This is a genomic window from Nitratifractor sp. (assembly GCF_015487065.1).
Lineage (GTDB): Bacteria > Campylobacterota > Campylobacteria > Campylobacterales > Sulfurovaceae > Nitratifractor.
This window is the reverse complement of record NZ_WFQN01000146.1, coordinates 1-43,465: the sequence shown is the minus strand read 5'-3', so window position 1 is coordinate 43,465 and position 43,465 is coordinate 1. Positions and strand designations below refer to the sequence as shown.

The 43,465-nt window shown below is 56.2% G+C and carries 47 protein-coding genes and 1 tRNA gene; 37 read left to right on the top strand and 11 right to left on the bottom strand.

Annotated elements, in window-relative coordinates; genetic code table 11:
- Window positions 1-623, bottom strand: a 623-nt coding sequence (locus tag F8I07_RS08425; protein WP_292658301.1) for a radical SAM protein, incomplete at its 3' end; no start/stop codon positions are given.
- On the bottom strand, window positions 616-1,185 hold the full coding sequence (gene amrA / locus F8I07_RS08420; protein ID WP_292658297.1) for an AmmeMemoRadiSam system protein A: 570 nt from the start codon (window positions 1,183-1,185) through the stop codon (window positions 616-618). The genes amrA and F8I07_RS08425, both read right to left, overlap by 8 nt.
- A 145-nt stretch (window positions 1,186-1,330) precedes the next feature.
- On the opposite strand from amrA, the gene rpe reads away from it, so the two are divergent.
- The 4 genes from rpe (at window position 1,331) to F8I07_RS08400 (ending at window position 4,032) form a co-directional block, all read left to right on the top strand.
- A complete protein-coding gene (rpe, locus tag F8I07_RS08415; RefSeq protein ID WP_292658294.1) occupies window positions 1,331-1,972 on the top strand; it encodes a ribulose-phosphate 3-epimerase in 642 nt (213 codons plus the stop codon).
- A 248-nt stretch (window positions 1,973-2,220) separates the two neighbouring features.
- The gene (locus F8I07_RS08410; protein WP_292658291.1) at window positions 2,221-2,811 is read left to right on the top strand and encodes a phosphoribosylanthranilate isomerase; all 591 of its coding nucleotides are present in this window, start codon (window positions 2,221-2,223) and stop codon (window positions 2,809-2,811) included.
- Entirely contained in the window at window positions 2,795-3,580 is a 786-nt protein-coding gene (locus F8I07_RS08405) for a 3'-5' exonuclease (protein ID WP_292658289.1), read from the top strand. Before F8I07_RS08410 ends, F8I07_RS08405 begins: the two co-directional genes overlap by 17 nt.
- Window positions 3,581-3,600: 20 nt before the next feature.
- Window positions 3,601-4,032, top strand: a complete 432-nt coding sequence (locus F8I07_RS08400) for a GNAT family N-acetyltransferase (RefSeq protein ID WP_292658287.1) — start codon at window positions 3,601-3,603, stop codon at window positions 4,030-4,032.
- Window positions 4,033-4,105: 73 nt separating this feature from the next.
- Here F8I07_RS08400 and cysK read toward each other — a convergent pair whose 3' ends face one another.
- Genes cysK through yidD form a run of 4 tightly spaced genes read right to left on the bottom strand, consistent with a single transcriptional unit; the run spans window position 4,106 to window position 7,079 of the window.
- Window positions 4,106-5,017 carry a cysteine synthase A gene (gene cysK / locus F8I07_RS08395; protein WP_292658286.1) on the bottom strand — a complete coding sequence of 304 codons (912 nt, stop codon included), beginning with the start codon at window positions 5,015-5,017 and terminating at the stop codon, window positions 4,106-4,108.
- Window positions 5,014-5,658 (bottom strand): carbonic anhydrase, encoded by a 645-nt coding sequence (locus tag F8I07_RS08390; RefSeq protein WP_292658283.1) that lies wholly within the window; start codon window positions 5,656-5,658, stop codon window positions 5,014-5,016. Before F8I07_RS08390 ends, cysK begins: the two co-directional genes overlap by 4 nt.
- Window positions 5,659-5,686: 28 nt before the next feature.
- Window positions 5,687-6,703: a dihydroorotase gene (gene pyrC, locus F8I07_RS08385; protein ID WP_292658280.1), complete on the bottom strand. Its 1,017-nt coding sequence runs from the start codon at window positions 6,701-6,703 to the stop codon at window positions 5,687-5,689.
- The gene (gene yidD / locus F8I07_RS08380) at window positions 6,696-7,079 is read right to left on the bottom strand and encodes a membrane protein insertion efficiency factor YidD (RefSeq protein ID WP_292658277.1); all 384 of its coding nucleotides are present in this window, start codon (window positions 7,077-7,079) and stop codon (window positions 6,696-6,698) included. Before yidD ends, pyrC begins: the two co-directional genes overlap by 8 nt.
- Before the next feature lie 212 nt (window positions 7,080-7,291).
- Here yidD and F8I07_RS08375 point away from each other — a divergent pair, with 212 nt between their 5' ends.
- The 15 genes from F8I07_RS08375 to nuoN are packed head-to-tail and all read left to right on the top strand — an operon-like array spanning window position 7,292 to window position 24,646.
- On the top strand, window positions 7,292-7,681 hold the full coding sequence (locus F8I07_RS08375) for an NAD(P)H-quinone oxidoreductase subunit 3 (protein WP_292658275.1): 390 nt from the start codon (window positions 7,292-7,294) through the stop codon (window positions 7,679-7,681).
- Complete coding sequence (locus tag F8I07_RS08370) at window positions 7,663-8,175, top strand: NADH-quinone oxidoreductase subunit B family protein (RefSeq protein WP_292658272.1); 513 nt, start codon at window positions 7,663-7,665, stop codon at window positions 8,173-8,175. Before F8I07_RS08375 ends, F8I07_RS08370 begins: the two co-directional genes overlap by 19 nt.
- Complete coding sequence (locus F8I07_RS08365) at window positions 8,175-8,969, top strand: NADH-quinone oxidoreductase subunit C (protein WP_292658270.1); 795 nt, start codon at window positions 8,175-8,177, stop codon at window positions 8,967-8,969. Before F8I07_RS08370 ends, F8I07_RS08365 begins: the two co-directional genes overlap by 1 nt.
- A gap of 8 nt (window positions 8,970-8,977) precedes the next feature.
- Window positions 8,978-10,207: an NADH dehydrogenase (quinone) subunit D gene (gene nuoD / locus F8I07_RS08360; protein WP_292658267.1), complete on the top strand. Its 1,230-nt coding sequence runs from the start codon at window positions 8,978-8,980 to the stop codon at window positions 10,205-10,207.
- A 25-nt stretch (window positions 10,208-10,232) separates the two neighbouring features.
- A complete protein-coding gene (locus F8I07_RS08355; protein ID WP_292658264.1) occupies window positions 10,233-10,466 on the top strand; it encodes an NADH-ubiquinone oxidoreductase subunit E family protein in 234 nt (77 codons plus the stop codon).
- Window positions 10,466-12,478, top strand: a complete 2,013-nt coding sequence (locus F8I07_RS08350) for an FAD-dependent oxidoreductase (RefSeq protein ID WP_292658262.1) — start codon at window positions 10,466-10,468, stop codon at window positions 12,476-12,478. The genes F8I07_RS08355 and F8I07_RS08350 overlap by 1 nt, the downstream gene beginning before the upstream one ends.
- Before the next feature lies 1 nt (window position 12,479).
- Entirely contained in the window at window positions 12,480-14,765 is a 2,286-nt protein-coding gene (locus F8I07_RS08345; RefSeq protein ID WP_292658259.1) for a 2Fe-2S iron-sulfur cluster-binding protein, read from the top strand.
- The gene (locus tag F8I07_RS08340; protein WP_292658256.1) at window positions 14,758-17,223 is read left to right on the top strand and encodes an NADH-quinone oxidoreductase subunit G; all 2,466 of its coding nucleotides are present in this window, start codon (window positions 14,758-14,760) and stop codon (window positions 17,221-17,223) included. Before F8I07_RS08345 ends, F8I07_RS08340 begins: the two co-directional genes overlap by 8 nt.
- A gap of 3 nt (window positions 17,224-17,226) precedes the next feature.
- Window positions 17,227-18,216: an NADH-quinone oxidoreductase subunit NuoH gene (gene nuoH, locus F8I07_RS08335; RefSeq protein WP_292658252.1), complete on the top strand. Its 990-nt coding sequence runs from the start codon at window positions 17,227-17,229 to the stop codon at window positions 18,214-18,216.
- 9 nt (window positions 18,217-18,225) lie between these two features.
- A complete protein-coding gene (gene nuoI, locus F8I07_RS08330; protein ID WP_292658249.1) occupies window positions 18,226-18,849 on the top strand; it encodes an NADH-quinone oxidoreductase subunit NuoI in 624 nt (207 codons plus the stop codon).
- A 6-nt stretch (window positions 18,850-18,855) separates the two neighbouring features.
- On the top strand, window positions 18,856-19,419 hold the full coding sequence (locus F8I07_RS08325) for an NADH-quinone oxidoreductase subunit J (protein WP_292658247.1): 564 nt from the start codon (window positions 18,856-18,858) through the stop codon (window positions 19,417-19,419).
- Window positions 19,416-19,718 carry an NADH-quinone oxidoreductase subunit NuoK gene (gene nuoK / locus F8I07_RS08320; RefSeq protein ID WP_292658244.1) on the top strand — a complete coding sequence of 101 codons (303 nt, stop codon included), beginning with the start codon at window positions 19,416-19,418 and terminating at the stop codon, window positions 19,716-19,718. Before F8I07_RS08325 ends, nuoK begins: the two co-directional genes overlap by 4 nt.
- A 3-nt stretch (window positions 19,719-19,721) precedes the next feature.
- Window positions 19,722-21,614, top strand: coding sequence for an NADH-quinone oxidoreductase subunit L (gene nuoL, locus F8I07_RS08315; RefSeq protein WP_292658241.1), 1,893 nt, complete (start codon window positions 19,722-19,724; stop codon window positions 21,612-21,614).
- 12 nt (window positions 21,615-21,626) lie between these two features.
- Entirely contained in the window at window positions 21,627-23,156 is a 1,530-nt protein-coding gene (locus F8I07_RS08310; RefSeq protein WP_292658238.1) for an NADH-quinone oxidoreductase subunit M, read from the top strand.
- Window positions 23,156-24,646, top strand: a complete 1,491-nt coding sequence (gene nuoN, locus F8I07_RS08305) for an NADH-quinone oxidoreductase subunit NuoN (RefSeq protein ID WP_292658236.1) — start codon at window positions 23,156-23,158, stop codon at window positions 24,644-24,646. Before F8I07_RS08310 ends, nuoN begins: the two co-directional genes overlap by 1 nt.
- A 43-nt stretch (window positions 24,647-24,689) precedes the next feature.
- On the opposite strand, the gene miaA is transcribed toward nuoN, so the two are convergent.
- Window positions 24,690-25,640: a tRNA (adenosine(37)-N6)-dimethylallyltransferase MiaA gene (gene miaA, locus F8I07_RS08300; protein WP_292658233.1), complete on the bottom strand. Its 951-nt coding sequence runs from the start codon at window positions 25,638-25,640 to the stop codon at window positions 24,690-24,692.
- 165 nt (window positions 25,641-25,805) lie between these two features.
- On the opposite strand from miaA, the gene F8I07_RS08295 reads away from it, so the two are divergent.
- The 13 genes from F8I07_RS08295 (at window position 25,806) to katG (ending at window position 36,587) form a co-directional block, all read left to right on the top strand.
- The gene (locus F8I07_RS08295) at window positions 25,806-26,276 is read left to right on the top strand and encodes a hypothetical protein (protein WP_292658230.1); all 471 of its coding nucleotides are present in this window, start codon (window positions 25,806-25,808) and stop codon (window positions 26,274-26,276) included.
- 20 nt (window positions 26,277-26,296) lie between these two features.
- Window positions 26,297-26,848 (top strand): CDP-alcohol phosphatidyltransferase family protein, encoded by a 552-nt coding sequence (locus F8I07_RS08290; protein WP_292658228.1) that lies wholly within the window; start codon window positions 26,297-26,299, stop codon window positions 26,846-26,848.
- Window positions 26,849-27,003: 155 nt separating this feature from the next.
- The gene (mqnP, locus tag F8I07_RS08285) at window positions 27,004-27,873 is read left to right on the top strand and encodes a menaquinone biosynthesis prenyltransferase MqnP (RefSeq protein WP_292658226.1); all 870 of its coding nucleotides are present in this window, start codon (window positions 27,004-27,006) and stop codon (window positions 27,871-27,873) included.
- Between the two features lie 61 nt (window positions 27,874-27,934).
- A complete protein-coding gene (locus tag F8I07_RS08280; protein WP_292658223.1) occupies window positions 27,935-28,675 on the top strand; it encodes a uracil-DNA glycosylase in 741 nt (246 codons plus the stop codon).
- 50 nt (window positions 28,676-28,725) lie between these two features.
- A tRNA-Arg gene (locus F8I07_RS08275) sits at window positions 28,726-28,802 on the top strand.
- A gap of 236 nt (window positions 28,803-29,038) precedes the next feature.
- Window positions 29,039-29,647: a hypothetical protein gene (locus F8I07_RS08270; RefSeq protein WP_292658219.1), complete on the top strand. Its 609-nt coding sequence runs from the start codon at window positions 29,039-29,041 to the stop codon at window positions 29,645-29,647.
- The gene (gene gmk / locus F8I07_RS08265) at window positions 29,644-30,279 is read left to right on the top strand and encodes a guanylate kinase (protein WP_292658217.1); all 636 of its coding nucleotides are present in this window, start codon (window positions 29,644-29,646) and stop codon (window positions 30,277-30,279) included. Before F8I07_RS08270 ends, gmk begins: the two co-directional genes overlap by 4 nt.
- Window positions 30,280-30,349: 70 nt before the next feature.
- Complete coding sequence (tatA, locus tag F8I07_RS08260) at window positions 30,350-30,586, top strand: twin-arginine translocase TatA/TatE family subunit (RefSeq protein ID WP_292658214.1); 237 nt, start codon at window positions 30,350-30,352, stop codon at window positions 30,584-30,586.
- Between the two features lie 81 nt (window positions 30,587-30,667).
- Window positions 30,668-32,365 (top strand): arginine--tRNA ligase, encoded by a 1,698-nt coding sequence (gene argS / locus F8I07_RS08255; RefSeq protein WP_292658211.1) that lies wholly within the window; start codon window positions 30,668-30,670, stop codon window positions 32,363-32,365.
- Entirely contained in the window at window positions 32,365-32,685 is a 321-nt protein-coding gene (locus tag F8I07_RS08250) for a hypothetical protein (protein ID WP_292658209.1), read from the top strand. The genes argS and F8I07_RS08250 overlap by 1 nt, the downstream gene beginning before the upstream one ends.
- A gap of 298 nt (window positions 32,686-32,983) precedes the next feature.
- A complete protein-coding gene (locus F8I07_RS08245) occupies window positions 32,984-33,490 on the top strand; it encodes a ferritin-like domain-containing protein (RefSeq protein ID WP_292658207.1) in 507 nt (168 codons plus the stop codon).
- A 180-nt stretch (window positions 33,491-33,670) separates the two neighbouring features.
- Window positions 33,671-34,330 carry a ferritin family protein gene (locus F8I07_RS08240; protein ID WP_292658206.1) on the top strand — a complete coding sequence of 220 codons (660 nt, stop codon included), beginning with the start codon at window positions 33,671-33,673 and terminating at the stop codon, window positions 34,328-34,330.
- Window positions 34,331-34,394: 64 nt separating this feature from the next.
- The gene (gene katG / locus F8I07_RS08235; RefSeq protein WP_292658204.1) at window positions 34,395-36,587 is read left to right on the top strand and encodes a catalase/peroxidase HPI; all 2,193 of its coding nucleotides are present in this window, start codon (window positions 34,395-34,397) and stop codon (window positions 36,585-36,587) included.
- A gap of 15 nt (window positions 36,588-36,602) precedes the next feature.
- On the opposite strand, the gene rsfS is transcribed toward katG, so the two are convergent.
- Both rsfS and nadD read right to left on the bottom strand, forming a co-directional pair.
- On the bottom strand, window positions 36,603-36,944 hold the full coding sequence (rsfS, locus tag F8I07_RS08230) for a ribosome silencing factor (RefSeq protein ID WP_292658202.1): 342 nt from the start codon (window positions 36,942-36,944) through the stop codon (window positions 36,603-36,605).
- Window positions 36,941-37,507 (bottom strand): nicotinate (nicotinamide) nucleotide adenylyltransferase, encoded by a 567-nt coding sequence (gene nadD / locus F8I07_RS08225; protein WP_292658200.1) that lies wholly within the window; start codon window positions 37,505-37,507, stop codon window positions 36,941-36,943. The genes rsfS and nadD overlap by 4 nt, the downstream gene beginning before the upstream one ends.
- Before the next feature lie 76 nt (window positions 37,508-37,583).
- Between nadD and pgk the strand changes: the two genes are divergently transcribed.
- The 3 genes from pgk to F8I07_RS08210 are packed head-to-tail and all read left to right on the top strand — an operon-like array spanning window position 37,584 to window position 40,472.
- Complete coding sequence (gene pgk / locus F8I07_RS08220; RefSeq protein ID WP_292658198.1) at window positions 37,584-38,792, top strand: phosphoglycerate kinase; 1,209 nt, start codon at window positions 37,584-37,586, stop codon at window positions 38,790-38,792.
- A gap of 10 nt (window positions 38,793-38,802) precedes the next feature.
- Window positions 38,803-39,510 carry a triose-phosphate isomerase gene (locus tag F8I07_RS08215; RefSeq protein ID WP_292658196.1) on the top strand — a complete coding sequence of 236 codons (708 nt, stop codon included), beginning with the start codon at window positions 38,803-38,805 and terminating at the stop codon, window positions 39,508-39,510.
- A complete protein-coding gene (locus F8I07_RS08210) occupies window positions 39,507-40,472 on the top strand; it encodes an ABC transporter permease (protein WP_292658194.1) in 966 nt (321 codons plus the stop codon). The genes F8I07_RS08215 and F8I07_RS08210 overlap by 4 nt, the downstream gene beginning before the upstream one ends.
- A 187-nt stretch (window positions 40,473-40,659) precedes the next feature.
- Here the strand turns inward: F8I07_RS08210 and F8I07_RS08205 are convergent, their stop codons facing one another.
- Together F8I07_RS08205 and nusA are read right to left on the bottom strand one after the other, a co-directional pair.
- Window positions 40,660-40,890: a hypothetical protein gene (locus F8I07_RS08205; protein ID WP_292658192.1), complete on the bottom strand. Its 231-nt coding sequence runs from the start codon at window positions 40,888-40,890 to the stop codon at window positions 40,660-40,662.
- Window positions 40,891-40,913: 23 nt separating this feature from the next.
- The gene (nusA, locus tag F8I07_RS08200) at window positions 40,914-42,041 is read right to left on the bottom strand and encodes a transcription termination factor NusA (protein WP_292658190.1); all 1,128 of its coding nucleotides are present in this window, start codon (window positions 42,039-42,041) and stop codon (window positions 40,914-40,916) included.
- Window positions 42,042-42,246: 205 nt separating this feature from the next.
- Between nusA and F8I07_RS08195 the strand changes: the two genes are divergently transcribed.
- Both F8I07_RS08195 and miaB read left to right on the top strand, forming a co-directional pair.
- The gene (locus tag F8I07_RS08195) at window positions 42,247-42,489 is read left to right on the top strand and encodes an HP0268 family nuclease (protein WP_292658188.1); all 243 of its coding nucleotides are present in this window, start codon (window positions 42,247-42,249) and stop codon (window positions 42,487-42,489) included.
- An 11-nt stretch (window positions 42,490-42,500) separates the two neighbouring features.
- Window positions 42,501-43,465 (top strand): tRNA (N6-isopentenyl adenosine(37)-C2)-methylthiotransferase MiaB (miaB, locus tag F8I07_RS08190; protein WP_292658186.1); only part of this gene is annotated, 965 nt, incomplete at its 3' end.

The window sequence follows — 43,465 nt, the reverse complement described above, 5'->3', positions numbered from 1 at the left end:
TCGAGGACCCCCTCCAACGATCCTTTGAGGGTCTTTTTGTAATATTCGGGGTTGAAGCCCTTGATATCGATATTGAATCCGTCGATGACCCCTTTCATATCCTCGATCACCTCGGGAGTCTCCAGACCGTTGCTGACGAAGACGTTTTTGATGCCGTGCTCTTTGGCCAGGATCGCCACATCCCGGGCGAAAGGGTAGAAGATCGTCGGTTCGTTGTAGGTGTAGGCGATCGTCTTGCACCCCTTCTCCAGGGCCAGGGAGACCAGCTGCTCCGGCGTGACGTCGTAGCTGCCGCTGAGATCCTTGGTCTGGGAGATCTGCCAGTTCTGGCAGAAGGGACACTGGAAGTTGCACCCCACGGTTCCCAGCGAGAGGGCAAACGTTCCCGGCAGGAAGTGGTAGAGGGGTTTTTTCTCGATGGGGTCGACATTGAGGGCCGAGACTTTGCCGTAGACCAGGGTCTTGAGTCGGCCCCCCTCGTTTTTGTTGACGCCGCAGATGCCGACCTGTCCCTCTTTGAGCTTGCAGTAGTGGCGGCAGAGTTCACAGACGATCCGGTCGCCCTCTTTGCGGTAAAAGTCCGAATATCCCCGCTCTTCGACGGGGGTGATAGTCTTAGTCATTGGGTTCCTCCTTGATCTTTTCGGCCTGGTAGGTGTAGATCACCGGGTGGGCATCCAGGCAGTTGGGGGCCAGTCCCGCCTTTTGGCAGAGCGTGGCGAAAAACATATCGAAATCAGGCAGCTGTTCCCAGACACTTGGCAGATAGGTCGCCTGGTAATTTCCCAAGCGCAGGATCACCCCGTCGATCCCGGGACGGATTTTTCGCTGCAGATCGGCTTTGTCCGTGTAGCTGAGCTCCTGCGGGGGGGTGAGCAGGGAGATTTCGATCTCCAGTTTGTCATACTCCTCCGGCCGCACCGGGCTGAAACGCGGATCGCTGAAGGCCGCGGCTTTGGCGTTGTGGATCAGGTCATCGATCAGGGGCTGATGGGCGACGATCGATCCGATGCATCCCCGCAGCTGATGATTCTCGTTGAGGGTGACGAAAGCCGCGCCGGGTTCGGCGAGCCATGGGTGCTCCCGCAGCAGCGCCTCCCGATCGAGGAGCTTTTTGCCGGAGAGCTCCTCGGCTATCGCCTGGCGGGCGATTTTGAGCATCACTTCTTTTTTTATTTTATCCATAGATGAATTCCTCCTTATCCTCTTTGGAATCAAAATAGCACAGATTGCTCTTTTCCGATGCTAACTGGGTTGCATTTTATAAGTAGGCATGGCAAGATGGACTCCTGCTATAATCTCAAGTAAGATTTTTCAAAGGAAGCATGAAATGCTTGTAGCTCCCAGTATTCTCTCTGCCGATTTCGGTCTACTTGGCGAAGAGGTGCGTGCCATCTGCGATGCCGGATGCGATCTGGTGCATGTGGATGTGATGGATGGGCACTTCGTCCCCAATATGACCATCGGTCCCGTCGTCGTCGAGGCGGTGGCCAAAGCGGCGACGAAACCGCTGGATGTGCACCTGATGGTGGAGGACAACAACTTCTTTGTCGACCTCTTCGCTCCCCTGAAGCCGGAGTTCATCTCCTTTCACTTCGAAAGCGAACGCCATCCTAATCGGATGGCAAACAAAATCCGCTCACTGGGGATTCGCCCCTCGATGGTGCTCAACCCTCACACTCTTCCGGAAGTGACCGAGTTTCTCCTCGAAGACCTCGATATGGTGTTGCTGATGAGCGTCAACCCCGGTTTTGGAGGCCAGAAGTTCATCCCCAACGTCATCGAGCGGGCTCAGCGGCTCAAGGAGTTGATCGAAAAGCGTAACCCGAACTGTCTCATCGAAGTGGATGGCGGGGTCAGCGACGCCAACATCGCTCAGCTCAAAGCTGCCGGTGTCGATGTGGTGGTGGCGGGCAGCTATGTCTTCAGGCACCCGAAAGGGTACAAAGAGGCGATCGCCTCTTTGAAGTGAGGAGTGAGGGTGTTTTGTCGTTTGTCGTTTGAACGGGGCTTCGCCCCTCTTTGTCGTTTGAGTTTTGTTGGCAGTTGGCAGTCGGCAGTCGGCAGTCGGGGCGCCTTCGGCACTCTTTGTCATCTGAAAAAAAGCGTTGCAAGGCAACGCAATCCAAAACTATTCACCATTCACCATTCACCATTCACCATCAAAATTCTACCCACTACCCACTACCCACTACCCACTTTCTCACGAAGGGAATTTTCGTGAGAGTTAAGATTTGCGGCATCACCAGCTACGACGACGCGATGCTTGCTATCGAGGCCGGGGTGGATGCCCTGGGCTTTGTCTTCTATCCCGGGTCGCCCCGCTACATTGCCCCCGAAGCGGCTAGAAAGATCATCAATCGGCTTCCTCCTTTTGTGGAAAAGGTCGGGCTATTTGTCGAGGAGACACCGGAGCGGATCACCGAGCTTTCCCGTCAGAGCGGGATCACCCTGGCGCAGATCCATTTCGACGTGGACGAGTCGTTCCTGGAGGAGGTTGACTTTCCGACCCTTCCGGTGATACGGGCAAAAGGCCCGGAGGATCTGGAACGTTTCGCCGACCGCTACCGGCTGGTGGATGCCTACTGCGAAAGCTATGGCGGCAGCGGGAAACGGCTGGCCCTGGAGTGGTTCGCAGGGCGGGACAACTCCCGGATCATCATCGCCGGGGGATTGACGCCGGAGAATGTGTTGGAGCTGGCAGGATACGGTTTCTACGGCTGTGACGTCAGCAGCGGCACCGAGGCGGCCAAGGGGATCAAGGATCCCGTGAAAGTACGGGATTTTATCCGCCATGCTCAAAGTCTTTGACGAACTGACCAACGCCTTCCGGCGGGCGGGGGGCGAGATCTCCTATGAAGCTTTCGACCGGATTGTCCGCAAACACGCCTCGCTCTTCGAAGACAGCGAGACGATCTTTCTGCTCCTGCAGGCTTCGGGCTACCCCATCGAGGAGACTCTCGCCGGCTATCGGCTCAAAACCATGTTTATCCCCTGGCAGGAACAGGAGTACTGCATCGTCGACATCGAGACCAACGGCTCCAAACCGGGCTACTCCCAGGTGATCGAGATCGGGGCGGTGAAGCTGCGGGAAGGAGAGATTATCGATCGTCTGGAGACCTTCGTCGCCTGCGCCTACCTCCCTGACCATATCGTCAAACTGACCGGCATCGAGCCCGAAGATCTCCGGGAGGCCCCCTCCCGCAGAGAGGCCCTGACGATGTTGCGGGGCTTTATGGAAGATGCGGTCTTCGTGGCCCACAACGCCGGATTCGACTACTCGTTTCTCAATGCCTCTTTTCAGCGTTTCGGCCTGGGGCAGATCGGCAATCCGGTGCTCTGCACCATCGACCTGGCCCGTCGGACCTTCGAGAGCGAACGCTATGGACTGGCCTATCTCAACGAAGCCCTGAATCTGGGGATGCAGGCCCACCACCGGGCTTATGGTGACGCCCTGGCGACTTCGAAGGTGCTGCTCAAATCGTTCGAGAACATACCGGAATATGTGAAAACGACCGACGATCTGATCCGGTTTTCAAAGTCGTCGAGGAAAGAGAGAGCGAAGGGGATGGAGAATTGAGAATTGAAAATGGAGAATTTGTGAAAATACGTGAAATGACGATGGATGACTATGACGAAGTAATCGATATGCTCAAGATCACTCCCGGCATCACCGTCAGAGAAGCAGATTCCAGGAATTCCACGAAACGGTATCTCGAACGCAATCCCGGGCTGAGTTTTGTAGCTACGATTGAAGATCGTATTGTCGGTTGTGTCATGTGTGGGCATGACGGACGTCGCGGATATCTCCAACATCTCGTTGTCAAACCTGAAAACAGACGTCAAGGTATCGGGGAAGCTCTTTTTACAGCATGTATAGATTCGCTGAAACAGGTCGGCATCGATAAGACGCATCTTTTTGTCTTCAAATCGAACAGTCTCGCCAATTCGTTTTGGGAAAGCAACGGGTGGATTCTCAGAGATGAAGTCAACATCTATTCTTACAATGTTTCATCAAATGATAATGCCTGAGAAGTCACTTCGCCGAAAAAACGGTAAAGTCAGTCATTCAAAAAAGATCAAAACTTCGGAATCGAATCCACACTTACCTAAACAGTTCTGTCGATAGATAGCGTTCTGCCGTATCTGGCAGGATCGTGACGATCGTCTTGCCGGCATTTTCGGGGCGTTGGGCCAGGCGGTAGGCGGCGGCGAGGTTGGCGCCGGAGGAGATGCCGACCAGCAGTCCCGCTTTGCGGGCGGCTTCCCGGGCGAAGGCGAACGCCTCTTCGTCGGAGATTGTCAGAACCTCGTCAATGAGATTGACATCCAGGTTGTCGGGGATGAATCCGGCACCGATCCCCTGGATTTTGTGGGGGCCGGCGGTGCCTTGGCTGATGGCGGGGGAATTTTCCGGTTCGACGGCGACGGCTTTCAGATCGGGATTGTGGGCTTTGAGGAGGCGGCCGTTGCCGCTGAGGGTCCCGCCGGTGCCGACTCCGGCGACAAAAATGTCAATCTTGCCGCCGGTAGCCTCCAGGATCTCCCGGGCGGTGGTCGCTTCGTGGGCAGCGGGATTGTCGGGGTTGGCGAACTGGTTGGGAATCCAGGCCTTGTCAAAACTTGCGGCCAATCGTGTCGCTTCGTCGATGGCCCCCTGCATCCCTTCCGTCGCCGGAGTGAGGAGCAGCTCGGCCCCCAGATGGGTCAAGAGTCTGCGCCGCTCCAGGCTCATGGACTCGGGCATGGTCAGGATCAGCCGCAGTCCCCGCACGGCGCAGATCAGGGCCAGGCCGATCCCGGTATTGCCGCTGGTGGGTTCGATGATCACCGTTTCGGCGTCGATTTCCCCTCGGGCCAGGGCCCCCTCGATCATCGCTTTGGCGATCCGATCCTTGACCGAAGAGCCGGGGTTGAAATACTCCGCTTTGGCCAGGACGGTGGCTTCCGCCTCCAGATAGTCCAGCCGCAGCAGCGGGGTCTTGCCGATGGTTTCGTCGATTCGGTTGTAGATCACGGGTTCGCTCCCAGGGGTTTGAATTCGAGGGCGTCTTCGTCGAAATAGTGGATTGTCCCTTCCGCCAGGTCATAGTGCCAGGCATGGAGAAAGAGTTTCTCTTCTTCGACGCGACGTTTCACCGCTGGATAAGTGAGAAGATTTTCCAATTGAAAAACCACCGAAACCTTTTCGGCAAATTCGCGCTGTATCTCTAGAGATGCATTGGGGAAATGATGCAGGGTGACCTCTTTGGCCGGTTGACCCAGCTGGAGCCAGCGGGTGGTGTGGATCGTCTCTTCGCTGGGAGGGTGGGGACGGAAAATCTCTTTGATGGCCCCGCAGTCGGAGTGGCCGCAGACGATGATGTCGCTCACCTCCAGATGGGAGACGGCATATTCGATTGCGGCAGCAGTAGAGTGAAAGTCATTGTCCGGGGAGAAAGGGGGGACAAAGTTGCCGATATTACGGACAATAAAGAGATCCCCCGGTCCGCTGCCGGTGATCATCGCCGGCATCACCCGGCTGTCGCTGCAGCCGATAAAGAGGGCTTTGGGATTCTGCCCCTCCTCGACCAGTTTTTTGAACCGCTCTTCGTTTTTCCGGAATTTGACTTTGCGGAAATAGTCGTGACCCTTCTCGAATTCACTCAGTTTTTCCATGATTTCTCACTCTTCATTCTTCACTTTTTCACTCGACGCTGACAGCGTCGATACTCCATCCGATTGTTTCTCCGGCGAACATCGGGACCACCTCTCCGTATTTTTCGGGAACCTGCATGGGGGTGTCGGTCAGTTGTACCTTTTTCTTCGGCGGCTTGAGGTTGTAGATCCGTTGGGCGTTGTTGCTGACGAAGTGCTGGAGATTCTCCAACTTTCCGTGGCGGGCGAAGAGCTCCGCCAGAGCCGGCAGAGCGATGGGGGCGGTGAAGACCCCGGCGGCACAGCCGGGGGCCTCTTTGACGTGGCGCGGGTGGGGGGCGCTGTCGGAGCCGAACATGACCTTGGGATGGGCATTGAGCGCTGCCTGCAGCAAAGCCTCCCGGTCTTCGGGGCGTTTGGCGATGGGTTTACAGAAGAGATGCGGCTGGAGCATGCCGCCGGCTACTTCGTCCAGGGTGATCAGCAGGTGGTGCAGCGTGATCGTGGCGTAGAGATTGGGATGGCGATCCAGCGCTGCGATACTTTGGGCGGTGGTGATGTGCTCCATGACGATGGTCATATCGGGGAAGGCATCGGCCAGCGCCTCATAGATAGGGATGAACTCCTTCTCCCGATCCATAACGAACCCTCCGGTCTCTCCATGGATGCATAGCGGGATTCCCAATTCGCTCATAGCATCAAGCGCCAGGCGAAGCTCTTCGATTTCGAAACCGCTCACGCCCCCTTCGCTGTTGGTGGTGATGCCGGCGGGATAGAGTTTGATGGCAGTGAGTTCTTCGGCCAGAGGTGCAAGAAAATCATAATCGTACTCCGGCTTGAAAAAGAGGGTCATATAGGGTTCGAAAATCTCGTCGCCGATTGCCTCCAGAATCCGCCGACGATAGGCACGTACCATTTCGCCGTCGGTGACAGGAGGGACCAGGTTGGGCATGATCAGCCCTCCGCTGAAACTGTGGGCACTCAGCGGGGCGACGGTGCGGAGCATCTCTCCGTCGCGCAGGTGCAGATGCATATCGAGGGGTTCATGCAGAATGATTTCAGTCATCAAAAGCCTTTAGGATGAGGTACTTCCCCGAACCGAGAGGGACGATCCAGTATTGTATGGCGATTTCCCTATCAGAGGGATTAGTCCGTGGCAGCGGGGCGAGGATCCGCCCGGGGGGAAAGAGGGGGTTGGCGGCCCATGCCGGCGCCGGAGGTTCCCACCGGACCCTGGGGTAGTCGATCCCTCCCGGAAAGAGCTGATTGCAGCGCAGGATCCGCAGCGCCGTTGCGGCGAAAGCGCGGTCGGGACGGTTGAACTCGAACTGCCATTTGGCGTATTCGCTGCAGGTGGGATAGTAGCGGCAGCTGGCCGGCAGCATTTGGGAGAGATACTGGTACCCCCGGATGGGAGCGATGAAAAAGCGCTTGATCTTCATAGGAATAAGTATAACTCAGAATCGCGTATCGAAGCCAGAAAAATATAATTCTCCATCCTCAATTCTCCATTCTCCATCAAACATCCCTGTTTCCCATCGTTACACCCTCTGGGGCTTTTGATCGTGCGCTTCGGTCGCCCAAACCGCTTTAAATAACTTTCTGTTAAGATGTGGCACATTGTGCACAGCATTCTCAACAAAAGGGTAAGACCATGACACATCTGGTGACCGATCATCCCTATTTCGGTGTCTTCGTTCTCTTCTTGCTTACGGCGGCGGCCTTTCCGGCGACGCTCTTTCTGGCGCGCTATGTCAGCCGGAAACTGGCCCGCCTCGACACGGAAAAGCTCAAGCTCTCCATCTACGAGTGTGGACCGGAGCCCAACAAGCAGCCCAACCGGATCTCGGCGCAGTTCTATCTGATCGCGCTGCTCTTTATCCTCTTCGATGTGGAGATCATTTTTATGTTCCCCTGGGCCATCGATTTCAAACTCCTGGGGTGGTTTGGCTTTGCTGAAATGATCCTCTTTATCGTTTTGTTGGCAATCGGATTTATCTATGCATGGAAGAAAGGAGCACTTGAATGGCACAGCATCAAGTAAACTACGCCTCGACCGGAGGCCTGCCCGTGGCGCTGACCACGGTGGATAAACTGCTCAACTGGGGACGCTCCAACTCGCTGTGGCCCCTGACCTACGGATTGGCCTGCTGCGCCATCGAGATGATGGCCTCCGGGGCCAGCCGTTTCGACTTCGACCGGATGGGAGTGATCTTCCGGGCCTCTCCCCGTCAGGCGGATGTGATGATTCTGGCCGGGACCCTCTCCAAAAAGCATGCCGAATTCGCCCGACGCCTCTATGATCAGATGGCCGAACCCAAGTGGGTCATCTCCATGGGCTCCTGCGCCAACACCGGCGGGATGTTCAACACCTACGCCACCGTCCAGGGGGTCGACCGGATCATCCCGGTGGATATCTACCTCCCCGGCTGTGCGCCCCGGCCTGAGACGCTGCAGTACGCCATGATGATGCTGCAGAAGAAGATTCGCCGTGAATCGGCCGATATGAAAAAACGAAAACTGCAGAGGTTTGTCTGATGAGAAAATATACCCCCAAAGACAACGTTCAGGGCAAAGCCAAATATACCGACCGTTTCTGGGTCGCACCCCAGGTTCCCCGTCATCCGGTCGAAGAGGATGCCCATTTTGCCGAGGTGCTGGAGAAGATCAAAGCGGCGGTGGAGGTTCTTGACGCCTACATTGAGATCGGTCAGCTGGTGATCCATATCCGTCCTGAGCAGAACATCGATGCCCTGCGGACCCTCAAGGAGGAGTGCGGCTACGCCATGTGCTCCGAGCTCAGCGCCGTGGACTATCTGGCCCAGGATGGAGAGTTCGAGATCTTCTACCAGATGCTCAATCTGGACGAGGCCAAGCGGGTCCGCTTCCTGACCCGGATCAAAGAGGATCAAGCGATCGAGAGCATTGTCCCCCTCTACGCCATGGCCAAGTTTGCCGAGCGGGAGATGTACGATATGTTCGGAATCGTGGTCAACAACCACCCCTATCTCAAGCGGATTATCATGCCCGACGACTGGGAAGGCCATCCCCTGCGCAAGACCTATCCGCTACAGGGGGATGAGTTTGCCAGCTGGTACGAAGTGGACAAGATCTTCGGCAAGGAGTATCGCGATGTCATCGGTCCCGAGCTGCGTGATCCCGCCCGGGTTGACCGCTACGACACCCGGCGTTTCGCCCGGATCGGCCATGAAGTTCCCTTCGGTGCCGATCCGGAACTGGTGGATGAGACTGAAACCCCCATCGAATACAGCAGCGACTTTATGGTGGACTACAACAAAGGTCCCCACAAAGTCCTGGACAAAAGAAAGTAGGAGCCGTCATGCAGCAGCAGCCTAACAAACTCAGACCCTTCTTCGAAAACCTCAATTTCGAGCGTGACGACAACACCATGGTGATCAACTTCGGGCCCCAGCACCCCTCGGCCCACGGACAGCTGCGGCTAATCCTGGAACTCAACGGCGAGCAGGTGGTCAAGGCCTATCCCGACATCGGCTATCTCCACCGGGGAATCGAGAAGATGGCGGAGAATATGATCTACAACGAGTTTCTCCCCACCACCGACCGGATGGATTATATTGCCTCCACCTCCAACAACTATGCTTTCGCCCTGGCCGTAGAGCGGCTCATCGGCCTGGAGGTTCCCCGTCGGGCCCAGGTGATCCGGACCATGCTTCTGGAGCTCAACCGGATCATTTCTCACCTCTTCTTTCTGGCGACCCATGCTCTGGATGTGGGAGCGATGTCGATCTTCCTCTACGCCTTCCGGGAGCGGGAGTTTGCTATGGACCTCATGGAGGAGTACTGCGGGGCACGCCTGACCCACTCGGCGGTCCGCATCGGCGGCGTGCCGCTGGATCTACCGGAGGGGTGGCTGACCCATCTGACCGATTTCATCGACCGGCTGCCCGAGCAGATCAAACTCTACGAGGATCTGCTGACCGAAAACCGGATCTGGAAGATGCGTCTGGAGGATGTGGGGATTGTCACCCCCGAACAGGCGCTGGAGTGGGGCTGTACCGGGATCATGCTGCGGGGATCGGGGATCAAGTACGATGTCCGAAAGGAAGAGCCCTACGAACTTTATGATGAACTCGACTTCGATATCCCCGTCACCGACCGCTGCGACAGTTACGGACGCTATCGGCTCTATATGGAAGAGATGAAACAGTCGGTGCGGATCCTGCGACAGCTCATCGGTATGTATGCCAAGACCGACTCCCAGCTGATGGCCCATGCCCCCCAGTATATCTCCGCGCCCAAAGAGGAGATCATGACCCAGAACTACGCGCTGATGCAGCACTTTGTCCTGGTGACCCAGGGGATGCGGCCTCCCAAAGGGACCGTCTACGCCCCCACCGAATCGCCCAAGGGAGAGCTGGGATTCTGGATCCGCAGCGAGGGCGAACCCTACGCCTACCGCCTCAAAGCACGGGCGCCCAGCTTTTTCCACACCGGAATTCTCCAGGATATCCTGCCCGGAACCTATATCCCTGATGTGGTGACCATTATCGGAAGTACCAATATCGTCTTCGGTGAAGTCGACCGATAGATCAGACGGCCAGAAAGGAACGAGTATGAAACGATACGATTTGCGACACCTTCACGACAACTTCTACGACCGGATGATCGAATTGATCGAAACCGACCTCAAAGCGGAGGAAGTGGGGATCTTTCTTTTCGAGATCGGGGATTTCTCTCCGATTCAGAAGAGTGCCGACCTGGTCAAGGAGCGCGGCCACGAACTGATGAACTCCCTGAAGTTCAACGAAGTCGATTGGACGATCGTGGTCAAAAGAAAGGGTGACTGATGGCGAAAGTGGTATTCTCCACCTGGCGGGGCGAGCGGATCGACAACCGCGGCAAAGCGCCCGAGGCGTGGGAAGAGTCCGCCTTCAAACTGCCGGAGAATTATGAGGAAGGCACTCCGTCGAAAGCCTTTGTCGGTTGGGACGGCGTCGCGATCTTCGATGAGGAGATCGATGCGGTGCGTCTGGCGACGGAGTATGCCGAGACCTATCAGAAATACTCCGAAGCCTGCGGGCGCTGTGCTCCCGGACGCTGGGGCGGACGGATCCTCTATGATCTCCTGGACAAAATCGCCCGGGGGGAAGGAACATTCGCGGATGTGGAGCATCTGCGGGAGGTCTCCCAGACCATGATGCTCACCTCCAAGTGCGAGATCGGTCGGACCGTTCCCAAACCTATTCTCGATCTGATGGAGCATTACAAAGAGCAGTTCGATACCTGCATCGCCGAACAAAAGCCGTCGATCCACTATAAACGGGAGGATCTGAACTATATCGCCAAGGTGACGGCACCCTGTATGGATATGTGCCCCTCTCATGTGGACATTCCTGCCTATATCGAGGGGGTGCGGGATATGGTCTTTACCGAATCCCTGGAGGCGACCCGTCAGACGATGCCCCTGGCTCACACCTGCGGTCGGGTCTGCCCCCATCCCTGCGAAGATGCTTGTCGGCGGGCCAACCTGGATGAGCCGATCTCTATCATGGAGCTCAAGCGTCTCGGAGCCGACTACGAGACGGATCATCACCTGGGCTTCCTGCATCCGCAGGAACCCAAGCCGCTGCGAAACGACGGCAAGAAGGTCGCGATTGTCGGGGCCGGCCCCGCGGGATTGACCGCCGCCTATTACCTGGGACTGGAGGGGATCAAGGTCGATATCTTCGAAGAGCTTCCCGTCCTGGGCGGCGAGGTGGCAGTCGGGGTTCCCGAATACCGGATGCCCATCGACAAGTACAACAAAGATATCGAACTGGTCACCTCTCTGGAAGCGGTCGATGTCTACACCAATCACCGGGTGGATGCCGAGCGCCTCAAGGAGCTGGATGCGGAATACGATGCCGTGCTGCTGGCCTTCGGTACCCGCCTCTCCAAAAAGGTCCGAGCCGAGAACGAGCGGGAGGATATGGAAGGGTATTGGGGGGCCATCGCCATGCTGGACAAGGTCAACCTTTGGAACAAATACGGCATCGGCGAACCGGCCTCCAACGAGCTGAAAGATACCACTGTCGTCTGCGTCGGCGGAGGCTTCACCTCGATGGACGTGGTGCGCTGCTCCGTTCGGGAGGGGGCCAAGAAGGTGATCATGCTCTACCGCCGGGATGAGAAGACCATCATCCGTAACACCACCTACGAAGAGTATCACGAAGCGGTGGAAGAAGGGGTGGAATTTATCTTTCACTCGGCCGTGGAGCGGATCGTGGATGAGAACAACAAGCTCAAAAAGCTGATCTGCAACCGTTTCGAACTGGTCCCCGATCCCGACGGTGGCCGTCCCAAGCTCGAAAAGATCGAGGGGGCCGACTTCGAGATCGAGTGTGACTGGCTGATTCCCGCGGTCTCCCAGGCAGCGGATCTGAGTATTCTCCCCGAAGAGTGGGAGCTCAAGCTGACCAGTTGGAATACCCTGCTGACCAACGGGCGGGATTACATGACCAGCCGTCCGGGACTCTTCGCCGCGGGGGACTGCGAGTACGGTCCCATGACCATCGTCAACGCCGTGGGCCAGGCCAAACGGGCCGCCTCGGTCATCAGCCGCTACATCTACGACGGCAAGGTGAGCCTGACGGATGAGGAGATCATGGAGGATCATCTCAACAAGCTCAAGGTCTATGACAAGAATGAGAAGGTGACCGGCTGGATGCCCGGCATCCCCCGTCAGGTGAGTGAAAAGCTGACGGTGGAGGAGCGGAAGACCAACAACAAAGAGGTCAACCTGGGATTCACCGGCGAGCAGGCAATCGCTGAGGCGGAGCGCTGTATGCGCTGTTACTACATTTCGATGGTGGCGGTGTAAGATGAGCGAAGTGAAAAAGATGCCCGAAACGGTCACCCTGACCATCGACGGGAAAGAGGTGACGACCCGGCAGGGCAATACCATCCTGCAGGCGGCGAGGGAGAACGGGATTTACATTCCTACCATGTGCTATTTGAGCAAGGTTGAGCCTATCGGTTCCTGCCGGATGTGTGTGGTGGAGGTCGAAGGGGTCGAAGGGATGATCCTCTCCTGTCAGGAGAAGGCGGTGGAGGGAGCCGTGATCCGGACGTCGGGAGAAGATCTCTTCCGGGAGCGTCAAAACATCATGAAGCTCTACGATGTCAACCACCCCCTGGAGTGCGGTGTCTGCGACAAGAGCGGCGAGTGTGATCTGCAGAACAAGACCCTGGAGTTTGCTGTGGATCAGCAGACCTTCTCTGCCCGGGATCAGCACCGTCCGGTCAAAAACTGGGGATTTATCAGCTACGATCCGGCGCTCTGCATCATGTGTGAGAAATGCGTGCGCACCTGTACGGAGATCATCGGAGACGATGCCCTGGCCATCGAGACCGGGGGCTACAAATCGACCATCGTCAATACCCGGGACCTGAGCGACTGCGCCCAATGCGGGGAGTGTATGGCGGTCTGTCCGGTGGGGGCCTTGGTCAGCACCGATTTCAAATACTCCGCCAACGCTTGGGAGCTGGAGAAGATCCCCGCCAGCTGTGCCCACTGTTCGGCGGGATGCCAGCTCTACTACGACGTCAAACATACGAGTATCGACAATCCCGAACCCAGGATCTACCGGGTCACCAACGAGTTCGAGTTCAGCACCCTCTGCGGCGCCGGGCGCTTCGGTTATGACTTTGAGAACCGGGGAGCCAAAAGAGAGCCGGAGAAACTTGATGCGGCCGTCGAAGCTTTCCGCAAGGCCGACACGATCCGTTTCGCTTCGACGATCAGCAACGAAGAGGCCCTGCTGCTGCGCCGTATCGCCGAGAAAACCGGAGCGAAGCTGGTCTGCGATGAGGCCAGAGGATTCCAGCGTTTCCTGCATGCCTACCGGGAGGCTTCGGGCCGGAACCTTCCCACGGCCGATCTGGAGTGGATCCGGCGGAGCCGGGCGATCGTGACGCTGGGCAGTCGTCTCTATGATGACGCGCCGATGGTCAAGTTTGCCGTGGCCACCGCCAGTCGGCGGGAGAAGGCCCAGGTGATCTACTGTCATCCTCTGGAGGATATGCGGCTGCAGAACCAGGTGACCCAGTTCATCAAATATGAGGCGGGAAGCGAAGAGGGAGTTGCGGCGTTGCTGGCGGCAACCCTGATCGACAAGGCGAAAGCCCCCCAAGAGCTGACCACCCTTCTCGATGGGTTGGATATCGGCTATCTGAGTGCAGAGAGCAACGTTTCTGAGGAGGAGTTGGACCGCCTCAAACTGACGCTCTGGAAGCGGCGACGTTTCACGCTGATCGTAGGAGAAGACCTCTACAACCATCCCCAGGCGGAGAACATCGCCAGATTCCTGGCAGCCGTCGAAAACTACAGCGATTTCAAACTCTTCATCATTCCACCCGCCTCCAATACCCTGGGAGTTTCCCTGATCTGCGATCTGGCCGATGAGGCTGAGGGATATACTGTGGGGGTGAACGCTCCCGGGGATTTCACCCTGAGTGCCTTGGGAGACGGAGACCTGGATCTGCCGGCGATGAATCAGCAGGAGGGAACCCTGGTCAACCACGAAGGTCGGGTGGTCCCGACCCACCCCGCGCTTCCCTACGGGGGCTGGGAACTGGCGGATATCGCCCGCCGTCTGGGGCTGGAGCTGGAACACGTGATCGACCTGACGCCCCAGCTGCCGGCGGAAGAGGGCTTCCGTACTCTGGCTTTCGACGATCTCCCCGACTATTTCGACGCGACGGGGGGAGAGCACCGCGGCTATCTGCTGGAGCGGCAGGAAGGGGAGGCGGAGCTGCGCCTCCCCGAAGAGCCCGAAGAGCTGGAGAGCTACGACGGAACGGTGCTCTATCGCTGTAATCCGGGGAAACAGTTCTCCCCTTTCACCGCCAAGACCCATCAGTTGCGGGAGGAGGCGTCTCTTCTCGGGTCGGCCCAGTTTGCCACGGCGGCCAGATTGGAAGACGGGGATCGGATCCGATTCGTCCAGGACGGCATCGAGTATGAGCGGGTGTTTCGGATTGACACGACCATGAAAGGGACGGTGGCAGTGAACCCCACATTCGACAAGGGGCTAAGGAGCTTTGCGATATCCTCTTACAGATTCAGCCCCGTAAAAATTGAGAAGACAGGGAAGGCCGATGAGTAAAAACGAAATCACCATTACGATCGACGGTGTGGAGTGCCGGACTACAGAGGGCGAATATGTTCTCAATGCGGCCCGGGCCAACGGGATCTTTATTCCCGCCATCTGTTACCTGACCCGCTGTTCGCCCACCCTGGCCTGTCGTCTCTGCCTGGTGGAGGCAGACGGCAAGCGGGTCTATGCCTGCAACGCCAAGGCCAAAGAGGGGATGGAGATCGTCACCCAGACCGAAGAGATCCTCGAAGAGCGCCGGGCGATCATGGAGGTTTACGACGTCAACCACCCTCTCCAGTGCGGCGTTTGCGACCAGCACGGGGAGTGTGAACTACAGAACTACACTCTGGAACTGGGAGTTGATTCCCAGCACTATGCCATTGCCGATACGCTGCGGGAGACCAAAAACTGGTCAACGGTACTGCACTACGATGCGGGGCTCTGTATCGTCTGTGAACGCTGTGTGACCGTCTGCAAGGACATGATCGGTGACAGCGCCCTCAAGACCGGCCCCAGAGGCGGCGGCCCCCTGGACAAAGCCTACAAGGAGACGATGCCCAAAGATGCCTACGCCATGTGGAACAAGCTCCAGAAATCGATCATCGTTCCCAGCAACGGCACCGAGCACACCAACTGCTCCGATTGCGGGGAGTGTACGGCGGTCTGTCCCGTCGGGGCATTGACCGAACGGGACTTTGTCTACAAGGCCAACCCCTGGGAACTCAAAGCGATTCCCGCCACCTGTGCCCACTGCTCCAGCGGATGCCATCTTTACTACGAGACCCGCTTCACTTCCATCGAGAACCCCGAAGAGATGATCTTCCGGGTCAAGAACGAGTGGAATTTCCAGTCTCTCTGCGGAGCGGGCCGTTTCGGCTACGATTACGAAAACAGGAACGTCACGAAAGACCGGGAAGCCTTTGAGAAGGCAGTTGACGCGCTCGACAAGGCGGAAACGGTTCGCTTTTCGTCCATGATCAGCAACGAAGAGGCTTTGATGCTTCAACGACTCAAAGAGCACAAAGGGGTCAAACTCTACAATCCCGAGGTGCGTCCCTTCCAACGCTTCCTCCAGGCCTATGCCAAAGCGAGCGGGCAGAGTCTCTACGGCAGTGATTACCGGGAGATCATGGAGGAGAGTGATTTCGTCGTCAGTATCGGTGCGTCACTGCGCAACGACAATCCCAATGCCCGTTACGCCTTCAACAATGTGCAGAAGATGAACAAAGGCGCCGGTCTCTACTTCCACCCGGTGGGCGATGCGCTGGTCCCCACCTTCGGCAAAAGCGTCGAGTGCATTACCCACAAACCGGGGCAGGAGGAGACGGCGCTCTATCTGGTCCTGGATCTCTTCGCCGACAAAGAGGCTTTGCCCGATTACCTCCGAGAGTATCTGGAGGGGTTCCACGAAACTCGCAAAAAAACGGTCAAAGAGAAGGTGATGAAAGAGATCACCGAAGTCGTCAAAGACGAGGAGACCGGTGAAGAGAAAGAGGTCAAGAAGAAGGTTCCCGAGATGGTGGAGAAGGAGGTGGAGTACGATCACAACCTCCTGGTCGAAGCCCTGGGGGCCGATCCCGTCGCCTTCGCCGAGAGTTTCGAAAAGATGATGAAGAAGAAAGAGTCCTTTTCCCTGATTCTCGGGGAGGATCTCTACGGGCATCCCCACTGGGAAAACCTGGCGAAACTGGCCGCCCTGGCGGAGAAACACTGCGGGATGAAGTTGGCGATGATCCCGCCCAAGTCCAACGCCCTGGGCGTCGCGCTCATCTGTGATCTGGACGACGAGGCGGAGGGATACACCGTCGGCTACAACCAGCCCGGTGATTTCCGTCTGAGTGCTTTGGGCGACGGCGATCTGGATATGCCGGCGATGAATCAGCAGGAGGGGACGATGACCACCATGAACAAACGGGTGGTTCCTACCAACGCCGCGCTGGAATACGGCGGATATGAGCTGAATGATCTCATGAATGCCTTGGGACTGGGCAAGCGTCTGACCGTGGACTGGACGATGGAACTGCCGGTGGATCGGGGCTTCCAGGCGGTGGCCTTCGACGACCTGAAAGACGGTTTCCTCAACGACGGAACGGAGATCCGGGGCTATGCGCTCACTCCGATCAGGGGACGAGCCTCCACCGCCAAAGCCAAAGCGGCTTCCGACGAAGCGGTTCTGGAGGGAACAATCGCCTACCGGTGCAACCCCCAGCGGCAGTTCAACGATTTTACCGACAAAGCCCATCAGATCTTTGAGGCCTTCGCTCTCTATGCTTCCCCCCAAAAGGCGGAGGAACTGGGCGAAAAGGTGGAGGTGCTCTTTGAAGAGGGCAGTTTGACCCTCGAAGTGATAGCGGATGAACGGATGAGCGGGGAGATTGTGGCGGTTCCCGACTTCAAGGCTTCGGCGGATGTCTACCGCCTCTTCGGCGAGAGCCGCTATGCCAACGTAACTCTGAAAAAGGTGTAAGTCATGGATGGATATATCATCGGAACAATTATCAAGGCCGTCCTGGTCCTGGCGATCATCTCCGCCCTGGCGGGATTCGGAACCTATATCGAGCGGAAAGTCCTTGCCTTTATGCAGCGCCGTCTCGGCCCCACGCATGTCGGACCTTATGGTCTGCTGCAGATCCTGGCCGACGGGATCAAGCTCTTTACCAAAGAAGATTTCATCCCCAGTGGTGCCAATCGCCTGATCTTCATGGTCGCCCCGGTGATTACGGCAATGACCGCCTTTATCGCGTTGGCAGCGGTACCGATGCTGCCGGAATTCACCCTCTTCGGTGTGACCGTCCGTCCCATCATTGCCGATATCAATGTGGGGATCCTCTTCGTTCTGGGAATGATGGCAGCCGGCCTCTACGGGCCGCTGCTGGCGGGACTGGCCCAGCACAACAAATGGGGACTGCTGGGGGCGGCTCGGACAGCGGTACAGTTCCTGAGTTACGAAGTGGTCACCGGCCTCTCTATCCTGGCACCTATCATGATCGTCGGTTCCCTTTCCCTGATCGATTTCAACAACTATCAGGCCGGAGGAATGGGATCCTGGCTGATCTGGAAACAGCCGCTGGCCTTCGTTCTCTTCCTGATCGCAGGATTCGCCGAGACCAACCGGACCCCCTTCGATCTGCTGGAGCATGAAGCGGAGGTGGTCTCCGGATACGCTACCGAGTACAGCGGAATGCGCTGGGGGATGTTCTTCATCGGGGAGTATGCCAACATGATCACCATCGGCTTCCTGGCCTCCCTGATCTTCCTGGGAGGATTCAATCCCTGGGGCTTCATCCCCGGCGGTCTGGCGATCATCTTGAAGGTGAGTTTCTTCTTCTTCCTGATGCTCTGGGTACGGGCCTCCTGGCCGCATATCCGGCCCGATCAGTTGATGTGGCTCTGCTGGAAAGTGCTGATGCCTCTGGCGGTAATCAATGTGACCCTCACCGGTCTTGTCATGATGTTTTAAGGAGTGGCTATGAGTCTGGAACAATTCAAGAACAGGAACGTCGGCACCCAGGCGTATCGGATGCTGGACCTGGAGCCGACTCCCGAGACCGGGTGGGGGCGTTTCAAACGGGTCGTCCGCCGCAGTGTCAAGCTGGAACTCTTCACCGGACTGAAGGTCACCTTCCGGGAGATGATCAAAGCGCTTTTCATGGGAGAGATGCATACGACGAAATATCCTTTTGAAAAACTCCCCATCGCTCCGCGTTACCGGGCGATCCATGAGATGAAGCGCCTGCTGGAGAGCGGTCACTACCGCTGTATCGGCTGCGGACTCTGCGAAAAGATCTGTATCGCCGACTGTATCCGTATGGATACCCGTTACGACGAGAATCAGCGCAAAGAGGTGAGCGAATACACCATCAACTTCGGACGCTGTATCTTCTGCGGCTACTGTGCGGAGGTTTGCCCTGAGCTGGCGATTGTCCACGGTGGACGCTATGAGACCGCCAGTGAGCAACGGGCCAGTTTCGCCCTCTTCGAGGACATGCTGACCCCGCTGGATCAATTGGCCCAGCAGAAGGAGTATCCCGGTTTCGGTGCGGTCTCTCCCGATGCGGACGAGAAGATCAAAAAAACACCGTTGGCCTACTAAGGAGTCATGATGGAAACTTTTGCCTTTTACTTTTTCGCGGTTCTGATCGCGGGTCTCTTCCTGGTGACGGTCCTGAGTCAGAACATTCTCTATGCCATGACTTCCCTGGCGGCGGGAATGGTGCTGATCTCGGGACTCTTCTTCATTCTGGGAGCCGATTTCCTCGGGGTGGTGCAGTTGATTGTCTATGTGGGGGCGGTCATGGCCCTTTACGCCTTCGGAATGATGTTTTTCGATGCCACCGGTACGATCAAAGAGCGCCACAGCCATCCTGCTTTGGTCTTTCTGCTTGGGGGACTTTCGGCGGTCCTGATGGTGGTGATTTTCGCCGCACCGCAGATCGGAGAGCATGTTGGGGTCCTCTATCCCGCGGCTGCCGGAGCCAATAATCCCCAGGCGGTGGGCCTGGTGCTTTTCACCAAATACCTGGTTCCCTTTGAAGTGGCGGCGGTGATGCTGCTGGTAGCGATGATCGCCGGGATCATCCTGGCGGGTAAAAAGATGGAGCGCAGTCTCTCCAAAATCAATGACGATGAGCTGGAACAAAACAGCGGAAAGGATGAACGATGATCGGATTAAGCCACTATCTCGTACTCTCGGCGATACTTTTCAGTATCGGCTTGGTGGGGGTGATCCGGCGTCGCAACCTGCTGATGCTCTTTTTTGCTACGGAGATCATGCTCAATGCCGCCAATATCGCCTTTGCCGCGCTTTCAAGCTATATGCACGATCTGAGCGGTCAGATGTTTGCCTTTTTCATTATCGCGGTGGCGGCCAGTGAAGTGGCGGTAGGTCTGGGACTGTTGATCCTGCTTTACAAAAAGTACGGGTCTCTCGATCTCGACGACTATACAATGCTGAAGGGGTAAGCGATGGAAACTTTGGTATATACTGCACTCTTTGCACCGTTGGCGGGTTCGGTCTTCGCCGCACTCTTCGGCATGCGGCCCAAGACCCTTTGGACCGGCGTGGTTACGTCGTTGCTGCTTTTTGTTTCGTTTGTCTCTTCGGCGATGTTGCTCAAACATGTTGCGACCGTTGGGCCGGTGCATGTGGAACTGATGGATTGGATCGTTGCGGGAGATATGCGGGTTCCCTTCGGCTTTACCGTGGATCAGGTGACGGCGGTAATGATGACCGTGGTTACGCTGGTCTCCACTGTCGTCCATATCTACTCCAACGGCTACATGGAACATGACAAAGGGTTCAACCGCTTCTTCAGTTATCTGTCGGCCTTTGTCTTTTCGATGCTGGTTCTGGTCATGAGTGACAACTTTCTGGGTCTCTTCATCGGCTGGGAAGGGGTCGGAGTCTGCTCCTGGCTGCTGATCGGTTTCTGGTATCACAAGCCGGATGTGACACGGGATGTCAATCCCTCCATCTCTCCCTCCTGGGCGGCGAATGAGGCCTTTATCATGAACCGGATCGCCGACCTGGGGATGTTGATCGGTATTTTCCTGATCTATTGGAACGTCGGCTCCTTGAACTATCGGGATGTCTTCGCAGCGGTTCCCCAACTGAGCCACGGTATGTTGGTGCTCATCGGGATTATGCTCTTTATCGGCGCGATGGGTAAATCGGCTCAGTTTCCGCTGCATACCTGGCTGGCGGATGCGATGGAAGGTCCTACTCCCGTCTCGGCTCTAATTCATGCGGCGACGATGGTAACCGCCGGGGTCTATCTGGTCATCCGGGCCTTTCCCCTCTACAGCCAGATTCCCGAGGTGAGCTATTTCATCGCGGTTCTGGGAACTTTTGTCGCAATCTTTGCCGCTTCGATGGCCTTGGTCAATCGGGATCTCAAGCGGATCATTGCCTACTCGACCCTCTCCCAATTGGGCTATATGTTTGCCGCGGCAGGATTGGGAGCCTATTGGGTGGCCCTTTTCCATCTGGCGGCTCACGCCTTTTTCAAAGCCCTTCTCTTCCTGGGGGCCGGGAACGTGATGCACGCGATGCATGATGAGCTGGATATCTTCAAGATGGGGGGGCTCAAAAAGGTGATGCGCTGGACCTACGCTTATATGGGGGTCGCCTCCCTGGCACTGGCCGGAATCTGGCCCTTTGCCGGCTTCTTCTCCAAAGATACGATTCTCGAGGCGGCTTTCAATGAGCACAGTTACGGCATCTGGTTCGTCCTTTGGCTCACGGCGGGACTGACTGCCTTCTACAGTTTCCGTCTGGTTTTCCTGACCTTCCTGAGTGATGAACGCTACAAACAATATGGATTCCACCCCCATGAAGTCCAGAAATATGTACTCTGGGCGATGTTCCCTCTGGGATTGTTGGCGGTAGTTTTCGGTTGGTGGAAAGAGGATTTCGTCGCCTTTGTCACCCGGTTCCTGCCGGCTTATGAGATGAGCGAGCATACCGAGCATATGGTATGGATCCTGACGGTTGTGACACTGGCGATAGCCCTTGGCGGTATTGCCCTCGCCTATATCATGTATGCCAAGCGATTGCGTCGGAATGAAAAGATTGAGCAGAGCCTTCCCTATCGGATCTTGAGCAATCAATACTATATTCCGATCTTTTACGAGAAGGCGTTTGCCAAACCCTATGCGGAGCTTTCAGATATCGCCTGGAAAGAGATCGATCAGCAAGTGGTTGACGCCACGGTTGACGGTATCGCCCATATCATCGAAGAGACCGGAGACGGCACGCGACGGATGCAGACCGGCAATCTGTCCGATTACCTCAAATGGATGGCGGCCGGAGCCCTGATTCTGGCAGTTCTGGCTATCTTCGTCGCAATGAATCACTAAGGAGAGAAGGGTATGGAAAATATTTTAAGTGTATTGATCTTTTTCCCGCTTGTGGCGGCGATGTTGGGATTCGTGGTCAAAAAGGACGCGATCCGTGTCTACGGCATCACCGTAGCCGCCATCGAGTTTCTCCTGACGCTCTGGCTCTGGTTCTCCTTCGATGCAGGCAACAGCGGCTTCCAGTTTATCGAGTTTGTTCCGCTGATCAGCGACTTCGGAATCAACTATTATCTCGGAGTTGACGGGATCAGTCTCTTTATCGTTGTGATGGCAGCATTGATGACTTTGATCGGTATCGTGGCACTGGGAGAAAACATTAAAGATCTGAAAAACATGATTATCACACTCCTTTTCCTTGAAGTGGCGATGATCGGCGTTTTTGTCTCCCTCGATGCAATCGTCTTCTACCTCTTCTGGGAATTTTCTCTGGTACCGATGCTCTACATCATCGGCGCTTGGGGAGGGGAGAAACGACTCTATGCCGCGATCAAGTTCTTCATCTATACTTTTGCGGGTTCACTGATCATGCTGGTGGGTATGCTCTACATCGCTTACGTCTATCAGTCGGTGGCGGGCGTCTGGAGCTTCTCGCTGACTGATTGGTATGCCTTGGTGCTGCCCATCTCCGTTCAAAAATGGCTCTTCTGGGCCTTCTTCCTGGGCTTTGCCATCAAGGTCCCGATGTTCCCCTTCCACACCTGGCTCCCCTATGCCCACGGTCAGGCTCCTACCGTCGGTTCGGTCATCCTGGCGGCGGTACTGCTGAAGATGGGAACCTACGGTTTCGTCCGGTTCTCCCTGCCGCTCTTCCCTGATGCGTCGGTGGCCTATATCCTGCCGGTAGCGATCCTCGCGATTATCATGATTATCTATACCGCCATGGTCGCTTATGCGCAGAAGGATATGAAACAGGTGATCGCCTACTCCTCGATCTCCCACATGGGGGTGATCATGCTGGGAGTCTTCGCCATGAACCCCGAAGGAATCACCGGTTCAGTCTTCTTCATGCTTTCTCACGGGATTGTCTCCGGAGCTCTCTTCCTCCTGGTCGGGGTCATCTATGACCGCCGCCATACCAAGCTGATGAGTGAGTTTGGCGGCTTGGCGGCGGTGATGCCCAAATATGCCGTGATCTTCGGGATTATGCTCATGGCCTCTGTCGGCCTTCCGTTGACCATGGGGTTTGTCGGAGAGTATCTCTCTCTGGCAGGTTTCTTCAAAGTCTCTCCGGTTTTGACCCTACTGGGAGGATTCTCTATCATTCTGGGAGCCGTCTATATGCTCTCCCTCTACAAAAAGAGTTTCTTCGGTCCCGTGACCAAAGAAGAGAACAAAAAGCTGCATGATCTCACGGGTCGTGAACTGACAGCATTGGTCCCGCTGGTGGCCATCGTGATCTGGCTGGGGATCTATCCCAAGCCGGTGCTGGTTCCCATTGACAACAGTGTCAAGGCGCTGGTCTCCTTTATGGAGCAGAAAGCCCAGACCCCTGAAGCGAAGCAGGTTATTCATGTAAGCAGAAGCACCAAGGAGGCGAAATAATGTTACAGCCTATTCATGTCAGTATGGCATCGCTCAATCTGATCACCCTCTCTCCGATGTTGGTGATCATCGGCGGGGCACTGTTGATCCTGATCATTGACCTGATCAAAAAAGATCTGCATAAGTCGCTCTATGTGATGCTTTCGATTTTGGTACTTTTTGTCGACTTTGGTGCGACGCTCAGTTTGGGGATCAATGAACGCGGTTTCTTCGATGTGATGCTCATCGACGGTGTTTCGGTGGTTTCGCAGCTGCTGATCCTGATCGCTTCGATGCTCTTCGTTCCTCTGGCCCTGACGTCGAAGCGCTTTCATGAATTCTCCTATCCGGAGTTTTTCTCCCTCTTTCTCTTTATGGTAGCCGGCTTCCAATTCATGGTAGCCACCGACAACCTGATCTTGATCTTTATCGGACTGGAGACGGCATCGCTGGCGCTCTACACTCTGATCGCCATGCACAACACCCCGGGATCCCATGAAGCGGCCATCAAATATTTCACGATGGGCGCACTGGCTGCCGGCTTCTTTGTCATGGGTGCCGCGGTTCTCTACGGGCTTACCGGAGCAGTGGAGCTCTATGATATCGCCAAGGTTTTCCAGGCGCGTTTGAGTGAACCGGGTATCTCTATCCCGCTGATCGGGGGAGCTCTGCTGCTGATGGTTGCCATCGGTTTCAAGGTCTCGTTGATGCCGTTCCATCTCTGGACGCCGGATGTCTATGAAGGATCCAGCGCCCCGATGGCCGGGTATATGTCCATCGTTCCCAAAGTGGCGATGATGGTCGTAGCGATGCGGATCCTGGGCCTTTATGTGGATATCGGCGTCGAGCCTGTCCGCTGGATGATCATTATTCTGGCGGTCGTGACTATGACTCTCTCCAACATGATGGCGCTGGTCCAGGAGGATGTGAAGCGGATGCTGGCCTACAGCTCCATCTCCCATGCCGGATTTGTCATGGCGGCACTGGCGCTGGATACCACCAAGGCCTATACCAGTATCTTCCTCTACTATGGACTTTTCCTCTTTACCAACCTGGGGGCCTTTACCATGCTGTGGATCAGCCGACGCAAGCATCCGAGCCATCATAACCGCTATCACCACCCCTACATCAAGTTCTCCGGCCTGATTCATACGGCACCGATGGCGGCGGTAATCATGGCGGTCTTTATGCTCTCGTTGACAGGGGTCCCTCCCTTCAGCCTCTTTTGGGGTAAGCTCTATGTTATCAGTGCGACAGTCGATGCCGGTTATATCTGGTTGGCGGTTGTTATGGGACTCAACAGTGCCATTGCCGCCTATTACTATCTGAAACTGATTGTCTACATGTTCCTGAAGCCGCCGGTCCAGGGTGTCGAGCTGATCGGAGCCAACAAATCCAAGCCCCTGGTGGTCATTGTCGGAATTGCTGTACTCTTTACCACCCTCTCGGTCTTTATCATTCAGCCGCTCTTGAGCTATCTGACTTATATGGTGAGTGTGAGCGGATATTGACGGTATAAGTTTAATGCCCCGCTCTCGCGGGTATCCTGTGATCCTACGCTAGGATTTTTCCGATTTCCTTTTTCAACCCCTCTATATCACTTCGTATTACATCTTGAAACTGTGAACGGTTGAAGGTTCGCTGACGTTTGGCAAGTCTGGCAGTATTGGTGATGATTCTTTCTCGCATTTGAGAATAGTCCAGTCGCCCGTCAAAATAGTCCAGAACTTCAACGATGCCGATAGCTTTCATGGATTGGGGAGATCGTCCGTATCGGCTCTCCAGTGTGGCGATTTCATTCACAAGCCCGGCACGCAGCATTCCGTCGGTCCGATGAATGATCCGCTCTCTCAGCTTTGCGCGATCAGTCTCGATTTCAAAAATCGGCAGCGGTTCAGTGATCGGTGAAACGGGAGGGTGGAGACGAAAATATTCTAGGGGTTCGAGTCCGGTTTGCAGGGTGATCAGAAGCGCTTTTTCGAGACGGTAACGATCGCCTGAACCTAGGCGTTTAGCGGTATCCGGGGCAAGTGCTTGCAAACGTTCAAAGGCTTTGTCCGGTCGGGTAAGCAATGTTTTGACTTCAAGGCGAATTTCCTCGGCTATCGGGGGAAGCGGGCTGACACCCTCTATCAGAGTCTTGAGATAGAAACTGCTTCCTCCGACGAGAATCAAGACCTTGCCCTGACGCGCTGCTTTGGCGGCTGCTTCGTGATAGAGTGAGACAAAACGTAATACATCGAAGGATTCGTCCGGAGCCAATATGTCAATACCGTCATGAGGTACCGTGGTTAGTTCCCGAGAGCTGGGTTTGGCCGAGGCGATGTCGATCTCCCGGTAGATTGCCAGAGAGTCGAGAGAAAGGATTCGCCCCTCATATTCTTGTGCAATCTCAAGCGCCAGGGCACTTTTGCCGCTGGCAGTCGGTCCGATGATAGCGACTTGTCGTAATGAATCTTTCATAAGCATAAGTGCATCATAACAAAAGGCACTGAATCCATCCATATCTTTCTGTTTGCGGCGTCATTCTTTCTCATCATACCAAGAGAAAGAAATGTGATGGAGAAAAAGTGCCGATCGACACTGGGGAAATCCCCTATTCGATCTATAAGTGTTATGTCGGCACTGTGCTATAATACTTTATGTTACCAACGAAGAAAGTAGGGCATCATGGCGAGAAAATTTAAAAGCTGGGATCATCTATATGATGAGCGAACGTTGAAAATCGGTATCCGCCTTTACCAGGAAGGCGAACTCCCTCTGGAGTTTCTCTATCGGCTGATGTCTGCCAGACGTCTGAAAAGTTTTTCGATCATTGTGATCCACTCCCCGGTTGAGGGTTTCGGAGAATTTCTAAAGCAACAAAAACGAAAAACCGATTTGCTTTTCGAATTGGATAAAGAAAATGAAGTTTACGTCTTTTTCTGTCAGGAGACCAAAGTAGAAGGAGGCTATCTCTTCCTCAAGCGTTTGATCCGGACAGGGCAAGAGGAGTTCCCGGAGATCTATGCGAGTATCGTAGGAATTGAAAGTACACAGTATCCGATACGGGATCTGGTCTTTATTGTTCTGGACGGATTTGTCAAGACCATCGATGCTGAGACGGAAGAGGGAAGAGTCCTCTACCGTACGGTACGCTAAATACCTTTCAAGGTTTAACCTTGAGATTGTGGGAAAAAGAGAATCGCTACAACCTAGCGAATCTGATAACGTTTGGAAATATCGCCTGCGGAATTTTGGCCCTCTACTTTATCGGCCGGCGGGAGTTTGCGGTGGCGATTGTCCTGGCGTGGATCGCCGGGGCTCTGGATATCGCTGATGGCAAAGTGGCCCGAAAATTCGGACTGTCGACGGAATTTGGGATTCAGTTGGATAGCTTTGCCGATTTTCTCTCTTTTGTGATCATGCCAAGCTTTCTGCTCTTTTACGCTCTGGAAAAGAGTTCTCTCTTTCAAGAGATCGTGCTGGGAATTGTTTTTATCTTCTACATCATCAGTGGGCTTCGGCGACTGGTGGAGTTCAACCTCAAGGTGGATGCAGGTACTGTGGAGAAGTATTTCGAGGGGGTGCCCACGCCTTTGGGCGCGATTCTCCTCTGGGTGCTCTATCTGTGCTATCGCTACGGAGTCATCGAATCGGTTTGGGTTATCGGAGGGTTGGTCCTGCTGATCGCCTGGTCGCTCAATTCTAAAATCCGGATTCCGCACCCGTAGAGCGGGAACCCTGTTCCCGAATGAGGAATGAGTAATTTGGGGGCGTTGCTTTGCAATGCGATTTTTTGGAGGCGGGAATTCATTCCCGCCCTGGAGTGTGGTCAAAAGAAAATAAGAAATTTTGGAGTGATCTACACTCTTTATAAAGGGTGAATTTGGATACGGTATCGCTAAAAAAGAAACTTTCGGACTTTTCCGAACTGGTGATGTTTCAGCATTCGGTCTTTTCTCTCCCTTTCATCTTTGTGGCGATGGTGGTAGCGGCCGAGGGATGGTTCGGGTGGCGGCTTCTGATTCTGGGGGCTTTGGCGGCGGTGACGGCACGCAATTATGCTATGGGGGTCAATCGTTATCTCGATCGGGATATCGACGCGCTCAATCCGAGGACCCGCAACCGCCCGTCGGTGGACGGCAGAGTGAACGGGGCACAGATGATCGGTTTTATCCTGCTCAATGCACTGGGATTCATTCTGGTGGCTTGGGCGATCAACGACCTGGCGTTCAAACTCTCAGTTCCCATACTTCTGATATTGGGAGCCTATACCCTCTTCAAGCGCTTCAGTGCTATGGCCCATCTCGTCCTGGGGCTCTCACTGGGATTGGCCCCGATTGCCGGAGCCATCGCCGTGGAGGATCGGATCCCCGGATGGTCTCTCTGGCTGGCGGCGGGGGTGACCTTTTGGGTGGCAGGGTTCGATCTGCTCTACAGCCTGCAGGATATGGAGTTTGACCGGGAGCATGGGCTCCATTCGATCCCTTCCCGACTGGGGGCGAAACGTACTCTGGCCCTAGCAGCTCTTTTTCACGGGGTCACCGTCGTCTGCTGGGAACTTTTTGTCCAAAGTGCAGACCTGGGAGGCTGGGCGCAGCTGGCGGTGGTCTTTTCGGCATTGATGCTGGGGTACGAGCACTATCTGGTTCGCAAGGATTTCACCCAGATCGACCGGGCTTTCTTTACGGTCAACGGCTATTTGGGGTTTGTCTTTTTCGGATTGATCGTCATAGACGTGCTAATGAGAAATTAGCAAAGAGAAATGAAAAATGAGACATGAATATTTATCGGCATCCGGGGCGAAAGAGGGAAGGTTGAAAGACCTGTTGAGGCTCAACGGAGTCGATACGGTCTGGGATCCGATCCTGGTGCCGGCACTGGAAGCCCTGGAAGAAGAGTATCGGGAGTGGTTGCTGGAGGGGGAAGGGTATATCCCTGCCAAAAATCGTCTTCTGGCAGCTTTTTCCACGCTTCAGCCGGAGGATCTGCGTTATATCCTTTTCGGACAGGATCCCTATCCTCGGGAGGAGAGTGCCATCGGTTACGCCTTTATCGACGGAAGAGTTGACAAAATCTTTTCTGAAAAGGGTCTGAGCAAAGAGGTCAATCGGGCGACGAGCCTGCGGAACTTCATCAAGATGACCCTGGTGGCCGACGGTCGTCTCGATCCGGCCGAGACCTCCCAGGCGGCTATCGCCGCTCTGGACAAAAATGATTTGATCGATACGATGCAGGAATTGCGTCACAACTTTGAGACCGCCGGTGTACTGCTGCTCAACATGGCATTGGTCTTCAGCGGATCCGAGGCTTCCCACCGTCATATCCGGGCTTGGCGGGGATTTGTGGAAACACTACTGGAGGGATTGAGAAAGGAGGCTCCGACGCTGATCCTCTTCGGAGCCCATGCCCGGGAAGTGGAGCGTCTCTCTGCGGCGGAAGGCTTGCCGAGAATTGCTCTGGAACATCCCTATAATCATAGTTTCATCACCAATCCGGAGGCCCATGCGTTGTTCGGGCCGATGAAGCTTCTTCGCAGAGTTTGGGAGGAAAATTAAACTTTATTTTCTCTTAAGCATTGATCGGATAGAATTCGGCTCCAAAACATGCGCCCGTGGCTCAGCTGGATAGAGCATCTGATTGCGGTTCAGAAGGTCACAGGTTCGAATCCTGTCGGGCGTACCACTTCACTCTTCCTCCAATTTTATCGTGATATGACATCTTCAAATTGATCTTCCCATAGCCTTTAGTCGATCCTAGATATAATACTTTCATTACTACAGGTTCAAACTGCCAAGAGAGCTTTTGAACAATCGAGGCAGATACTGTCATCATCCCGGTGAGAGTATCGTCAGAGATTCTTGAAGGTAGGGACAGAGATATTCCGGAGTTATCTCCGGCAAGCAAAGAGAAGGAGAGCTATGCGTATTTTGCTCTTGAGTAGGAATCGTGTTGTTCAGGAGTTGGTCAGGTTGGGGTTGCGTGAGATTGACGGGGCAGAGCTCGAGATCGTCAACGGTGCCCAAGGTCCCGCTTCGGATCATTACGATGTCATCCTGGAAGAGGATCGTTTTCTTGAGGGATTTGGGGAGATCGGGATCGATCATCTGCTTGCCGGACGCCGTCTCCTGCTGGGAGATCCTTCACTGCTTCCGGAAGAGAGTCGTTTCGATGCGGTTATTCCCAAACCTTTCCTGCCGGCGGATATCCAAAAAGCCCTCCGGCTGAAACCGATAGAGGAGAACAGACCTGAGAGGGAAAATATTCGGGATTTTCTCGAAGAGGAGGGAGTGACTCCGGAGGAGAGTACCGAGATTCTGGACGAGGAGGAGATTTTTCGAATCCGTCGTCTGTTGGAGGGAGAGATCGACGAGCCTGTTGCGCAGATGCAAAGCGAAGCGGCAGAGCAGACAATCGATGCGGAGACTTTTTTGGAACTGGTGGAGCGTTTTCGGAGTAAAAAGCTGAAAAAACTTCTCCGGGGTGCGACGATACGTCTGACCATCGAATTTCCCGAGGAGGAGTTATGAACGATAGCGGTGCAATTCTGATCCTTTCGGGCCCCAGCGGGGCGGGGAAAAGCACGATCATCCAACGGGCAGAGCCTCTTATCGGAGATTTCTACTTCTCCATCTCCACGACCACCCGTCCTCCGAGAGAGGGGGAGGTCCACGGGGTGGACTATTACTTTACCGACAGGGAGAGTTTCGAGCGGGAGATTGCCGCCGGGGAGTTTCTGGAGTATGCCCAGGTCCACGGCAACTACTACGGCACTTCCCTCAAGCCGGTCCGCGAGGCATTGGCCGAGGGGAAGCTGGTGATTTTCGATATCGATGTCCAGGGGCATCGCCTGGCAAGGGAGCGGATGGGGGACCGGATCACCTCCGCCTTTATCACGCCCCCGACCCTGGCAGAACTGGAGCACCGTCTGATGAGCCGCTCCACCGATGACCCCGCTACGGTACAAAGACGCCTGGAGAATGCCCGGGAAGAGATCCGGGCTCTGGAAGAGTACGATTTCCTGATCGTCAACGACGACCTGGAGAAAGCGACAGAGGAGTTCGTCTCCATCGCCCGGGCGGCCCGGCTTCGTCCGGGGCACGCGGCTCTGCAGCGTTTCCGGGAGTCCTGGTTGGCCTCTGTCAACAATGCCCCTCATTAAAAAAGTTCCAGTATAATACTTCCAAATTCACTAGAGAGAAGCGCTCCAGCGCGGATGAAAGGATCAGACGATGGGTATGCCTAGCGGATGGGAACTGCTATTGGTCGTGGGGGTGATTGTCCTCCTCTTCGGCGGTAAGAAGATTCCCGAACTGGCCAAAGGCCTGGGAAAAGGGATCAAGGATTTCAAACAGGCGGTCAAAGAGGATGAGGAGTCTTCCGAAACGCCGGCCAAAGAGATCGAGAACAAAGAACAGAGTGCTTCTGCCGAGCAGAGCGCCGACGTCAAAGAGAGTCAAAAGGCTTGAGTGCCCCGGGAGTTTGCTCCCCTCTCCCCGGCTCTTTGGAGCCCTCTTCATATCATTCCTCAATAACGGATTCAATAAACGATGCAGATCAAATCACAACTCAATCAGTTGATACAGCGTGCCTGTGAACAGGCGGAGATCCCGGCAGAAAATGTTCAGGTCAACGAAGCGGGCAAACCGGAATTCGGCGACTATCAGTTCAATGGTGCAATGGCCCTGGCCAAGCGTCTGGGACGCAATCCCCGGGAGATCGCCCAATCCATCGTGGAGGCGATCGAAGAGAACGAGATCCTCGATCGGGTGGAGATCGCCGGTCCCGGCTTCATCAATCTCCACCTTCGTGCCGACTGGCTGGCCGCAGGACTTGATGCTGCGGCTCAGGACGAACGCCTGGGCGTCGGACATTTCGCAACCCCCCGCAAGGTGGTGGTGGACTACTCCAGCCCCAATATGGCCAAGCAGATGCATGTGGGGCACCTGCGCTCCACCATTATCGGGGACTCCCTGGCCAATCTCTTTGCCTTCCTTGGCGATGAGGTGATCCGTCAGAACCATATCGGAGACTGGGGGACCCAGTTTGGGATGCTGATCGCCTACCTCGAGGAGCTGGGCGAGGGAGCCGAAGGGAGCCTTCACGATCTGGAGGAGTTCTACAAGGCGGCCAAGAAGCGTTTCGACGAGGATGCAGCTTTTGCCGACAAATCCCGGGAGTATGTGGTGAAGCTCCAGGGGGGCGATGTGCGCTGTCTGCACCTCTGGGAGAACTTCATCGACAAATCCCTGGGGCATTGCGAAGAGGTCTACTCCAAACTTCATGTCAAACTGACCCGGGAGGATGTGCGGGCCGAGAGCAGCTACAACGATGACCTGGAGGCCATCGTCAAGGATCTGGAGGCCAAGGGGCTGCTGCAGGAGAGCCAGGGGGCCAAAGTGGTCTTCACAGAGGGGGAAGAGAACCCTCTGATCATCCAGAAGAGTGACGGCGGCTTCCTCTACGCCACCACCGATCTGGCGGCGATCCGCTTCCGGGTCGCTCAGCTGGGAGCCAAACGGATCAGTTATGTGGTGGACGCCCGACAGGCGGGTCATTTCCAACAGGTCTTTACTGTGGCGCGTCTGGCCGGGTACGCTCCGGAGGATGTGCAGCTGGAGCATGTCTCCTTCGGGATGATGCTGGACAAGTCGGGCCGTCCTTTCAAGACCCGTGACGGCGGCACCGTCAAACTGATCGATCTGCTGGAAGAGGCGGTCGATCGGGCCAAAGGGGCCATCACCCAGCGGGAGGCCTACAGCGAAGAGGAGCTGGAGAAGATCGCCGAGATCGTGGGGATTGGAGCGGTGAAGTATTCGGACCTCTCCATCAACCGGGAGTCCAACTACATCTTCGACTGGGACCGGATGCTCTCCCTGGAGGGTAACACCTCCCTCTATCAGCAGTACGCCTATGCCCGGATCCGCTCCATCTTCCGCAAATACCAGGGCGAGGTGACCGGGACCGTGAAGATCGGCGATGAACTGGAGCGGCGGCTGGCGCTGAAACTGCTCCAGCTCGAAGATGTGCTCCGTGCCGCGGCGAGGGAGGCGATGCCCCACTACATCACGACCTACCTCTACGAACTGGCCACCCTCTTCATGAAGTTCTACGAGAACAACCCCATCCTGAGGGAGGATGTCCCCGAGGATCTGCGCCAGAGCCGTCTGATCCTGGCCCGTACGACCGCAAAAACCCTGCGGCTGGCCCTGGAGATCCTGGGGATCAAGGTGCTGGAGCGCCTCTGATGGGCCGCATCCTCCTTTTTATCCTGCTGACCCTGGGGCTGATCGCCCTGGATTGGTATCGCCGTCGTAATTGGCGCAAGAGTCTCATCGCTTTGGGGACTTTCCTCTGGATCGCCTCCCTGGCGATGATGGGCCTGACGATGCGGGCGATACTACCGCTCTTCCTGGCCCATGCGGTGCTTTTGGCTCTGGCGTGGCTGGCGCTGCTCTTCTATCTCTACAAAGAACGCTATCTCTGGTGGGCCTTTCTCCTGCCGGCGGCGACCCTGCTGCTCTTTGTGGCGCTGAACTTCTTCGAAGGGTCCCGCTACGAGGGCTGAGCCCTCTGATTCTATTCTCTCCAAATTTTCCGCTATCTTTTTTATACTCCAATAAGGCTCTCTGAAAAACTGTGTCATTTCGGACTTGATCAGGAAGATGGGATGATAAATACCCCTCCATAGGGATTCCAGGGCGTCTATTCACTCTCTCAGCCATTTTTTAGGCCTCCGCTCTCTTTACTACTCCTTATAATTCACATAAGTTAATTTATTTAGAAAATAATTTTCCTTTAAGAGTAATTAGCATATAATTCTTCATGGAAAAAATTTATCCATAAATAAATCAGAAGGAGAGAAGATGGCACGAAGAGGAAACTCTATCATCAAAGGGATCGAGGTTTCGGAGCTGATTCGGCTTCTCAACAGAGCCTATGCCGACGAGTGGCTGGCCTATTATCAATATTACATCGAGGAGAAGGTGGTCAAGGGGATCATGAAAGACGCGGCGATTGCCGAACTGCAACAGCATGCCGCGGATGAACTGCGCCACGCCGATATGGTGGCGCAGCGGATTCTTCAGCTGGGCGGAACGCCGCTGCTCAATCCCAAAGAGTGGTTCACCCAGACCAACTGCGGTTACGAAGAGCCCTCCGATTTCGACGTGGTGGCGATCCTGGAGGATGCCATCAAAGGGGAGCAGTGTGCCATCAGCACCTACTCGGAACTGGCGGAAATGACCCGCGAGAAGGATATCGTCACTTACGACCTGGTCAGCCAGATCCTGGCCGACGAGGTGGAACATGAGGAGGATCTGACGGCGCTCCATGAGGATATCACCGAGTTCATCGACTCCCTGAGAGCATGAGGTGCTATATCCGGAAGAGGTGGTTACCGATTCCGGCTCTGCCAAAGAGAACAACGAAGCCCTCTGAAAAACAGACTGGACATTATGACGTCATCCTGAACTTGATTCAGGATCCAGGACATCATGAGTATTTCGGGAGTTTTCAGAGTGCTCAATAAAAAAAGATGCAAGGAAAGAACAATGAAACAATACGAAAGCTACAAATGCGAGGTCTGCGGCAACGAGGTGGAGGTTCAGCACGTCGGAGGGGGCACCCTGGTCTGCTGCGGTCAGGAAATGGTCTGTACCACGGAGAATCTGACGGCTGTCAATCTGATGAAGGCCTTCGCCGGCGAATCCCAGGCGCGGAACAAATACGAATTCTTCGCCGAAGTGGCGATGGAGGAGGGGCTGCACCGGATCGCCCGCTTCTTCCGGGAGGCGGCGGATAACGAGAAATACCACGCCATGGCCGAATTCAAAGCCTACAACAAACTGGTCCACGGCGTGGAGCTCGACAGCACCCGGAAAAATCTTCAGTACGCTGCCGACGGGGAGCGCTACGAGCACGAGGAGATGTACCCCAACTTTGCCGCCATCGCCAAAGAGGAGGGTTTGGAGGCGATCGCCCGGCTCTTCCGTGCCATCGGCAAGGTGGAGGTGGAGCACGAGCGGGAGTATCTGGAGCTCAAGGCGGCCCTGGAGCGGGAAGGGTTCTTCGACAGCGAGAACAACGAAGAGTGGATCTGCGAAGTGTGCGGACACGTCCACCGGGGCAAACGTCCCCCCGCCCAGTGCCCGCTTTGCAAGGCCGATCGGGAGTATTTCAAAAAGCGCTGCCCCGATGTCACTGCCGGCTAAGCCGGCCTGTACAGCGGTACCGGTTTGGAGCCGGGCACTATAAATCAATCAAAAGGTGACAAAGATGAAAACTGAAAAAAAATGTCCGGCGGAAGAGAGTGCTTTCGCCCATACGACCCTGGGAGCCGAGTCGATCCGCGATTGGTGGCCCGAACAGCTCAATCTGAAGATTCTGCACCAGAACCGGGGGCCGATCGTTCCCGACGAGACTCTGGACTATCGCGAAGCGTTCGAGAGACTCGACTACAAGGGACTCAAGGAGGATCTGAAGAAGCTGATGACCGAATCGCAGGAGTGGTGGCCTGCCGACTGGGGCCACTACGGTCCGTTTTTCATCCGGATGGCCTGGCACAGCGCCGGGACCTACCGGATCATGGACGGCCGAGGGGGAGGGGGGACCGGCAATCAGCGTTTCGCTCCGCTCAACAGCTGGCCCGACAACGTCAACCTGGATAAAGCGCGACGGCTGCTGTGGCCTGTCAAACAGAAATACGGCAACGCGATCTCCTGGGCCGACCTGATGATCCTGGCGGGGAACGTGGCGATGGAATCAATGGGGCTGCGCACCTTCGGCTTCGGCGGAGGGCGTGAGGATATCTGGGAGCCGGAGGAGGATATCTACTGGGGACCGGAGCAGGAGTGGCTCGGCGACATGCGGCACAAAGAGGGTCGCGAACTGGCCAATCCCCTGGCGGCGGTGCAGATGGGGCTGATTTACGTCAATCCCGAAGGTCCCGACGGCGTCCCCGACGCACTGGCGGCCGCCCGGGATATCCGGGAGAGTTTCGCCCGGATGGGGATGAACGACGAAGAGACCGTCGCGCTGATCGCCGGAGGTCATACCTTCGGCAAAAACCACGGCGCGGCCGATCCGGAGAAATATCTCGGACCCGAACCCGAAGCGGCGCCGATCGAGGAGCAGGGGCTGGGGTGGAAAAACCGCTTCGGCAGCGGAAAAGGGCCCGATACGATCACCAGCGGTCTGGAGGGGGCCTGGACCCCCAATCCGATCCGGTGGGACAGCGACTTTCTGCGGCTCCTTTTCGCCTACGACTGGAATCTGACCAAAAGCCCCGCGGGGGCATGGCAGTGGGAACCGGTCGCTCCGGCGGAGGAGGATCTCGTTCCGGATGCCCACGATCCCGAGGCGAAGCACAAGACGGTGATGCTCACCACCGATCTGGCGTTGCGGATGGATCCGGAGTACGCCAAAATCTCCCGGCGCTTCCTGGAGGATCCAGCCGCTTTCGAGGAGGCGTTCGTCCGGGCCTGGTTCAAGCTCACCCACCGGGACATGGGGCCCAAAGCCCGCTATCTCGGACCGGAGGTTCCGAAGGAGGATCTGATCTGGCAGGATCCGCTCCCGCCGCGGCGTTTCGCACCCCTCGATCCGGCCCGGATCGCGGAGCTCAAAGAGCGAATCCGCCAATCGGGGCTCTCCGTCGCCGATCGGGTCTTCGTCGCCTGGGCTTCGGCCTCCACTTACCGGGATTCGGACAAGCGGGGCGGGGCCAACGGGGCGCGGATCGCCCTGGCTCCCCAGCGAAACTGGCCCGCCAACGAGCCCGAGCGCCTCGAACGGGTCTTGACGGTGCTGGAGAGGATTCGGGAAGAGTTCAACGCCTCCTGTGAAGAAGGGACGGGGATCTCTCTGGCCGATCTGATCGTCCTGGCGGGCAACTGCGCCGTGGAAGAAGGGGCCGCCTCGGCGGGCGTAAAGATCGAAGTTCCCTTCCGTCAGGGACGGGTCGACGCGACGCAGGAGCAGACCGACGAGGAGTCCTTTGGCTATCTTGAACCGGTGGCCGAGGGATTCCGCAACTATCTCCATCCCGACTGTTCGTTTCGGGCCGAAGAGGCGCTGATCGACAAAGCGTCGCTCCTGCGACTGAGCGCTCCCGAGATGACGGTTCTGGTGGGGGGACTGCGGGCACTGGGTGCCGTCTGGGGTGACGAGGACCTCGGCGTGCTCACCGATCGACCCGGTGTGCTCGGCAACGACGTTTTCGTCAACCTCCTCGATATGGGGACGGAATGGAGCCCGGCGGACGAGCGGGGATGGATTTTCGAAGGGCGAGACCGCAAAACGGGGGATCTGCGCTGGCGGGTCAGCCGGGTCGATCTGGTCTTCGGAGCCAACTCCCAGCTCCGGGCCCAGGCGGAATTCTACGCTCAAGTGGACAATGCAGAGCGCTTCGTACGGGATTTCGCCGCCGCCTGGAACGAGGTGATGGAGCGGGACCGCTTCGATCTTTGAATGCGGGAGAACTTCCTACTTTTGTGAGTTTTTGGCCGCCCGCAGCTCTTCGAGGAACTCCTCCAGACTGTAGCGCTGGCGGTAGTTGGGGGTCATGAGGTGGACGATGATCTCGCCCAGGTCGGCGACGATCCACTCGTCGCTCTCGTCGGAGCCGTAAAAGCTCTCACCCAGCGGCTTGAGCTCTTCTTTCATGTTGTCGAAAAGGGCCTGGGTATGTTTGCCGCCCAGGGAGTTGGCGATGATCACCTGCTTGGCGATATAGTCCACATTGCCCAGATCGAAAACCTCGATCTCTTCGGCTTTTTTGCTGTCCAGCAGATGGACGATACGATCGACACGTTCCTGTAGTGTCACAGAGTCTCCTTTGATAGATGATAGGTTCGGATCACTTCCTCGCGGATCCGGGGATCCACATACTCCAGCCCGCGGCCCCGACGGATCTCGGTCGAACTGACGGGGACCTCCACTGGTAGGATCTGCGCCTCTCGAAGCATCGAAAGGTCGGGCCGCTCCTCGCCCCGTGTGGCGACGATCCAGATCGCTTCCCGGTTCAGGGTCTCGAAATCTTTCCACTGGGTGATGGAGGAGAGATTGTCGCTGCCGATCACCAGATAGCTCAGGGGATAGCTCTTCTTCAGAGCCTGCCAGGTCTCGATGGTGTAGACCGGCCGCCCCTGCCGGATCTCATAGTCGTTCACCTCCACGCCCGGCAGATCGAAGACTCTTCGGCACCACTCCAGACGCTGAAAAGCCGAAGCGTGGCTCAGCTCCTTGAAAGGATTGAGCCAGGCGGGTACGACGATGACCTGATCGATAGAAGGATCTTCCAGCAGCTTTTCAAGAATTTGACGATGCCCGAGATGCGGGGGATCGAAACTCCCCCCGAACAACGCCGCCTTTTGTGATCCTTTAACCAAGTGATTACCTCTGATGGAGTAAAATACCCGGAAAGTTTATCATAAAATGCCGCCGCAAGCGGGAAAAGGGGGATTTATGCTTCAAACCATCAAGGATCTGGAGATTGACGGCGCCACCGTCTTCATCCGCTGTGACTTCAATGTACCTATCGACGAGTTCGGCAATATTACCGATGACCGGCGGATCCGGGCGGCGCTCCAGACGATCCGCTATTGTGTGGATCGTAACTGCAAGGTGGTTCTGGGATCGCACTTTGAGCGCCCGGAACCCGGTAAATTCGAAGAGAAATACTCCCTCTATCCCGTCTACAAGCGCCTCGATGTCCTGCTAAAGCATAAGAACCATCTCTATTTCGACGATTCCAAAGCGGGGGCGGTCATCACGCCCCGGGCCCTGGAGCTCTTCCAGGGGATGGAAGCAGGGGATGTACTCCTGCTGGAAAACCTCCGTTTCGATCCCGGTGAGACCAAAGATGACATCGAATTCGCCAAAAAGCTGGCCCAATTCGGTGAATTTTACGTCAACGATGCTTTCGGGGCCTGCCACCGCAAGCACGCCTCGATCCACGCCATCGCTTCGCTCTATGATATGGAGCACAAGGCGGCGGGCTTCCTCCTGGCCAAGGAGGTCAACTTCTTTGCCAGGGTGCTGGAGAATCCCTCCCGTCCCTTCGTCGCGGTCGTCGGCGGGAGCAAGGTCTCGGGCAAGCTGGAAGCTCTGAACCGGCTTATCGGCAAGGTGGACAAGATCATCATCGGAGGAGGAATGGCCTTTACCTTCCTCAAGGCCCAAGGCTACGAGGTGGGGAACTCCCTGGTGGAGGAGGATCTCATCGACGAAGCGCGGACCATCACGTACAAGGCCAAAAAGAACGGGGTCAAATTCTATCTGCCCGTCGATGTGGTCGTCGCTCCGGAGCTGAGTGAGACGGCGACGGTCAAGTATCTGCCGACCCAGGAGATTCCCGAAGGGTGGATGGGGCTGGATATCGGTCCGGCCAGCACCCGGCTTTTCCGGGAGGCCCTCAACGATGCCCATACCATCATGTGGAACGGGCCGATGGGGGTCTACGAAATGGAGAAGTTCGCCAAAGGCTCCATCAAGATGTCCCACTACATCGCCGAGAGCCACGCCACGACGATTGTCGGAGGCGGGGATACTGCCGACGTGGCGGCCCGGGCCGGCGATGTGGATGAGATGACCTTCGTTAGTACCGGCGGAGGGGCCAGCCTGAAGCTCATCGAGGGAGAAGAGCTCCCCGGTATCGTCGCTTTGCAAGCCTAAAGGAGAGAGAATGATCTTTGCCGCCAATTTCAAAATGCACCATACCCGCCAAAGTACAGCCGAATATCTGGACCGTCTCGAAGCCCTTATGGAGGCGGCGGAGTACCCTTTCAAAGTAATGGTTTTCCCTCCGGCGACGGCGCTGCAGTCCTCCCGTGACTGGATCACCGTCGGGGCCCAAAACGCCTATCCTGCCAAAGAAGGGGCCTATACCGGAGAGATCGGTTTGAGCCAGCTGGAGGAGTTCGGGATCGATACCGTGCTCCTGGGCCACAGTGAACGCCGACGGATCCTGGAAGAGAGTCAGGAGTTCATCGCCGAAAAGTTCGCCTTTTTTGCCGAGCAGGGGCTTCAGATCGTCTACTGTGTCGGTGAGCCCCTGGAGGTGCGCCAGGAGGGGGACGAAGCGGTAGCGGAGTACCTCTGGGAGCAGTTCGACGGGATCGATCTGGACTATGAACGGCTGATTGTCGCCTACGAACCGGTCTGGGCCATCGGAACCGGACGCGCCGCCAAAGAGGAAGAGATCGCCGCGACCCATGCGGAGCTGCGCCGCCGGATCAAGCGGCCGCTGCTCTACGGCGGCAGTGTCAATCCCCTCAATATCAAAGCGATCGCCGCCATTGCCGATGTGGACGGAGTGCTGGTAGGCTCCGCCTCCCTCGACCCCGAGAGCTTTCACGCCATGATGAGTGTGGTGGCGCCTCCGCAGGTATGAAGCAGACCCTGCTCCTCTTCTTTCGCAAACTCCTCTATCTGGCCGCCATGCTCTGGCTGATCTCCCTGATCACCTTCGGAGCGATCCATATGGCCCCCAACAGCTTTTTCGCCGCCGGGGGCCTCAACCCCAATATGACGCCGGAGGCGATCGCCCACCTCAAGGCGGTCTACGGCCTGGACAAACCCCTCTGGATCCAATATCTCGACTGGTTCAAAGCGATGCTTCATCTCGATTTCGGTGTCTCCTTCGCCAGCGGCAACCGGGTGATCGACGAGATCGGGGCAAGGATCGGCATCACCCTGGGGATCAATCTCGTCTCGATGGTCTTCGTCTTCTGGCTGGCTTTTCGCTACGGGATCCGCAGCGCTCTCAAGGGCGGAGCGTATGAGAGCACGATGAAGCAGCTCTCACTGCTGAGCTACGCCATGCCCTCTTTCTATCTGGCTTTGCTGCTGATTCTGGTCTTCGGTCTGAAGCTGGGGTGGTTCCCCATGGCGGGGCTGGAGGGACTGGAACCGAAGCAGGGCCCGGCCCGCTGGCTCGATATCGCCTGGCATCTGGTGCTGCCGGTGACGGTGGTGGTCTTTACCGGCTTCGGGTCGCTGATGCTCTATATCCGTTCCCTGACCCGGGAGATCCTCAAAAGCGACTACCTCTTCTATGCCAAAGCCAGAGGCCTGAGTGAGAAGATCATCGTCCGCCGCTACATCTACCCCAATCTGATGCCTTTTATCGTGACGATTCTGGGGCTCTCGCTGCCGGGACTGCTGGGAGGCAGTGTCATATTGGAGCAGATCTTCTCCATTGACGGAATGGGGCTGCTCTTTTATCAAAGCGCTCTGGCACGGGATTACCCCGTCATCATGGGGATTCTGGTTGTGGGGGCTTTTTTGACGCTGCTGGGAAATATGATCGCCGATCTGGTGCTGCTGGCCATCGACCCGCACCGGAGGCGATAAGGTTCAACCCAAAATTGAACCCTCTGAAGATCGTCCAAGAGAGGTTTCACTCGATGGCGACAAAGGAGCGCTCAACCCGTGAAACGGGCGCTTGCGTTCGCGACTGCCAGAGCTATCGAGTGAAACCGGTTGTTTTTCAGAGCACTCAATTTACATTAGCCAGCACTTTCTACTGCAAAATTTGGGTTCAATCCAGATCCACGCCGTCCCAGAATTCGTCGTAGTCGAAAGTGCTCTCCCGCCTCTCCCGCTCCATCTCCGCCTCCATCAGGGCCTGGGCCTTCGCCTCGAGCCAGGTATCCAGGGCTTCTGAGATCAGAGCGTCGATCGGACGCTCTTCGTTCTCGGCAAGTTGCCGGAGGGCCTCGAAGGTCTCCCGGTTGAAGCGAACGGTTTTGAGGAGGGTTTTATCGGGCATGGCGAAGAAGCAGGTGGCGTCTGCTATTTGAAGAGGTTTTCCAGGGCGGAGAGATCCTTGGTCTTCTCTTCGGTGGCGGAAGGGGCACGTTCGACGATTCCCTCGACCTCGTTAAGCTCGATCTGATACTTGGTCAGCATGGAGGCCAGGCGGATGTTGATCCCGCTTTTGCCGATGGCCTTGGCCTTTTGATCGGCGGTGATGTCGACGATGGCTTTCTGATCGGCGGTATTGTTGTTTTCGATTCTCACGTTCTGGACCACAGCCGGGGAGAGGGCTCGAGTGATGAAGATCTCGGGGATGGGGGAGTACTCGATGCAGTCGATGTTTTCACCGCAGAGCTCTTCGCTGACGGCGTTGATCCGTACCCCGCGCTGACCGACGGCAGCGCCGATGGGATCGATGTCGGGGCGGTCGGTCTTGAGGGCCACTTTGGCCCGTTCCCCGGGGATGCGGGAAGAGGAGATGATCTCCACGGCCCCGTCCTGGATCTCGGGGACCTCCCGCTTCATCAGCTCCTCCAGAAATTTGGGAGCGGTGCGGGTGAGCTCCAAGTGCATGCCGTATTTGGGGTCAATGGAGACGAAGCGCAGCAGAGCCTTGAGGGTGTCTCCGGTCTTGAAGCTCTCCCCTTTGATCCGGTTGCGCTGGCTGAGGATCCCTTTGAGCTCCCCGATCTCCACATAGGTGTTGCCCGCATCGTCGACCCGGCTGACGGTTCCAATGATGATGGAGCCTACCTTGGCTTTGTACTTGTCGAAGAGGTCCTGCTCGATCCGGCGCTGGATATGGTACTCCAGCTCATGGAAAAGATTGGCGGCGGCGGTGCGGCCGTAATCCTCCAGGTGGAATTCGCTGCGGATCTTGTCACCCGGCTCGATCCCCTCGTCGTAGCTTTTGGCTTCGTCGACGGTGATGTAGCTCTCGGGTTCTTCCTGAGCTCGGGGGTCGTCGTTTTCCACAACGGTGAGGACCTTGTAGATATGGTAGTCCTCGTTGTCCCGGTCGATCTCCACTTCAAACTGGCTCTCTTCCCCGGCAAGACGCTTGGCGGTTTGGATGAGCGCTTCCTTGAAGGCTTCCAGGGCATTTTCCACCGAGAGGTTTTTTTCGTGGGCCATCGACTCGATGATGGAGAGAATTTTTTGCATTGCTTATCCTTCGTTTCTTGCGTTTTATTGATTCCGGCACAGACGAGACTATCGATAAATTGACGGCTTGAGAGTTACGATTCGTGCAGGATTTTCTTTCTTTTTGAGGAATACCATTGTATCTAATCGAAGCTTTACGGAAAATAAAGTATAATCTAAATAAATACTTCAATATCCCCGCAGCGCGTGCGGGAAAGGGAACCCAATGAAACTGAAACTGGCACGAACGACACTCAAAGCCAAACCGAAAACCGTCGATTTGAGCAAAATCGAGGAGATGCTTCCCGAGAAGTCGATCTTCTATTTCGATCGGGACAACTCCCACAAGGATCTCAAGGCCCTGATTGAATATTTCGAGGAAAAAGGTTACAACGTCTATATGCGGGAGGTTAAATACGGCCTCAACGAAGACGAGTATATCTACGAGGTTCATATCGTTCAGCAGTGAACGCATCCCCAATGAGCAAAAAACTCTATATCGAGACCCTGGGCTGTGCCATGAACGTCCGGGATACCGAGCATATGATCGCCGAGCTCTCCCGCAAAGAGGAGTATACCCTGACGGAAGAGCTTTCCGAGGCGGATCTGATTATCATCAACACCTGTTCGGTGCGGGAGAAGCCGGTAGCGAAGCTCTTTTCGGAGATCGGCCGTTTCCGTCAAATGCGAAAAGAGGGTGCCAAAATCGGCGTGACCGGATGCACCGCCAGCCACCTGGGTGAGGAGATCATCCGACGGGCTCCCTATGTCGATTTCGTCCTGGGAGCCCGCAACGTTTCCAAGATCACCAAAGTGTTGAAGCAGAAGCATGCCGTCGAGGTGGAGACCGATTACGATGAGAGCACCTACCCCTTCGGGGAGTACCGCAGTAATCCCTTCAAAGCGATGGTCAACATCTCCATCGGGTGTGACAAACAGTGCACCTTCTGTATCGTTCCGGCGACCCGCGGTGAAGAGATCTCTATCCCCAGCCGCCTGATTCTCCAGGAGGTGAAGCGGGCCGTGGAGAGCGGAGCCAAAGAGGTGATCCTGCTGGGGCAGAATGTCAACAATTACGGACGCCGCTTCAGCGCCGGAGAGGATGAGGTGGGCAACTTTACCGAACTGCTGCGCCGGGTGAGCGAGGTAGAGGGGCTGGAACGGATCCGCTTTCAGTCGCCCCATCCCCTCCATATGGATGACGAGTTTCTGGAGGAGTTCGCCGCCAACCCGAAGATCTGCCCCCAGATCCATGTCCCCCTCCAGAGCGGATCGACCCGGCTGCTCAAACAGATGAAGCGGGGCTACTCCAGGGAGTGGTTCCTCGATCGTTGCCGAAAGATACGCGAGATGGTTCCCGGCGTAGCGATCTCCACCGATATCATCGTCGGATTCCCCGGAGAGACCGAGGAGGATTTCGCCGAGACGATGGAGGTGCTGGAGGC

Coding starts and splice junctions, on each gene's coding strand:
- amrA (WP_292658297.1), bottom strand. CDS start 1,185: ATGGATAAAATAAAAAAAGAAGTGATGCTCAAAATCGCCCGCCAGGCG.
- rpe (WP_292658294.1), top strand. CDS start 1,331: ATGCTTGTAGCTCCCAGTATTCTCTCTGCCGATTTCGGTCTACTTGGC.
- F8I07_RS08405 (WP_292658289.1), top strand. CDS start 2,795: ATGCTCAAAGTCTTTGACGAACTGACCAACGCCTTCCGGCGGGCGGGG.
- F8I07_RS08390 (WP_292658283.1), bottom strand. CDS start 5,658: ATGGAAAAACTGAGTGAATTCGAGAAGGGTCACGACTATTTCCGCAAA.
- pyrC (WP_292658280.1), bottom strand. CDS start 6,703: ATGACTGAAATCATTCTGCATGAACCCCTCGATATGCATCTGCACCTG.
- yidD (WP_292658277.1), bottom strand. CDS start 7,079: ATGAAGATCAAGCGCTTTTTCATCGCTCCCATCCGGGGGTACCAGTAT.
- F8I07_RS08375 (WP_292658275.1), top strand. CDS start 7,292: ATGACACATCTGGTGACCGATCATCCCTATTTCGGTGTCTTCGTTCTC.
- F8I07_RS08370 (WP_292658272.1), top strand. CDS start 7,663: ATGGCACAGCATCAAGTAAACTACGCCTCGACCGGAGGCCTGCCCGTG.
- F8I07_RS08365 (WP_292658270.1), top strand. CDS start 8,175: ATGAGAAAATATACCCCCAAAGACAACGTTCAGGGCAAAGCCAAATAT.
- nuoD (WP_292658267.1), top strand. CDS start 8,978: ATGCAGCAGCAGCCTAACAAACTCAGACCCTTCTTCGAAAACCTCAAT.
- F8I07_RS08355 (WP_292658264.1), top strand. CDS start 10,233: ATGAAACGATACGATTTGCGACACCTTCACGACAACTTCTACGACCGG.
- F8I07_RS08350 (WP_292658262.1), top strand. CDS start 10,466: ATGGCGAAAGTGGTATTCTCCACCTGGCGGGGCGAGCGGATCGACAAC.
- F8I07_RS08345 (WP_292658259.1), top strand. CDS start 12,480: ATGAGCGAAGTGAAAAAGATGCCCGAAACGGTCACCCTGACCATCGAC.
- F8I07_RS08340 (WP_292658256.1), top strand. CDS start 14,758: ATGAGTAAAAACGAAATCACCATTACGATCGACGGTGTGGAGTGCCGG.
- nuoH (WP_292658252.1), top strand. CDS start 17,227: ATGGATGGATATATCATCGGAACAATTATCAAGGCCGTCCTGGTCCTG.
- nuoI (WP_292658249.1), top strand. CDS start 18,226: ATGAGTCTGGAACAATTCAAGAACAGGAACGTCGGCACCCAGGCGTAT.
- F8I07_RS08325 (WP_292658247.1), top strand. CDS start 18,856: ATGATGGAAACTTTTGCCTTTTACTTTTTCGCGGTTCTGATCGCGGGT.
- nuoK (WP_292658244.1), top strand. CDS start 19,416: ATGATCGGATTAAGCCACTATCTCGTACTCTCGGCGATACTTTTCAGT.
- nuoL (WP_292658241.1), top strand. CDS start 19,722: ATGGAAACTTTGGTATATACTGCACTCTTTGCACCGTTGGCGGGTTCG.
- F8I07_RS08310 (WP_292658238.1), top strand. CDS start 21,627: ATGGAAAATATTTTAAGTGTATTGATCTTTTTCCCGCTTGTGGCGGCG.
- nuoN (WP_292658236.1), top strand. CDS start 23,156: ATGTTACAGCCTATTCATGTCAGTATGGCATCGCTCAATCTGATCACC.
- miaA (WP_292658233.1), bottom strand. CDS start 25,640: ATGGATGGATTCAGTGCCTTTTGTTATGATGCACTTATGCTTATGAAA.
- F8I07_RS08295 (WP_292658230.1), top strand. CDS start 25,806: ATGGCGAGAAAATTTAAAAGCTGGGATCATCTATATGATGAGCGAACG.
- F8I07_RS08270 (WP_292658219.1), top strand. CDS start 29,039: ATGCGTATTTTGCTCTTGAGTAGGAATCGTGTTGTTCAGGAGTTGGTC.
- gmk (WP_292658217.1), top strand. CDS start 29,644: ATGAACGATAGCGGTGCAATTCTGATCCTTTCGGGCCCCAGCGGGGCG.
- tatA (WP_292658214.1), top strand. CDS start 30,350: ATGGGTATGCCTAGCGGATGGGAACTGCTATTGGTCGTGGGGGTGATT.
- argS (WP_292658211.1), top strand. CDS start 30,668: ATGCAGATCAAATCACAACTCAATCAGTTGATACAGCGTGCCTGTGAA.
- F8I07_RS08250 (WP_292658209.1), top strand. CDS start 32,365: ATGGGCCGCATCCTCCTTTTTATCCTGCTGACCCTGGGGCTGATCGCC.
- F8I07_RS08245 (WP_292658207.1), top strand. CDS start 32,984: ATGGCACGAAGAGGAAACTCTATCATCAAAGGGATCGAGGTTTCGGAG.
- F8I07_RS08240 (WP_292658206.1), top strand. CDS start 33,671: ATGAAACAATACGAAAGCTACAAATGCGAGGTCTGCGGCAACGAGGTG.
- katG (WP_292658204.1), top strand. CDS start 34,395: ATGAAAACTGAAAAAAAATGTCCGGCGGAAGAGAGTGCTTTCGCCCAT.
- pgk (WP_292658198.1), top strand. CDS start 37,584: ATGCTTCAAACCATCAAGGATCTGGAGATTGACGGCGCCACCGTCTTC.
- F8I07_RS08215 (WP_292658196.1), top strand. CDS start 38,803: ATGATCTTTGCCGCCAATTTCAAAATGCACCATACCCGCCAAAGTACA.
- F8I07_RS08210 (WP_292658194.1), top strand. CDS start 39,507: ATGAAGCAGACCCTGCTCCTCTTCTTTCGCAAACTCCTCTATCTGGCC.
- F8I07_RS08205 (WP_292658192.1), bottom strand. CDS start 40,890: ATGCCCGATAAAACCCTCCTCAAAACCGTTCGCTTCAACCGGGAGACC.
- nusA (WP_292658190.1), bottom strand. CDS start 42,041: ATGCAAAAAATTCTCTCCATCATCGAGTCGATGGCCCACGAAAAAAAC.
- F8I07_RS08195 (WP_292658188.1), top strand. CDS start 42,247: ATGAAACTGAAACTGGCACGAACGACACTCAAAGCCAAACCGAAAACC.